This is a genomic window from Aeromonas sp. R5-1 (assembly GCF_040908265.1).
GTDB classification, from domain to species: Bacteria; Pseudomonadota; Gammaproteobacteria; order Enterobacterales; family Aeromonadaceae; genus Aeromonas; species Aeromonas caviae.
In genome coordinates, this window is sequence record NZ_JBFODJ010000006.1 from 1 (window position 1) to 49,411 (window position 49,411).

Below are 49,411 nucleotides of genomic sequence, written 5' to 3' on the forward strand. Positions count from 1 at the left end.
CTTGGCGAGGGCCAAGAAATCGATTGGATCGGACATACTGAGTACAGTGAAACCAGAATAGAGCAATTAGATCACATCTTTAATCTGATTGGTATTAGCCTCCAACTTTATGACAAACGACGCATCGACGACCACGCTGGCACCCACGGGAAACGATCCCATGGCCCCCCTTCAGCTCCCCTCCCCCCTGCACCGGATCCGGCATCCTCTGCTGGCAGCCCATGACGTCACGCTCTGGTGCAAGCGGGACGATCTGATCCACCCGACCCTCTCCGGCAACAAGTGGCGAAAGCTCAAATACCATCTGCAACAGGCACAGATGCTGGGCAAGGGCCACATCCTCTCCTTTGGCGGCGCCTACTCCAATCACATCCACGCCCTGGCCGCAGCAGGACTCAGACTGGGACTGCGCACCACGGGCATCATACGCGGTGAAGGGGATACCGTCAGCAATCCCACCCTGAAAGCGGCCAAAGGCTGGGGCATGGATCTCGTTTTTGTCGACCGCCAGGACTATCGCCGGCGCCAGGATCCCGAATGGCTTGCCCGGTTCGAGGATGACGACACCCTGCTGGTACCGGAAGGAGGCAGCAGCCCGCTGGCCATCCCCGGGGTGGCCGAGCTGGTCGACGAGGTGCCCTTCTCGCCGGATCTCTGGGTGCTACCCTGCGCCAGCGGCGGCACCCTGGCGGGGCTCATCGCGGGCAAGCGGGCGCAGGAGCAGATCCTGGCCATCGCGGTGCTCAAGGGGGCCGACTTCATCACCGGCGAGGTATGCCGGTTGCATCCGGCGGCGGCCACCATCCCGGGCTGGCGCATCGCGCTGGATCACCACGACGGCGGCTATGCCAGGTTCAGTCCGGCACTCTGGCAATGGGTGCAGGCATTCAGTGCCGAAACCGGCTTGCCGCTGGAACCCATCTACAGTGGCAAGGCGATGTGGGGGCTGTTTCGCGAACTGGCGGCAGGCCGCATTGCGCGCGGCAGCAAGATCATCTTCATCCACACCGGTGGCTTGCAGGGGCTGGCGGGCCTGCAGGAGCAGGGCCGCCTGTCACCCCGGCCGGGGCGCTAGTCAGGCAGGTTGAGGGGCTCGGGGTCGGCAAACCAGGGACCTTGACCGGCATGCACGCCCAGGTGTCGCAGCATCTTCCACTCGTCGCCACTCTCCACCCCCACCGCGATGACCCGGGCCTGGGTATTGGCACAGCCCCCCACCAGACTGCGTACCGCCATCTGGTTGACCTGGCGCAGGTGGATCTCCCGCACCAGGCTGGGGTGCAGCTTGAGGAAGTGGATCTCGAACTCCTTGATGTACTGGGTGCTCACCACGTCCTGGCCCGCATGATCGATGGCCAGCCTGCACCCCAGCATGCGCATCGCCCTAAGTGGTCGCTTGAGGGCCTCGTAGTGGCGGGTCACCTGGGACTCCGACAACTGCAGGATCAACCCCTCGTTGGTACTGCGCGGCAACTGGAACAGCTCGAAGAAGAGCTCGCGCTGGAACTCGCGGGTGAGCAGGTTCTGGGCGCACAGAGAGAGGCTGATAGGGCAGCTCGATGCCGGTCGCTGGCGCAGCAGTCGCAAGGCTCGGGCCACCACCAGTCTGTCCAGCGGCAGCAGCAGACCGGCCTTCTCCGCCATGGGCATGAAGACCCCCGCCTGCAGCTCCCGGCCCTGCTCGTCGTGAAGGCGGATGAGCAGCTCCTGCTGCAACACCACCTGATCCCGCTCCTGCTGCACAGGCTGGACGTAGAAGTCGATGCCCTGCTCCTCGATGCGACGGCTGATCAGGGTGCGCCAGCGCACCGTTCCCTTGCTGCTCGCCTCCTCGTTGAGGGATTTCTCGAACAGGAACCAGCCGCTGTGTCCTTGCAGGCGTGCGCTCTTGAGCGCCAGCTCTGCCTCTTCCTGCACCTTGAGCAGGGAATCCTGTGCCTGGTAGCAGACCGCACCGAGATAGACGGCGGTGTCGGCATTGACCGCTTCGGGCCAGTGCAGCCGCTGCAGACTCTTGAGCAACTGGCTGGCGCCGTCCACCATCTCGCTCTCTGACATGTTCGGCAGCAGCACGGCAAAGACCTGACCGGCATAGCGCGCCTGCAGGGCTCCGCTGTGCTTTCGCACGAAGGCGGCGATGGTGGCGCTCGCCTCCATCAGGAGTTCCTGGCTCGGGCGCCCGCTCAGCTCGGGATCCAGCTCCTCCAGACCGGCCAGCTCGATCAGCAGCACACCGCCGCTGATCACGCTTGCTTCCATGATGGCGCTCTCCAGCCGGTTGTCGAAGAAGAGGCGGTTGCCGATGCCCGTTGTCTTGTCAACGAAGGCGTTGCTGCGGATGAAGTTGTCAAAGCGGCTGCGCTCCTTGCGGGCGTCGGCCAGCTCGGTCAGCAGATGGGTGAGGGCCTGACTGGCCGAAACAGGCCACTCTTCGGCAGGGTCATGGGCCAGCTTGGTCAGCTTGCCATCCAGGATCAGCTGGGCACGCTCCGCCAGCAGCTCGGCACCGCGCAACTGCAGACGCAGCCAGCGGATGGAGTACCAGAGCCCGAACACCACGATGAAGATACCCAGAGAGATGCCGAACATCGCCTTCATGGAGTACTCGAACTCCTTGAACGGCCTGTCCAGCTTGAAGTCGGCCCGCATCCCGGCCTGATTGGGGATCGCCTCGCTGTAGGCGATCAGCAGGCTCTCGTCCGTCTGCTGCTGCACATCGCGAAACCAGTAGACCCGCTGCTTGTCCTGACGGATCTCCAGCTCCACCACATGGGAGGCCCGCAACAGGGAGGGCAGCCAGCGGGCAAGGGCTTGCTGGTCATCGGTCACCCCCAGTTGCTTGTCGATGATCTCCACCAGGGAGTCGACACGGTTCTGCTGCAGCTCCATTCCCATCTGGCGAAAACTGAAGACCCCGCCGAGCATCACCATGGCCATGGCCGAGATCACGCACAGCGTAATAAAAGAGACGAGTTGAGTGGTCAGTTTCATGTGCCTTTCCGTAGCCGACAGCATCCATAGGGCATCATGGTATCAGCCCAGACCAAACGCCGCCTATGGATGAAGATCCCGCTTCTGCAAATAAGCGGGCGGATGCGTCATGCGGCGCCGTTGTGCGGGCCGCAAAAGAGGCATCAAGGGAGAGAACGAGGGGACACAGGCTGAGGAGCGGACAGAAAAATGGTCCCACAACGGGGACCAAAAGAAACACTCATATCAAAACTAACACTCTGTGCTACTGACAAAAATAGATACAGGAGTATTGAACACACGGTGAGTCAAACCGCACCGTTACTTTAGCCACTTCAGATAAGCTGGACAATTGTCATTTATGACAGGTCAGCGATTGAATCTTGTTCAGGTGTGTAGCCATATCCTTTATTTATCAATTAATTATCGTTTTTGTTCCAAGTGTGACCAACTTGGCTCAAATCGATGCAGCTAATGCTATGATGCTTGAGCCTCAATCGGGTTGTTTCATTTCAGGGAAGAAGGGGGCCCACCATGTCTGCACGATCTCCGTTATGGATTCCTCTGGGCCTCTTCTGTTTGCCCCCGCTGCTGATGCTGTTGCTCACCCCCCTGTTGAGCGACAAGCTGGCTCACCACCTGTTGCAGACAAAGGAAAGGGCTCTGCTCGACTACCAGCAGGAGCGCAACCAGCTCCTGGATCACGATGTCCCCGCTCAACTCGCCCACTTTGCCTTCGATTGCGGCCCCAAAGACATGGCGCTGCTGCGCTCACCCCAGTATTACAACCGCCATATTCGCCTGGCCGGCCTGCAGCTTGCCAACGGGAGCGGCTGCTCCACCCTGGGCCCCGCCCTGCCCCAGCTTGCCGACGCCGGCATACCGGTCTCCCCCGACTTTCATATATCCAGCACGGCCCCCATGTTCGATACCGAACGCGAAACCCTGGTCTATGCGAGACGCAACGGCAATCTGGCCTATTGGGTGCTCGACAGCAGCTGGAGCCATGAGCTGCTGCGCACCCCCTGCAACGACTGTTTCTACCTGGAGTTCAACCACAAGCACCCGACACAGTCCGGGCTCTTTTTCCCCCGTGGCAACAAGCACATTCGAGAAGAGCCACACCCGATGCGGCTGCTCAGTTTCGACCCCCAGCATCAGGTGGAGCAGACCCTCTGGGCTGGCGAGGCACTGAAACGCTACGCCCGCTCACAGATACACCGCGATGGCCTCTGGTCGGCCGGTGTGCTGGGGGCGCTGCTGGCGGCCCTCTACTGGGGCCTTAGAAACTACCGGCGATCCCTCAAAGGATTGCTGCAAAGAGGGCTGGCTCGGCGGGAGTTCATCCCCTTCTATCAGCCCATAGTGGACAGCAGAAACCGAAGGGTGGTGGGATTCGAGGCATTGCTGCGCTGGCAGCGAGGACGGGATTTGGTGTCGCCAGGCACCTTCATCGCCTATGCGGAGGAGCAGGGGCTGATCCTGCCGATGACGGATCAACTGCTGGAGCGCATCCTGGCGGATCTCCCCGTCCTGGCCCCGCACCAGTGGGTCAGCGTCAATCTGGTGGCGGGCCATATCGAGCAACCTCGTCTGCGCACCCAGTTGCAGCGCCATGGCTGGCCCTCGCCGGCCCGCCTCACCTTCGAACTCACCGAGCGGGATCCCATCAAGCACATCCAGGGGGCCATGGCGGAGATCGCAGCTCTGCAGGAGAGGGGCTATCACTTCAAGCTGGATGACTTCGGCACCGGCTATGGCGGCTTTGCCTACCTGCAACGGCTCGGCATTCGCCAGATCAAGATCGACAAGATGTTCGTGGATACCATAGGCACGGACGACCTCAAGCGCAGCGTGCTGGATGCCACCATCGCTTTCGGCCTCAAATCGGGCATGGAGATGATCGCCGAAGGGGTCGAAACCCAGGAGCAGGTGGATTATCTGCATCGCCACGGAGTCCACCTGATCCAGGGCTACGTCTATGCCAAGCCCATGCCCCTGAGCAAACTGAAGATCTGGCTGATGGCATGGCAAGAGGGCGAGACAACCAGCCCCTCCGACCCGCACTGAGGCGGTACCTGCCCCGCCTCTCACCCTTTACAACAAAATGATGCTCCGCATGAGGAGCATCTCCCCTTATCATGGGTCTGTGCACCTTGGATGCACCAAGTCGCTCCATACCCCGTCGGCCGAGGCCGCCCCGAGATGAGAACCACTGCCTATGAAGTCTTTTATCCGACAAGAGATTGCTCTGCCTGCCGGTCTGCTGACCCTGCTCTTCTTCAAAACCCTGGGGAGCGACCTGCTGGCAGAGACAACCCCCCTTGCGGTCTACCTGCCGGTGTCGCTGGCCCTGCTTGCCATCGTGACCTGGGCCATCTTCTCCGTCGTGCGTCACTCTGACGCCCTCGCCATCAAGCTCGGGGAACCCTTCGGTACCCTGATCCTGACCCTCTCGGTCATCTCCCTGGAAGTGGTGATGATCTCCTCCGTCATGCTGACCGGCGATCCCAATCCCACCATGGCCCGTGACACCATGTTCGCGGTGGTGATGCTGGTCACCAACGGTCTGGTGGGCTTCACCCTGCTGTTTGGCGGCTGGCGCTATCACACCCAGAACTTCAATCTGGACGGGGTCAAATCCTATCTGGTGGCCATCATTCCCCTGGCTCTGCTCTGTCTGGTCCTGCCGAACTTCACCCAGGGCGGCACTCTGGGCAGCCTCTCCAAGGCCATGTCATGGATGCTGATCATCATCTCCATCCTGCTCTATGGTGTCTTCCTGCTGATCCAGACCCGCAGCCACAGCCACTTCTTCGTCGACAGCGATCACGAGGATCTCGAGGATCACCACGGCCCGCTGCAGAGCAACGTCTATCACACCCTCTTGCTGCTCGCCTACCTGGTGGTGGTGATCCTGCTGGCCAAGACCCTGGCCATCCCCATCAACTACGGGGTGCACGTGATGGAAGCCCCGATGGCACTGGGTGGCTTCATCGTCGCCTGTATCGTACTGGCCCCCGAAGCGGTCGGCGCCATCAAGGCGGCCTTCAACAACCAGTTGCAGCGGGCCATGAATCTCTACTTCGGCTCCGTGCTGGCCACCATCGCCCTCACGGTACCCTCCGTACTTTTCATCGGCTCCCTGATGGGGCAGGAAGTGCGCCTGGGCCTCTCCCCTGCCGACATGGTGCTGCTCATCACCACCCTCATGGTCTGTAAAGTGACCTTCAGCAGCGGCCGCACCCACGCCCTGCACGGCGCCACCCATCTTGTGCTGTTTGTCGTTTACCTGTTCCTGATGTTTGAACACGGATAAGGCTGCCAGCACTCACCCCAGTGCTGTTCGTGGTTTATCTGTTCCGGATGTTTGAACACGGATAAAGCCGCCGCCTCTGTCTGCTGCCACTCTGCGCTGCCCACTTCCGATGGCCCCGACGCGGAGCGCAAGAGACGGAAATGAAAAGACCGCCCCATGGGCGGTCTTATTTATGGTTGCTCAGACTCCGGGTCTCAGAGGCTGGGCAGAGTCCCGGCCGGGATCAGGTCGTTGTAGCTGGCACGGCCCAGCAGGGCGGCGGCCGCCTCGATGTCCGGTGCAAAGTACCTGTCCTTGTCATAGAAGCTGACCTCTTCCCGCAGACGGCCCTTGGCCAGCTCGATGAGCTCGGTGGAGCGCAGGGGAGCGCGGAAGTCGAGCCCCTGGGCCGCTGCCAGCAGTTCCACCGCCAGGATGCCGCGGGTGTTCTCCGCCATGTCCGCCAGCCGGCGACCGGCGAAGGTGGCCATGGAGACGTGGTCCTCCTGGTTGGCCGAGGTGGGCAGGCTGTCCACCGAGGCCGGGTGAGCCAGGGTCTTGTTCTCGGAGGCCAGGGCCGCCGAGGTGACCTGGGCGATCATGAAGCCGGAGTTCACCCCGCCGTTGTTCACCAGGAAGGCCGGCAGGCCGGACATGCGCGAGTCGATGAGCAGCGCCATGCGCCGCTCCGACAGCGACCCGATCTCGGCGATGGCCAGGGCCAGGTTGTCGGCGGCAAAGGCCACGGGTTCTGCGTGGAAGTTGCCGCCGGAGATGATCTCCTCATCCTCGGCAAACACCAGCGGATTGTCGGAGACCGCATTCGCCTCGCACACCAGCACCTCGGCGGCCTGACGGATCTGGGTCAGGCAGGCACCCATCACCTGGGGCTGACAGCGCAGGGAGTAAGGATCCTGCACCTTCTCGCAGTTGTGGTGGGACATGCCGATCTCGCTGCCGTCCACCAGCAAGTGGCGGTAGCAGGCGGCCGCATCGATCTGGCCGCGCTGGCCGCGCACCTCGTGGATGCGGGCATCGAACGGCCGGCGGCTGCCCAGCGCCGCTTCAACGCTCATGGCACCAATGGTGATGGCACCGGCGTAGAGATCCTCGGCATGGAACAGCCCTTCCAGCGCGAAGGCGGTGCTCGCCTGGGTGCCGTTGAGCAGGGCCAGCCCCTCTTTCGGCGCCAGGGCGATGGGCTCCAGCCCGGCAATCTTGAGGGCAGTGGCGGCGTCGATCAGCTCGCCCTTGTGACGGGCCTTGCCTTCACCGATCAGCAGGCAGCTCATGTGGGCCAGGGGCGCCAGATCGCCGGAAGCGCCGACGGAGCCCTTCTTCGGCACCACGGGGTAGACCTCGGCATTGATGAGAGTCATCAGGGCCTCCAGCACCGTCAGCCGGATGCCGGAGAAGCCACGGGCGAGCGAGTTGACCTTGAGCACCATCATCAACCGCACGGTGGCGTCATCCATGTACTCGCCAATCCCTGCTGCGTGGGAGAGCACGATGGAACGCTGCAGCTCGTCCAGTTGCTCCACCGGGATCCGGGTATTGGCCAGCAGGCCAAAGCCGGTGTTGATGCCGTAGACCACCCGGTTTTGCTCGATCACCTTGGTGACCACGGCGGCGGAGGCGTGGATCCCCGCCAGGGCAGCCGGATCCAGGCTGACGTGTACCGGCTCGCGGCTGACACGGCGCAGGGTGGCGAGGCAGAGTTTGCCCGGTTGCAGATTGAGTTCGAACATCTTATTTCACCCCTTTGCCGGTGACGTCGATCATCGGCAGATCCAGTTTCGCCTCATGGGCACAGTTGATGGCAATCTCGTAGCCGGCGTCGGCGTGACGCATCACCCCGGTGGCCGGGTCGTTGCGCAGCACGCGGCCGACCCGCTTGGCGGCATCGTCGGTGCCGTCACAGACGATCACCACGCCGGAGTGCTGGGAGAAGCCCATGCCCACACCGCCACCGTGGTGCAGGGAAACCCAGGTCGCGCCGCCGGCTGTGTTGAGCAGGGCGTTGAGCAGCGGCCAGTCGGAAACGGCGTCGGAACCATCCATCATGGATTCGGTCTCGCGGTTCGGGCTCGCCACCGAGCCGGAGTCAAGGTGGTCACGGCCGATGACGACCGGAGCCTTCAGCTCGCCATTCTTCACCATCTCATTGAAGGCCAGGCCCAGGCGCACCCGATCCTTGACGCCAACCCAGCAGATCCGCGCCGGCAGGCCCTGGAAGGCGATGCGCTCGCGGGCCATGTCGAGCCAGTTGTGCAGGTGGGGATCGTCCGGGATCAGCTCTTTTACCTTCTGGTCGGTCTTGTAGATGTCTTCCGGGTCGCCGGAGAGCGCCACCCAGCGGAACGGGCCAATGCCCTCGCAGAACAGCGGGCGGATGTAGGCCGGCACGAAGCCCGGGAAGTCGAAGGCATTCTTGACCCCCTCTTCCAGCGCCATCTGGCGGATGTTGTTGCCGTAATCGAGCGTGGCGGCGCCGCGGGATTGCAGGGTCAGCATGGCTTCGACCTGACGGGCCATGGAGCGGCGAGCCGCCACGTTGACCTCATCCGGTGCGCTCTTTTGCAGATCGCGCCATTGGGCCACGCTCCAGCCCTGGGGCAGGTAGCCGTGTACCGGGTCATGGGCGGAGGTCTGGTCGGTCACCACGTCCGGCGTGATGCCGCGAGCCACCAGCTCGGCGAAGACGTCGGCGGCGTTGCCGAGCAGGCCGACGGAGACGGCGGTACCGCTGCGTTTGGCCTCCTCGACCATGGCCAGCGCCTCATCCAGGCTGTGGGCCTTCTTGTCGACGTAGCGGGTACGCAGACGGAAATCGATACGGGTCTCGTCGCACTCCACGGCGATCATGGAGAAACCGGCCATGGTGGCGGCCAGAGGCTGGGCGCCGCCCATGCCACCCAGGCCGCCGGTCAGGATCCAGCGCCCTTTGGGCTCGCCATTGAAGTGCTGGTTGGCCACCGCGAAGAAGGTCTCGTAGGTGCCCTGCACTATCCCCTGGGTGCCGATGTAGATCCAGGAGCCGGCGGTCATCTGGCCATACATCATCAGACCCTTTTTATCGAGCTCGTTGAAGTGCTCCCAGTTGGCCCAGTGGGGCACCAGGTTGGAGTTGGCGATGAGCACCCGCGGCGCATCCTTGTGGGTCTGGAACACCCCGACCGGCTTGCCGGATTGCACCAGCAGGGTCTGATCGTCCTCGAGCCGGGTCAGCACCTCGACGATCTTGTCATAGCAGGCCCAGTTGCGAGCGGCGCGGCCGATGCCGCCGTACACCACCAGGGACTGGGGATGCTCGGCAACATCCGGATCCAGGTTGTTCATCAGCATCCGCAGTGGCGCTTCGGTGAGCCAGCTCTTGGCGGTCAGCTGGGTGCCGTGGGGAGCACGGATCACGCGGCTCGGATCGTGGCGGGGATCCTGGTGTTGTACAGACATAGACACTCCTTGTTTAGCGATGCAGTCAGGCGGCGCGGTGCGCCACTACTTGGTCAACTGGTGAACCAGGCGCGCAGCCACGCGGGCACTGCGGTTGTCCTGATCCAGGTTCGGGTTGTACTCGGCCAGATCGGCGAGCCTGAGCTTGCCGCTGGCCCGGATATGGGCGATGAGCGGCTCGATGACCGCCAGCTCCACGCCGCGAGCGGCGGGAGCGCTGACTCCCGGCATCACCGCCGCCGGCAGCACGTCGAGATCGATGGTGAGATAGAGGTGGTCGCAACGGGCGATGAAGGCATCCAGCCCGCCTAGCAAGGCTGGCAGCTCGGTCTGCGTCATCGCCTCGTCCAGCACGTGCCAAACTCCCAGCGCCTCGGCGCGGGCAAAGAGCGCCGCGGTATTAGCGGTTTCGGCCACCCCGAGACAGGCATAGTGAAAGGGGGTGCCCTGGGCGGCGCACTGCTCGGCAATCTGGAAGAAGGGGGTGCCCGAGCTCGCCTGCTCCTGTTTCATGCGCAGATCGAAGTGGGCGTCGAAATTGATGATCCCGACCCGCCCTTCGCCACCAAGATGACGGTTCAGGCCGCTCCAGCTACCAAACGCCACCTCGTGGCCGCCTCCCAGCACCAGGGGGAAGTGCCCCTGATCCAGCGCACTCGCGACCCGTTCGGCCAAGCGCCCGTGGGCGGCATCGAGATCGCCGTCCTCACAGGCCAGATCCCCGCCGTCATAGACGGGGGCGCCCAGGTGCCAGGCCGTGTTGGCCAGCAGCTTGCGCACCGCCAGCGGTGCACCGGCCGCACCGACCCGCCCCTTGTTGCGGCGCACCCCTTCGTCACAGGCAAAGCCGAGCAGCACCACGCCGGGTTCGCGATTCTCCTGCCAGGGTTGCACCCTATCGTGCCAGCGCAGGGCCAACTCACCGTCTTCGGGATCCTGACGCCCCTGCCAGACCGACATGTCGATCCCGTTGAACTTATCCATGAAGGGTCTCCTCCCCGTTGACCACACGGCTCACCAGCTGATCGACACCGATGAGGTAGCTGAGCTCGGCCGGATGGCCGCAGTTCCAGACAAGGAAATCCGCCAGCATGCCGACCTTGAGCTGCCCCAGCCGTTCCTGCTCGCCAAGCGCCCTGGCGGCGTGGCGGGTCACCCCGGCCATGGCCTCCACCGGGGTCAGGCCAAACAGGGTGCAGGCCATGTTCATGGCCATGCGCAGGGAAACGATGGGAGCCGTGCCCGGGTTGATGTCGGAAGAGACAGCCATGGGTACCCCCGCCTTGCGCAAGGCGGCGATCGGGGGCAGCTTGGTCTCCTTGAGGAAATAGAAAGCGGTGGGCAGCAGGGTGGCGACCACGCCACGGTGGGCCAGCGCCTGGATCCCGTCCTGATCCAGATATTCCAGATGATCCACCGAGAGGGCGCCGAAGTGGGCGGCGAGCGTGCTGCCCCCCAGGTTGGAGAGCTGATCCATGTGCCCTTTCACCGCGAGGTTGTACTGATCCGCCGCCAGATAGACCTGCTCGGTCTGGGCAAGGGAGAAGCCGATGTGCTCGCAGAAGACATCCACAGCATCCGCGAGACCTGCCTCGGCCGCCGCCGGGATGATCTCCTGGCAGATGGTCTCGACCCAGGAGTCGGGATCGTCGCGATACTCCGGCGGCACCGCATGGGCCGCCAGCAGCGTGGTCTTGACCCGGATAGGTTGCGTCTCTCCCAGACGACGGGCCACCCGCAACATCTTGAGCTCGTCTTCCAGGGTGAGGCCGTAGCCGGACTTGATTTCGACTGTGGTGACCCCTTCCCGGATCAGGGACTTGATCCGCGGCAACGCCAGCTCATAGAGCCGCTCCTCGCTGGCAGCCCGGGTGGCGCGCACCGTGCTGATGATACCGCCCCCCTTGCGGGCGATCTCCGCATAGGGGACTCCCTTCTGGCGCAGCTCGAACTCTTCGGCGCGACTGCCGGCGAAGATGAGGTGGGTGTGGCAATCGATGAGACCGGGGGTGACCAGCTTCCCCTTCATGTCCTGCCAGGAGGCGGCATAGGGGCCCTTGAGATCCTGCATGGGGACCAGAGCGTGGATCTTGCCATCCCGCACGCCAAGGGCATGGGGCTCCAGCAGGCCGTAGTCCGCCAGATCGGGGCGCAGGGTGGCGGGTGTCACGTTGAGCCAGACCCGCTCGCAGTTCAACAGTTCCTTGTTCATACCGACCTCTAAATGTATATACAATAATTTATAGCCGATCTCTGAAAAGAAAGGAAGGATCAAGTTCACATCTTGATAACAGCGGCTTTATTAGAGTGTAAGCACAAAAAAGCCCACCGAGAGGTGGGCTTTTAAATGCTTAATTTGTATATACAACTATGCGAGACGCGTCTTGGAGCTCAGCTTGTAGCGGGAACCCGGCGACAACAATCTGGCATAGGAGACCAGACAGCCGTCTGACCAGGTGCGCCGGTGCAGCAGCAGGCAGGGGGTGTCGACCCTCACTTGCAGCAGTCCGGCTTCACCAGCACTCGGCAACACGGCTTCTACCACGTGCTCCATCTCGGAGAGGGGGCAGATCTCCATCAGATAGCTGTTTGGCGTCTGCTGGGTGAAATCCTGCTCGCCATAGCCGGGCAGTCGCTCGGCATCGACGAAGCGCTCCTCCAGTTGCAGCGGCTCCCCATCGGCCTGATGGACGATGAGGCTGTGAAAGGTGGGCGCCCCGACCCGCAGGCCCAGACGCACCGCCACTTTCTCGTCGGCGGCCTGACGTTGCAGCCGGATCACCCGCGCGCTGTACTCGCTGCCCCGCTCGGCGATCTCGTCTGCAATATTGCGAATCGCCAGGAGCGGCGACTCGGTACGCCTGTCGGCCACGAAACTGCCGGATCCGGCGGTGCGCACCAGCCAGCCTTCGGCCACCAGCTCACGCAGCGCCTTGTTCACCGTCATGCGGCTCACGGCAAACTGCTCGCACAGGGCGGCCTCGGTCGGGATCCGGTCGCCCGCCTGATAGTGGCGTTCGCGGATCCCGTCCAGGATGTGCTGCTTTATCTGAAGGTAGAGCGCAGGAGCCACCGGATGGTCCTCAGCGGCGACGATGGGGCGGACGCATGTCCGGCCAGGCGCGATAGACGTCAGGGATCTGGTCAGGGCCGCTGATGCAGAGATCGAGATCGTGCAGCAGGCCATCCTTGATGCCGTAGATCCAGCCGTGCACCGCCAGCTCCTGCCCCTTGCGCCAGGCATTCTGGATGATGGTGGTGTGACAGACGTTGGCGACCTGCTCGGCCACGTTCAGCTCGCACAGGTAGTCGAAGCGCTCGTGCTCATCCTCGATGGCTTCGAGCTGTTCGCCGTATTTGAAGTAGACGTCCTTGATGTTGCGCAGCCAGTTGTCGATGAGACCCAGCTCCTGGTTCTGCATCGCAGCCTTGACCCCACCGCAGCCATAGTGGCCGCAGACGATGATGTGCTTCACCTTGAGCACCTCCACCGCGTATTGCAGTACCGAGAGGCAGTTGAAGTCGGTGTGCACCACCAGGTTGGCGACGTTGCGGTGGACAAAGACGTCCCCCGGCAAGAGCCCCATCAGCTGGTTGGCGGGAACCCGGCTGTCGGAACAGCCGATCCAGAGGTACTCGGGTGCCTGCTGGGCGGACAGGGTAGCGAAGAAATTGGGATCCTCGGCCTTGATCCGTTCCGCCCACTCGCGGTTGTTGGTAAACAAGTCGTTCAACAGTTTCACTTCTGCTCTCCCTACTGTGGCAGTGGCGGCAACATACCATACACAAGGGTAACCAAGGCAAGGCCGACCAGATCCCCGCAAAACAAAAACAGGGCCATCAGGCCCTGCTTCTTACCGGAGGAGGCCGTCAGGCATCCATGGCATCTTTCAGCTTCTTGAGCGCGTTTTTCTCAAGCTGGCGCACCCGCTCGGCCGAGACGCCGTAAGTATCGGCCAGCTCCTGCAGGGTGGTCTTGCTCTCGTCATCGAGCCAGCGGGCACGAATGATGTGCTGGCTGCGCTCGTCCAGGGTCGCCATGGCCGCACTCAGACGACGGGTGGCATGGCTGTCCCAGTTGTCGTTCTCGATGTTCGCGGCGAGATCGGAAGATTTGTCTTCCAGATAGTGCACCGGCGCGAAGCCACCCTCGTCTTCATCGTCACCGACCAGATCGAAAGCCTGATCGTAATTGCTCATGCGCGCTTCCATCTCGGTGACGTCGGCAGCGGATACCCCGAGGTCGGCAGCCACGGCCTGCACTTCTTCGTGGTTCAGCCAGCCCAGACGCTTCTTGGACTTGCGCAGGTTGAAGAACAGCTTGCGCTGGGCCTTGGTGGTCGCCACCTTGACCATGCGCCAGTTGCGCAACACATATTCGTGGATTTCGGCCTTGATCCAGTGTACGGCGAAGGAGACCAGACGCACGCCCACGCTCGGGTCGAAGCGTTTGACGGCTTTCATCAGGCCGATGTTGCCTTCCTGCACCAGATCGGCCTGAGGCAGGCCATAGCCGGAGTAGCTCTTGGCCACGTGAACGACAAAACGCAGGTGCGACATAACGAGCTGGCGTGCAGCTTCGAGATCGCCATCCTGCTGCAGACGCATCGCCAGTTCGCGCTCTTCCTCTGCGCTCAGCACAGGGATCGAGTTGACGGCCTGGATATAGCCTTCCAGACTACCTTGCGGAATCAGAGCCATAGTGCGTTGCAATGAAGTTCCCATGTTCTACCTCTTACTTTTCAATCGAATCAGTCTAACACCCTGAGAAGACGTGTCTACCGACCAGGTATCATTCTGCGTGCTGCATCATACATCACCCCAGCATGAACCCGGCCTATCTTAGGCTGACGGCATGAATCATAAATGAACAGTCAAAAAAAAGGGGTCACAGTAAAGGACCCCTGAAAAGTAGCATGCTAAGTCCATTGTTGCGGAGCTCGCAACCTTCACATGCTTGCCAAGTCAGACGAGCAAGGCATAGGGGCCATACCCGTATTCATTCTGTTGCAGTCAATAGACCATTGATAAATCAAAAGGTTCAGAGGATCCACATATGATCCTCGGCGCAGACACCATTCAGATTACTCTGAGAAAGTGGCCCGTGCCAGAAACGGGCCACTCTTTTACTTGATCCAGTTCGCAAAATCCAGCGCTTTAAAATGCTGACAAATTAATCAGGACGGTTCTATGTCGCGAATGTGCCTGTGCACCGAGAACCAGGAGGCGATCAACCCCAGCAGGGCGCCCAGCAGTATGAGATTGAAGCCGTCGAACGCCCCCATCCCCACCAGACGGAAGTTGCTGTTGTAGAGCCCCGCCAGCTCCTTCACCACCCCCTCGCTCCAGATCACCATCACCTCGGTCAGCCACCAGGCCAGCATGCCGCCAATGACCCCGAACCAGATGCCCGTATAGAGGAAGGGACGGTGGATGAAGGCATCGGTCGCTCCCACCAGCTTGAGCACTTCAATCTCGGAACGCTGGTTCAGGATATTCAGGCGCAGGGTGTTGCCCACGATCAGCAACACAGCGGAGAGCAGCAACACCGCGATACCTGTAATGGTGTGGCGCAGCAGGTTCATGATCCCCTGCAACCGGGTCAACCACTGCAGATCCAGCTTGCCCTGCTCGATACCGGGCTCGTTCTCCAGCTTGGCGAGCAGCTCGGCGGCCCCTTCGGGATTCTGCCAGCGCGGATCCGGGATCACGCTCAGCACCGGCGGCAGCGGGTTGCTGTCCAGATAATCCAGGGCATCACCGAAACCGGAGATCTCCCGAAATTCCCTGAGCGCCTCGTCACGGTTCATATAAGTGACGGACTCCACTTCCGGATAGAGCAGGATCCGCTGCTTCATGTCGAGGATGCTCTGCTCCGGCAGATCCTTGCGCAGATAGAGGGAGATCTGGGAGCTGGTCTGCCAGCTCCCCTCTACCACTTCGGCATTCTTCAGCAATACGTGGAAACAGGAAGGCAGCGCCAGACTCACGCCAAGCACCGCCAGGGTCATCAGGGAGGCGAGCGGGTTGCGCCACAGCTCACCCAGGCTGGCAAAGGCCTGACGCACATGATCCACGCCATACATCATCAAGCGACGCAACGGCGGCTGTTTATGACGAACAATAGCCATCAGCGATCCTCCCCGGACGAATACATGCGACCCGCCTTGAGGGTCAGGGTGCGGTAGCGCATCCGGGCGATCAGCCCCAGATCGTGAGTGGCAATCAGCACGGAGACGCCGAAGCGGTTGAACTCCTCGAACAGGCGCATGATGTCCATGGAAAGCTGGGGATCCAGGTTGCCGGTCGGCTCGTCCGCCAGCAGCAGGGGGGGTTTGTTGACGATGGCGCGGGCGATGCCGACCCGCTGCTGCTCACCGCCGGAGAGCATGCGCGGCTGGTAGCGCTCCTTGCCGAGCAGCCCGACCTTGTCGAGCGCCGCCGCCACCCGCTTGTTGATGTCCCCATGGCTGTAGCCATCGATCACCAGGGGCAGGGCGACGTTGTCGAACACGGTACGATCCATCAACAGGCGGTGATCCTGGAAGATCATGCCGATCTGGCGGCGCACGTAGGGGATCTGACTGCGCTGGATGTGGCTGACGTCATCGCCGTGGAAGAAGACGCGGCCGTCGGTCGGCCGTTCCATCACGCTGATGAGCTTGAGGAGGGTACTCTTGCCCGCCCCCGAATGGCCGGTCAGGAAGGCCATCTCCCCCTTGCGCAGGTGAAAACTGACCTTTTGCAGCGCTTGATGACCGCCACTGTAGACCTTGCTGACCTTGTCAAAACGAATCATAACGGTTCCCTGAGATTGACAAACCCCGACCGGGATAAAGCATGGGGCGCTCACTCCCCCGTACCGGCACAACACCTGGATGACAACACCGGTCGCAACCATGCCGCATGTCATCCTTGCCCGGATGAGCCATACCTGCGCTCTCATAGTGACATACCCCGACCGGAGTCGGGGTATGGAACACGTGCTTGTCACGGCCGGGCCGACTCATGTCGGCCGGATTTATTCTTCGCGGCTGAAGAGCGCCTCGATGAAGTCGTTGGCGACGAACGGGCGCAGATCGTCGATCCCCTCGCCCACCCCGATGTAGCGGATCGGGATCTGGAACTTGTCGGCCACCGCGAAGATGACGCCACCCTTGGCGGTCCCGTCCAGCTTCGTGAGGGTGATGCCGGTCAGGCCCACCGCCTCGCTGAACAGCTTGGCCTGGCTCAATGCGTTCTGGCCGGTGCCTGCGTCCAGGGTAAGCATGATCTCGTGGGGCGCCGCATCGTCCAGCTTCTTCATCACCCGCACCACCTTCTTGAGCTCCTCCATCAGGTTGCTCTTGTTCTGCAGGCGGCCAGCGGTATCGGCGATCAGCACGTCAGCCCCGCGGGAGCGGGCAGCCTCGATGGCGTCATAAATGACGGAAGCGGAGTCGGCACCGGTGTGCTGGGCAATCACCGGAATGTTGTTGCGCTGACCCCACACCTGCAGCTGCTCGACCGCAGCGGCACGGAAGGTATCGCCAGCGGCCAGCATCACGCTCTTGCCCTCGGCCTGGAACTGTTTGGCCAGCTTGCCGATGGTGGTGGTCTTGCCGACGCCGTTCACGCCGACCATCAAGATGACGTAAGGCTTCTTGCTGGTGTCGATCACCAGGGGCTGCTCGACCTTGGCCAGCATCTCGCCCATGTCCTGTTTGAGCAGACCGTAGAGCGCCTCGGCGTCTTTGAGCTGCTTGCGATCCGCGTGCTGTACCAGCCCCTCGATGATGCGGGTGGTGGTGTCGACGCCAAGATCGGCGGTCAGCAGCTGGGTCTCCAGCTCTTCGAACAGATCGTCATCGATCTTCTTGCCGCTGAACAGGCCGAAGAAACCGGAGCCGATATTCTCCCTGGTACGCACCAGGCTGCGTTTGAGGCGGGCAAAGAAGCCCTCCCGCTGCGGCTTCTCCTGAGTGTCGTCGTCCACCTTGGCGGCCAGTGGCAGAGCGGCCAGGGCAGCGGCCTCAGCCTCCATCGCGGCGACCAGACGCAAATCTTCCGCTCGTTGGGCCTCTTTGGCGACACGGGCTTCCTCGGCAGCCTGAGCTTCGGCGGCAACACGGGCTTCTTCTGCGGCGCGGGCTTCGGCAGCAATACGAGCTTCTTCCGCAGCGCGAGCCTCGGCGGCCACACGGGCCTCTTCTGCGGCGCGGGCTTCGGCAGCGATGCGATCCTCTTCCGCAGCGCGAGCTTCGGCGGCAATACGAGCTTCTTCCGCAGCACGGGCTTCGGCAGCGATGCGAGCCTCTTCCGCAGCGCGGGCTTCGGCAGCAACACGAGCCTCTTCCGCAGCGCGGGCTTCGGCAGCAATACGGGCCTCTTCCGCGGCACGGGCTTCGGCGGCAACACGGGCTTCTTCTGCGGCGCGGGCTTCGGCGGCAATACGGGCTTCTTCCGCGGCACGAGCCTCGGCGGCAATACGGGCTTCTTCTGCGGCGCGAGCTTCGGCGGCAACACGGGCTTCTTCTGCGACCTGAGCTTCGGTTGATATCAAAGCCTCATTGACGATGACGGGCTCCAGCTCGCCCTCCGGCTCTTCCACAACCAGGGGGCCTTCGTCAGGGCCGCTCAGCGGCGCTTCGGGCTTGGCGGCGGGGGCATCAGCCGGGGCAACATCGGCGACAGGCGCAGGAACAGCGGCGGCCTGCGACTCGACTACCGCCGGGGTAGCGTCGGGCGCCTGCGATGGAACGGCCTCAGCCTCTTCTTTCTTGCGGCCGAAACCCAGCCAGGAAAACAAACCTTTTGCCATCTAAAAATACTCACATCAAAGGCTGACTGCTAAGATAGCCGTCCCTCGGCGGGTCGGCATAAAAATGAACCGCCTTATACTATCACTTTATTTTCTGACGACGAAACGCGATGCCCAGAGTGAAATCCAGCCGTAACAGCCCGAGCAAGAGCCCGGCCCCCCAGGGGCGAGCGGGCGTGGTACGAATCATCAGCGGCCAATGGAAGGGGCGCAAACTCCCCGTCAGGGATGTGGAAGGGCTCAGGCCCACCACGGATCGCGTCAAGGAGACCATCTTCAACTGGCTGGCTCCCCACGTGCGCGGTACCCGCTGCCTGGATCTGTTCGCCGGCAGCGGCGGGCTGGGGCTGGAAGCCTTGTCCCGCTATGCCGAACAGGTCACCCTGATCGAGATGGACAGAGGCGCCGCCGACCAGCTCAAGAAGAACCTGACGACCCTGGGCAGCAGCCAGGGGCAGGTGATCCAGGCCGATGCCGTGAGCTGGCTGCAAGGCCCGGCCACCCCCTTCGATCTGGTCTTTCTGGACCCACCGTTTCGTCGCGAGCTGCTGCCCCAGGTGTGCGAGCTGCTGGAGCAACGCGGCTGGCTGGCATCCGATGCCCTCATCTATCTGGAGCGGGAAAAAGAGATGGTCGATCTGGCGCTGCCCGCCAGCTGGAAACTACTCAAGGACAAGCAGGCTGGTCAGGTCTGCTATCAGCTCTATCTGCGGGACACCAAGCATGATGCTGCGGTTTAAAGGGGAGATGGGCACAGTCCCCTTCTCCGTCAATTTGGACAACGGCTCAAGGACAAGCAGGTCGATCACATCAGGCCTGCTATCAACTCTATGTACGGGAGGTAAACGATGAAGCGGGTGTTTAATCTGTTGGCGATGGGGGTGCTGCTGTTCTTCTGGTTCGGTGTGGCACTCGCCCTGCTGGGCACCCTGCCGGGCAAACTGAACGGCTTTCTGCCGGTGTGCGGCGTCATCGTGATATTGATGCACTGGGTACAGGCCAGCATGATCAAGGCGGCCTGCAAACCCTACTTCGCGGTCACTCGTCTCGAATTCACCCAGGTGCTGATCTTCGGGGTGTTCGGCATGATGGATATCCGCACCAAGCTGCAGGCCATCATAGACGCCAGGAAGAAGGGAGAGACTCCCCCCAGGGCCGACTAGGCCCCCCCCGGCCCGACCAGAAGGAGTGATTCGTCACTCCTTCTGCGTTTTTCCGAGGCTGATTCCCAGCTTGATGGAGAGAGCGGCGAGCAGCAGCAGCATGGCAATGAGGGAGAAGAAGTTGCTGCCAAGCTCGGGGTACTGCACCTTGACCAGGGCAGAATGGCCGAACACGCCGATAAAGAAGCAGAGCAGAATGCAGCTGGGTGTGTTGCCCACCATGGGCTCATGGCGATAGTGCTGATAGAGCTGGCTGGCCGCCAGCAACAGGGCGATGAGGGGGTAGAAGGAGAAGGGGACGACCGACTCCGTCAAGGCCGACAGGAAGGCATCGCCACAGATACCGATCAGCAGGGCCAGCACCAGGGGCTTCTTCGGAATCGCGTTCGGTTCATGCATGAGGCTGTCCATCCTTGCGTTATGTGAGAGATTCGTGGCGCTTGCGGTTCTGCACCTCGGCGCCCATGGCGATCATCCGCAATTGGCTGATGGTGCGCTCCGACAGTGCCTTGCACTCTTCCGGAGTCATGTCGAGGGCGTCTGCACCGGCGCTGAAGACGATGGTCACCATGGCCTCGGCCTGGATATAGGCCTCTTCCCGTGGCGCCTGCGTGGTGGCTTCCAGATAATCGGTCAGCTCGGCGATGAAGTGCTGGATCTCCCGGGCCACCGCCTGACGGAATGCAGCCGAGGTGCCGGAGCGCTCGCGCAGCAGTAGCCGGAAGATGTTCGGGTTGTTTTCGACGAATTCCATGAAGGTCTGCACCGAGGTGCTGATGACGCTGCCACCACCGGCAATGCGCTGGCGCGCCTGGCGCATCAGTTGGCGCAGGGTCAGCCCTCCCTCGTCCACCAGCGTCAGCCCCAGCTCTTCCATGTCCCGAAAGTGGCGATAGAAGGAGGTCGGCGCTATGCCCGCCTCTCTGGCCACTTCCCGCAGGCTGAGGTTGGAGAAACTGCGGTTGGCGCAGAGTTGACTGAACGCCGCCTCGATCAGCGTACGCCGGGTTTTTTCTTTTTGTTGCGCGCGAATACCCACGAAAACAGTCACCTTGAGATTAGCGAGGCCAGATGATAACCCGAAGGCGGGGCCGGGATCAGGTTTGTCTCCGACTTTTTTACCATTGACCCGCATTCCGGCTCAATGGAGAATAGTGAACAGCTGTTCGCTGAAAGGAGCCGAGTGAAATGGACCGCCCCCCGATCATCATGACCAACACCCTGCTGTTCGCCCTCTCCGGGCTGACGGCACTGATAGCGGTCCCCTGGTATGGACTGAGCCAGGGCTACGACCTCTGGCAGTGGCTCTGCTTCCTGCTGCTGTTCTGCTATTGCGGCATCTCCATCACCGCCGGCTACCACAGGCTCTGGTCCCACAAGGCCTACAAGGCGCACCCGGCCCTGCAATGGATCTTCGCCATCGGAGGCGCGCTCGCCCTGCAGAACTCGGCGCTGCACTGGTCCTCGGATCATCGCCGCCACCACCGCCACGTGGATGACAACCAGAAGGATCCCTACAGTGCGGGTCGCGGCTTCTGGTACTCCCACATCGGCTGGATGCTGCGGGAATACCAGCGCGATACCTACCACGACTACAGCAATGTGCGCGACCTGCAAAACAACCCCGTGGTCGCCTTCCAGCACAGGCACTATCTGGCTCTGGCCCTGGTCACCAACATCGGCATTCCGCTGCTGCTCGGCCTCTTGCACGGGGATCTGCTCGGCATGATGCTGCTGGCCGGGGTGCTGCGCATGGTGATGACCCATCACACCACCTTCTTCATCAACTCCCTGGCCCACATCTGGGGCAGCCAGCCGTTCACGGATCGCAACAGCGCCCGGGACAACGGCATCCTGGCCTTCTTCACCTTTGGCGAGGGCTATCACAACTTCCATCACCTGTTCGAGAACGACTACCGCAACGGCATTCAATGGTGGCAGTTCGACCCCACCAAGTGGCTGATCCGCACCGCCGCCTGGTGCGGGCTCGCCAAAGACCTGAGATCCTGCCCGGAGGAACGCATCGAACAGGCCAGGCTGGAGATGCAGCTCAAGCGCGCCCAGGCCAGAGTGCACAAGCAGGATGACAGGGAACGCTGGCAGGCACTGCTGCAGGAGGAGTACGACAAGCTGAGCCTGCAGATCCAGCACTACTATGCCAGCCGCAAGTCACTGCTGGAGCAGCGCAAGCGCACAGCCCTCGCACGCTACGACAGGCTCAGGCTGCAACTGGAGTACCGCACGTTGCGAGACGGTTTCCTCGTTGCCAAACGCAACTGGAGTCGTCTGCTGGCGGGCCTCGCCTGATCGCCGAAACATCACGCAAAAGACCGCCAGCAGGCGGTCTTTTTTATTGGACAAGCAGACGGCGGGCATAAAAAAATGGGGCAACATTCGCATGTCACCCCCTCGCAAATAGCATGTTCCATATTGGGCTACCGCAACCACGGGGGTCTGTCTGGCATCACGGGTTTCCGCTCCCGATCTGCCTCGCCTGCCGGAGCAATCCGGTTGGCCCATTTCCCCTGTTGCCGTCACCCACACGGCAGACCAGCCGCCGTGTTTGTCCTTGCACTCGAGATACTACGCAGTTAAATAAAATAAAAAACCGTTCTACACGCACCTCTATGCAGTCGAGGCCCCTGGATTGTTACTGCACTCTTAATATAAATCGATTAAAAACAATACGATGCAATCCAGTCCCGTCTTTGGATGGCAAACGTTATCCTCGAAGGCGCACAAGGCTTTGCGAGATCTCGCACAAGGCGGATCCCACTCACAACCAACGGTGCAAAGGTAACCAATCGCTCAATTGCGCCAGCAGGCGCCGCCATGCAGAGGGGGACGCCACCACCGGGTGCACGGCCTGCTGCAACCAGCCATCGATGAGTTGCTGCAACTCGTCGCACAGCGTCGGGCTATGGAGGTGCAGCATCAACTCGGTGTTGAGCATCAGGGAGCGGGGATCCAGGTTGAAACTGCCGAGCAGCGCCTCCTCCTTCCCCATCAGGATCAGCTTGGCATGCAGACTGAACGCCTCCGTCGTCAGCTCGAACAGGGTGATCCCCTGACGCTCGAGCCAGGGGCGGTGACGTCGATAGGCGCCATAGACCAGGGGCACATCCGTGCTGGCCAGGGAGTTGGTCAGGATCTCGATGTCGACCCCCTGCCGTCGCTGCCCCTTGAGCCGGCGACGCAGCCCCCGTGTCAGGATCAGGTAAGGGCTCACCAACCTCAGGGCCCCCTGATTGCTCGCCAGCATGCGTCCCAGCAGGGGCGCCGTGGTCGGCCGGGCGACCAGCCCCTTGCCGGGGCGATCGAACCAGCACTGCCCTCGCCCGGGATGCCAACAAAGGGGAACGGGGCACTCATCAAACAGAGTGGCCGGCAGATCATAGGCGGCCGCCATGGCGGGGTCGGTCAGGGTCAGCAGGAAATCGTTCAGGGCCCGGGTTTCGGCTGGCAGCAAGGGGCGTCTCAACAGGCGACGGACCGGGTGGCTCCAGCGACTGTGCCAGAACAGCGCGAACCCCTGCTCGGCCTGCTGACAGAGGGGGCCGCGGCAGAGCAGATCCAGGTCGATGAAGTGAGGCGACATCCCCAGCCCGAAGTAACGATCACCGATGTTGCGCCCGCCGATCACCGCCTGGCTGCCATCCACCAGCAGCAGCTTGTTGTGCATCCGGTGGTTGATGCGGCGAAAGCTCAGCACCCCTTCCAGCAACAAGGTAAGGGGACGCCAGCCCCGCAGCCAGAAGGGGTTGAACAGGCGTACCTCGATGCCCGGTTCCGCCGCCACCGCCTCCAGAAAGCGGTTCTCCCCGCCGTAGAGATCGTCGATGAGCAGTTGCACCACCACTCCGCGCCGGGCCGCCCGCACCAGCTCCGCCAGCAGCAGCTTGCCGCTGCCGTCCTCTTCCCAGCTGTAATACTGGGCGAGGATCCGGTGGCGAGCCTGGCGGATCAACTGGCATCGGGCCTTGAGGGCTGCACCGGGATCGGCGAGCAAGGCAAAGTCGGCGGGGATCAAGGGTCATCTCCCTGTCATCTGGTGGTGGCATAACCCAGACAACCGCCCCGATAACCCAGTGTCAAGGAGCCGATGATGGAACTGCGCGACCACCCCTCCCTCAGTCAGAGACCCCATGCCAGCCAACCGGATCCCACCCCGGCCAGGCTGTTGATGCCCTGGTACCAGCAGCACCGGGATCTGGGCTGGGAACCCCTTGCGCAGCATCACGAGGATCCCCTCCCCGGCCAGCATTGACAGGCTCAGGGCTGCACCGCCTCGATGGCCTCTGACTTGCCCTCCAACTGGGGCAGGCTGAAACGGTAGGCCACGTAGTATTTGTAGATGGTGCCAACGTAGTTGATGGGCCCCTGGCCCACGTCGTTGGCCACCAGCTGCTCCACATTGCCGAACCAGACGTTCGGATCCAGCCCCTTGTCGGCCGCCTTGGCCTGCAATGCCTGGACCCGGTTCGGACCCGCATTGTAGGCGGCCAGGGCGAACAGATGGCGATTGAGCCTGTCCATCCCGGGATCGTTGAAGTAGGTGTCCAGGATGAGTCGCATGTAGCGACAGGCCGCCTCCACATTGCCCTCCAGACTGGTGAGTCTGGCACCGCGGATCCCCACCTCCTTGCCGGTACTCGGCAGCAGTTGCATGATGCCGACGGCCCCCCGGTGAGAGCCGACATTGGGATTGAGCCCCGACTCCTTGTAAGCCAGCGCGGCCAGCATCAGCCAGTCCAGCTGATACTTGTCCGCCTGGGCCTCCAGTACCTTGCGAATGGTCGACAGGCGCCCCAGCGGGTCCGGCGCCAGTATGTTGCTCATGCGATCGCTCTGCGCCAGCAGGCGGCGCAATGTCATGTCACTGTAGAGGGTCCGCTTGCTCGACTCCGAGATGTAGGCATTCACCGCCTTGAGCAGCTCCGGGCTGTTGTTGCGCAGGGCCCAGGCGCTACGCCCCTTGTCCCGCAGCGGTATCAGTCTGTGGGCCTTGAGGCCGCCAATCATGTCGAGCCAGATCCGCCCCTTGAAGCTGTCGGTGACCGTCAGCGGAATGATCCCGGCTGACACCATCTCCAACAGGTCCCCGTCCTGCAGGTATTCGGGAACCGTCTCGATGTAGACCGGGGGCAACCCCAGCTCCCGAAACAGCCAGTTGAGCTGGTGCAGGCTCTCGAAATAACTGGAGCTGGCTCGCACCCAGATCCGCCGGCCGGACAGCTGGGTGATGCGATTGAAGGCAGGGAGATCCCGCTGGCTCACCACCCACTCCTCGATGGGGGCGATCAGCGGCTGGGAGAAGGTCACCTGCTCGCGCCGGGTGGGGGTGACCGTCAGGTTGGCGGCCACCAGATCCCCGCGCCCCTCGGCCAGATAGTCCAGCAGCTTGTCCTGGCGCACCGGGATATAAATGATCTTGAGCTTGAGCTTCTCCTTGGCCAGGTAGGTCTGGTTCAACCAGCGCTCGAATCCCTGAAGCTGATTGACCAGGATGCCGTACTGGGCTCCCTTGTCGAAAAAGAAAAACCCCCGCTCATAGACCACCAGGGCCCTGAGCTCTTTTTTTTGCAGGATGTGTTCGAGATCACCGGCCTGGGGCAGCAACTGCGGCTTGAGATCCGCCGCCAGCAGAGGGAGAGAGCAGAGAGCCAGCAGGGCCCAGATCCATCGCCGCATCATGATTTAACCACCTCGCTGTGGGCCGGTGCGCACCGTCGGGTCTGTCAGAGAAGGCGCCTGCGCCAAGTCATGGGCGTCGCGGGATCTTCTGCCGATCGGCGCATGCCGGACGGAAAACGGATCGTCCGTGGGATAACTCACTATACAACGCAAAGGGAGGGAAAAAGCGAGGGGCAGAGCAAGACGGCAGGCAAGCCTGCCGTGTCATCACGATCTCAGAGAGAGCGGGCGCGCATCTCGAAGATCAGCTTCTCGGCGGTGCAGGTGAATTGCAGGCGGGCCTTCAGGATCACGCCATCCGGGCCCCGGCTCAGCTCGCTGCTGCTTTTGGCTTCGGCAGTGACCTGCTTGGCCAGCACCTCGTAAGCCGCAAATTTCTCGCGGGCGTCGGCTTCTGCAGCAGCCTCGATCACCAGTTCCATGACGTCGTCACCTTCGCCGATGATGGTGCCAATTTCGGCGAAACAGCCGCAACTGTCACAGGTCTCGTTCAGTTCCACTTTCTCGTCTACAGACATACGTTCACTCCTACTTATTCCGGATATTGTCATCGTCGCGCAAGGCGTTGCGAAAATCCCTGATGGCAGTGCCCAGATCCTCACCGGCGCCAGCCAGGCGTTTGCTGCCAAACACCACGACGACGACCACGAGCAGGATCAGCAGATGCCAGATATGAATGCCACCCAGTCCCATAGGGAGACTCCTGACTGTTAGATACCTGGAGGTTGTATCAAAAGAAAGCGTATCGATTGTTGGGCAAAATCAAGGCAGGTGCAAGTTGGCGAAAAAATCGCGCAAAAACGGCGACGAGGCGCAAAAAAATACGGCGACCATGGGCCGCCGTATGAGTCGGTGCTACTTGTCCCCTCAACCGCTACATCCTGTACCAGCCGCCACCAGGGCGAGAGACCCGTCGAGCATAGGATCGCCAAGATATGAAAACAAATGGTATATATTCATCTAGGAATTGAAGAGGATTCATATCATGTTGCTGGAACAGCTTGCACGCATAGACCTTAATTTGTTGATAATCCTGCAAGTCTTGCTGGAAGAGCGCAACGGCAGCCGGGCTGCACGCCGTTTGCACCTGAGCCAGTCCGCCGTCAGCAAGGCCCTCGGACGGTTGCGGGAGACCTTTGACGATCCCCTGTTCGTGCGCTCGGCCTACGGGATGGATCCCACTCCCCGCGCCCTGGATCTCCAGCAGCAACTACAACCCATACTGCTCTCCCTGGACAACCTGATCCAGCCGCCGGACTTCGATCCCGCCAGCACGGAGCGGGAGTTCGTCATTGCCAGCATGGACAGCGCCTTCACCCTGTTTGCCCCCCTCTACCTGAGCGAACTGAAGCGTCAGGCTCCTGGCATCCGCCTGCGCTACGAGGAGTGGACCGAGCACAGCCTGACCGAGATGAGCCAGGGCCAGGTGGATATCGCCTTCACGGTGCGGGAGAACTGCATCAATTCGGATTTTCGCCTCGACACCCTGCCCAACGCCATCTGCCAGCGGTTGCTCACCATCGACGATCTCACCTGCCTGGTGCAGCGGGATCACCCTGCCTTGCAGGAGCCCGAGTGGGATCTCGCCCGTTACCTCGCCTACCCCCACGTGCAGACCTACTGCGAGGGGCGGGATCGCTGGATGCTGGATCACAAGCTGGCGGAGCAGGATCTCTATCGCCGGATCGAGGCGACCGTGCCCTCCTTCGAGGCGGCCCTGCGCATGGGCATGCACTCGGACATGATAGTGACCCTCTCCCGCCTCTATGCCCGCCACGCGACCCAGGTCTATCCCCTGGTGCCGCTGCCGCTGCCCATCGCCCTGGACAGCATCTCTCACCTGCTCATCTGGCATCAGCGCCACGAGGAGGATCCGGGCCATCGCTGGCTGCGGGAGACCCTGCTCGCCCTCATCATGGGCAAGCTGGAAACCTCGGCGGACGGCCCGGCCGCTGCCGCCTGACGCGCAAAAAAACGGGGCTCAAGAAGCCCCGTTTCACGTTGACATCAGCATTCGCCCCGTCAGTTCTGACCCGTCACCGCCAGATAGTGGTGTACCCCGTCCAGCAGCATCTGCACCGAGATCATCACCAGCAGCATGCCCATCAGCCGCTCCACCGCGGTGAGTCCTCGCTCACCCAGCAGCTTGTTGAACAGCTCGTAGAACATCAGGATCACGGCGCTGGCCCCCCAGGCCATCAGCAGGGCCAATGACCAGTCCACCATCCGGGTCGGCTCCTGGTTGGCCAGAAGCAGCAGGGAAGCCAGGATGGAGGGGCCCGCAATCATGGGGATGGCCATGGGCACCAGGAAGGGCTCCTCCCCCGCCGCCAGCCCGGTCACGCCACCGGGGCTCGGGAAGATCATCTTGATGGCGATGAGGAAGAGGATGATGCCCCCCGCGATGCTGACCGCCTCCTGACGCAGGTTGAGGAAGCTCAGGATCTGCTGACCGGCGAACAGGAAGCCCATCATGATCACCAGTGAAAACAACAGCTCCCGCAGCATTACCTTGCGTCGACGCTTGGGGTCGACATGGCGCAGGATGGAGAGGAAGACCGGCAGGTTGCCCAGCGGATCCATGATCAGAAACAGCATGACGGCAGCGGAAAATGTGTCCATAGAGCGCCCGGGCAGAACCTTTCAACAAGAGGGGAAGGAGGGCGAAATATAACAAAGGTGGCGGGATTCGGCGAGCGCCCCACCGCGCTCGCCACTGGCGATCATCCGTGGTTGCAGATCTTGTCAGCGCGGGTCTGGAACCCTGACTCCGAGTCGATGAACTTGCCGCGCCTGGCCAGGAAGTCGATCAGGGCGTCAGCGTCCATCTCGCTGGCGCTGCAGGTGTGGAACCGGGCCTCGGCACCGAAGCGCGAGGCGATCGCCGCCCTGAGGCTGGCCCGGGTAAACGGACTCTCCTGCTCCAGCATCATCTCCATCACTTCGTGACCGTGTATCGATTGGGACATCTCGAACCTCTTTAATCATCATGTCAGATGACAATTAAAGCCGGAAGCCCGGAGAGGGTTCTTGATATAGGCCAACAAAACGCCTTTTTTAACGCCAGCGGGCTGGTCGTGAGCGCCGCTTTGTCGATAATGTGGCAACCTGACGGGGGGATGGCTACACTGTCGCCCCTTTTTGCCACCGCAGACAGAAAATAAGGACATTGGCGTCATGCTGTTCCATGGATTGGTCTTCAAACCCTGGCGGATCTGGACCCGTCGCCCGCTCTGGTTGAAGACCCTGCTCGGCATGCTGACCGGGATAGGTCTGGGGCTCTGCTTCAGCGAGCAGGCCCTGCTGCTCAAGCCCATCGGCGTCCTGTTCGTCAACACCATCCAGATGCTGATGGTGCCCCTCATCTTCTGTTCCGTCCTGGCAGGCCTCACTGCCCTGCTCAAGGGCAAGCGGCTCGACCGCATCGCCGGCAAGGCCATCGGCTTCTATCTCTGCTCCACCGCCGTCGCCATCTGCATCGGCCTGATGATGGGCTGGCTGCTGGAACCGGGCATGGGCGCCAATATGGGTCCTTATGAACGGGGCGCCATGGCGCAGCAACCTACCCTGGCCAGCGTGCTGAGCCACCTGGTGCCGCGCAACCCGGTGCAGGCCATGGGCGATGGCAAGATATTGCAGGTGATCGTGTTCGCCGTGGCCCTCGCTCTCGCCCTCAACGCCACCGGGCGACGCGGCCGCCCCGCCATCCTGTTCTTTACCTCTCTGGCGGAGGGAATGTTCAAGCTGACCCAGATGGTGATGGCCCTGGCCCCCTATGGCGTCTGCGCCCTGATGGCCTGGATGACCGGCAAGTACGGCGTCAGCCTGCTGTTGCCGCTGCTCAAGGTGATCGGCGCCGTCTACCTCGGCTGCCTGCTTCACGTGCTCGGCGTCTACAGCAGCCTGCTGCTCCTGATGGCGCGCCTCAACCCGTTGCACTACTTCAAGAGCATCGTCGATGCCCAGGCGGTGGCCTTCACCAGCAGTTCAAGCAGCAGCACCCTGCCCATCAGCCTGGCCTGCGCCGAACGCAGGCTCGGGGTCTCCCCCGCCATCACCGCCAAGGTGCTGCCCATCGGCGCCACCATCAACATGGATGGCACAGCCCTCTATCAGGGGGTCACCGCCCTGTTCGTGGCCCAGGCCTTCGGGGTGGATCTGCATCTGGTGGACTACCTGACCATCATCAGCATCGTCACACTGGCCAGCATCGGCACGGCGGGCACACCCGGTACCGGGCTGATGCTGCTGACCCTGACCCTCACTGCCGTGGGACTGCCGCTGGAAGGGGTGGCGCTCATCGCCGGCATAGACCGGATCCTCGACATGGCGCGCACCACGGTCAACGTCTCCGGCGACATCCTGGTCTCCGTGCTCATCGCCCGCAGCGAGAAGGAGCTGGATCTCGCTACCTACCACGATGCCCATGCGGGGGATGACATCGACTTCACCCTGCGCTGAGGGCGCGAGGGGCGTTCAATGATCCTGGGGATCGTGATGGCAGCGCCAGCAGATATCGAAGTTGGCGCCGTTCTCCTCCCCGCACTGGCCGCACAGCCAGCCGTTGCCCTGGCGCTGCTGGTAGCGCTCGATGATCCGGCCCGCCCGCTGACGATCCCGCTCGTTCACCATCAGGGTCACTTGCAGCAGATCCACCGGCAGCTCCCCGAGCGCGCCGGAGAGCCCTTCGCCGCTGAGGCGCACCCTGACTCCCTCTACCTCCAAGGCCCCTTTCAGGGCATGCGCCTCCAGGGAGTGAGAGGCGCGATACAAGTTAATCCACTGATCCATACGTTGTCCTCGAAACCCTTGCCAGTGCCGTCATCACCAGCACTACAATCATTCCAGGGCGAGCATCTTCCGGGAGTGCGATGCCCGATACAGATTCATCCACCGCTCCATACGTTGTCCTCGAAACCCTTACAGCAGCTTGTCGATGCCATAAGCCGGGCCGTTGGCCACCAGAAAATCGATGAATGCCCTCAGCTTGCGCGGCATCAGGCGCCGCTCGGGAAACAGCAGGTAGATGGGTACCCTGGGTTGCTGCCACTCCGGCAGCAAGGAGACCAGCGTCCCGTTCGCCAGCTCATCATGGCACAGCATGGCAGGCAGGGAAGCCAGCCCCAGCCCCGCCTTCGCCGCCTCCCTGGCACAGGTGATGTTGTTGACCTGGAAGCGGGACGGGGGATCCACCAGCACTTCGCGATCATCCAGCTCGAAACACCAGTGCGAGGCGAGGAACCCCGTGCTGACCGCGATCCGCTCGTGATGCACCAGATCGGCGGGCCTCTGGATCACCGGGTGGCGCGCCAGATAGTCCGGGCTGGCGCACAGCAGCCGCTCGGTGCTCCAGAGACGCCGCGCCGCCAGGTTGGAGTCGCTCATGTCGCCGACCCGCACGATGGCATCCAGCCCCTCGCTGATGGGATCCACGATGCGGTTGGTCAGCTCCAGCTCCACCTTCATGCCCGGATAGGCTTGCAGGAAGTTCGCCACCAGCCTGCCCACCACCAGCTGTCCCGTCTCGATGGGCACCGCCAGCTTGAGGGTCCCCGTCACCTCCTGCTGGCTGGCACTGAGCATCAGCTCGGCCTGGGCCAGCTCCTCCACCGCCTTGCTGCAGCGTAGATAATATTGTTCACCGGCTTCCGTCAGGGTGAGCTGCCGGGTGGAGCGATAGAGCAGCCGCGCGCCGAGACGCTGCTCCAGCTCGGCGATGCGGCGGCTCACCGTCGCCTTGGTCATGCCCAGCTCCTGGGCAGCGGCGGTAAAGGAGCCCTTGTCGACGATACGAACGAGGATTAAGGCAGCATTCAGGTCCATTGTTTCACCAGTGAAACTGTATATCTCATGAATGGATACTAATCGAAACAGTTGCACGATGTTAGCCTGCCCGCCACAGTTCAGGAAAACCAATATCATGAGTCAACACAAGAAGATCCCCCTGCTGGCCGCCCTGGTGCTGGCCCTGCTCGGCCTGCTGTTTGCCGGTTACTGGTATCTGCATGGCCGCTACTTCGAGAGCACCGACAACGCCTACCTGCAAAGCGAGGTGACCGGCATCGGTTCCAAGCTCTCCGGCTACATCAGCGAAGTACTGGTGACCGACAACCAGGCGGTGAAGGCCGGCCAGCTCATCGCCCGGCTCGACGACCGCGAATACAGGACCAAGGTGGCGGAGGCCGAGGCCGATCTGCACCTCAACCAGGCGACGGCGGATAACCTCGCCGCCACCCGTATCCAGCAGTTGAGCCTCATCCGCCAGGCCGAGGCAAAAGTCAGCTCGGCCAATGCCGAGCAGGTCCGGGCCCAGCAGCAGGTGCGCCGGGTCAGCCAGCTCAATGAGCGTCACTACAGCTCCCAGGACAGCCTGGACGAGGTGCGTGCCGGCTTGCAGGTCAACCAGGCCCAGGCACTGGAGGCCAAGGCAGCCTTGCAGGCCGCCCGCGAACGGCTGCTGGTGCTGGATGCCGAAGCCAAGCAGAACCAGGCCAGGCTGGCTTTGAGCGAGGCCCAGCTTGAACAAGCCAGGCTGGAACTCGGCTACACCGAGCTGCGAGCACCGGCCGACGGCATCATCGGCAAGCGCAGCCTGCGGGAAGGGCTCTACGTCCAGTCCGGTATGCAGGTGGCCAGCCTGGTGCCCCTGAGCCAGGTGTGGGTCGAGGCCAACTTCAAGGAGACCCAGTTGCAGCACATGCAGCCGGGCCAGAAGGTGGAGGTGATCCTGGATGCCTATCCGGATCAACCGGTCGAGGGGATCATCGACAGCCTCTCTCCGGCCACCGGCGCCAAGTTCGCCCTGCTGCCGCCGGAGAACGCCACCGGCAACTTCACCAAAATCGTGCAGCGGGTACCGGTCAAGATCCGCATCCCGGATCCGGGCGCCCTGGCGGGCAAGCTGCTGCCCGGCCTCTCCACCGAGGTGATCGTCGACACCCGCACCCCTGATCCCGTGGTGGCCGCCCACTGATGGACGCCATACCACGCCGCAACTGGATCGCGGTCATGGGGGGCCTCATCGGCGCCTTCATGGCCATCCTCGACATCCAGATCACCAACGCCTCCCTGAAAGACATTCAGGGGGCGCTCTCTGCCACCCTGAGCGAGAGCTCCTGGATCTCCACCTCCTATCTGGTGGCGGAGATGATCGCCATTCCGCTGAGCGGCTGGCTGAGCCGGGGACTGAGCGTGCGGCGCTACCTGCTGTGGACCACGGGCGCCTTCATCGTCGCCTCCGTGCTCTGCTCGTTCAGCTGGAACCTCACCAGCATGATCGTCTTTCGGGCGCTGCAGGGCTTTACCGGCGGGGCCCTGATCCCCATGGCCTTCTCCCTCATCGTCAGCCTGCTGCCGCTGCACAAGCGGGCCACCGGCATGGCGCTGTTCGGCCTGTGCGCCACCTTCGCCCCCGCCATCGGCCCGACCCTGGGGGGCTGGCTGACGGAGCAGATGTCCTGGCACTACATCTTCTATCTGAACGTGCCGCCCGGCCTGCTGGTGATGGCCATGCTGGCCCACGGACTGGACAGGAAGCCGGTGGACTGGGAGGTGATCAAGCGGGTGGATCTCATCGGTATCCTCACCATGGCGGTGGGTCTCGGCCTGTTGGAAGTGGTGCTGGAAGAGGGCAACCGGGAGGACTGGTTCGGCTCGAGCTTCATCGTGCGGCTCACCGTCATCTCGGTGGTGGCCCTGGTGTTCTTCGTCATCAGCCAGTTGCTGCGCCGCCACCCCCTGGTCAACCTGCGGCTGCTGCACAACCCGCGCTTCGCCCTGGCCTGCTTCGCCTACCTGGTGCTCGGCATGGGGTTGATGGGGTCCATCTATGTGCTGCCCCTCTACATGACCCAGATCCACAACTACAACGCCCTGGAAATCGGTGAGGTGCTGATGTGGATGGGGCTGCCCCAGTTGCTGGTGCTCCCCCTGGTGCCCAAGCTGACCCACAAGATAGATCCGCGCTATCTGGTGAGCTTCGGCTTTCTGGTCTTCGCCATCAGCTGCTTCATGAACGTGAACATGAACGCCGACTACGCCGGGCCCCAGCTGATCCAGTCCCTCATCGTGCGGGCCCTGGGGCAGCCCTTCATCATGGTGCCCCTCTCCCTGGTGGCGACCGCCAGCCTGACGCCGGACGAGATCCCCTCTTCCTCGACCCTGCTCAACGTACTGCGCAACCTGGGGGGCGCCTTCGGCATCGCCATCATCGCCACCCTGATCGACAACGACACCCGGACTCATGTCAGCCAGATCGGCAGCACCCTGGCCGCCACCAGCATCGAGGGGCAGGCCTATCTGATGCAGCTGGCCCAGAACATGATGGCCCAGGGAGCCGGGCCGGAGCAGGCCCAGTTGCAGGCCCGGGCCATGCTGTCGAACACCATCAGCCGCGAGGCGGCCATCATGGCCTACAACCAGGTGTTCTACGTGATGGGTATCTTCCTGCTCGTCGCCAGCGCCCTGATGCTGCTGCTCAAGCAGCCGGCCCCGAGGGACCCTGACGCAGAACCGGTCGAGGCGTGAAAGGTGGGGATCACATAGCAAAACGGGCCAGAAGGCCCGTTTTTCATGGCTGCCCGCCAGTCAGCCCGCCAGGGAGGCGGCGATCAGGAACTGGGCCGCGAAGTAGCTGCTCATGATCCAGGCCGTGGCATGGGGGAAGGGGCGGCGGAATCTGTCCAGCGCCAGCATGCTGTCGGAGAAGAGGAACATCAGCGCCCCCACCAGGGCGGCGGCGCTGCCGGCAGTGAGAGAGGCATGCCAGGCACCGGCAGCCACCCAGGCCATGGCGATGATTACCAGCATGTAGCAGAAGACGGGGATCCTCATCTCGCCGAGCTGGCCCCACAGGAGCCCGAACACCATGCCGGCCACCAGCAACAGCAGCAGGCCGTCCACCAGCTTGAGCACCAGGGGCCCCTGGGCGAAACCGACGATGTAGCAGAGGTGAGCGACAAAAAATGCCGCCAGCCCCTGGATGAAGCGATCCCGTGGCAGCATCAGCAGCACGTCCCCCGCCAGCGACAGGCAGAGACCGAGCAGGATCCAGGCGTGGGAGCCGTTGTGATCGTCGCTCTGGTAGCCAAACGCCAGGGCGATGATGAACAGCATGGTCAGGGGTTTGCTGATGTAGAACTGACGGGAGTCTGAGCCGTAAGCCGCGCGGATGTGCCACCAGCCCGATGCGATGATCAAGAAACTCAATAACATGCCCTGCTCCTCACCGGCTGCTCGCCCTGGGGCGGCAACCTCTTTAGTGCCCGCAAGAGTAGCAAATTCCCCCGGCCAGTGGCAGAGGCTGAAGCAGATGGCACCCTACACCTAAAGTCTAATTGCCCCCATCTCCGCCCTCGGGCATAAGAGACAGCTCTGGAGGATCACCATGGAAGACGCTATGACCAACTACCTGCCCGCTATCGACATCATGATGTGCCATCTTGGCATCAGCTTTGAACAGGCCTGCGAGCAGCTTGGCCTCAGCCCGCAGGAGCAGCAGACCCTCGACCAACTGCAAAAACAGAAGCAGACCCAGTCCAACTGATGCCCTGGACTGATGGTCCGAAGCGGCCGGCATCACAGCCCAGCATAAAAAACGGCGCCCGAAGGCGCCGTTTTTTATTGGGTGATGATCAGGGTCGAGCGACCCGGCGGCGTTGCAGCCAGACCACGGCCCCGAACAGCAGGAAGCCCGGCAGCCACATCAGCTCCTTGGGCCAGCGCTCGGTGGGCGCCTTGACGCTCAGGATCTGCTGATCCATCTCCAGCCCCAGATCGGCGGCCTGGCTGCCGAAGGTGACGGTGTCGATCAGGATCTTGCCGTCCTGCTCATAGGTCTGGATCCCCAGCTTGGCCAGACGGTCCTCACCACTGACGCCCGAAGGCACCGGCAGCAGCACGGTGAAGCGGCGCAACTTGCCCACCGCATCTTCCCCTTCCATGCGCAGGCGCAGGGTGCTCTCGGCCTCCACCTGCCCCATGGTCTGGGCCAGCTCGGCCGGCGCGGCGTCGCGATACGGATCGTGCAGCATGTCCATCCAGAAGCCGGGACGGAACAGGGTGAAGGCCACCAGCAGCAGCAACACGCTCTCGTACCAGCGGCTCTTCACCAGGAAGAAGCCCTGGGTGGCGGCAGCGAAGATCAGCATGGCGATGGTGGCCACGATGAAGATCAGCACGCCGTGGGCAAAGTCCACGTTGATGAGCAGCAGATCGGTGTTGAAGATGAACAGGAACGGCAGCGCCGCGGTACGCAGGCTGTAGTAGAACGCCGTGATCCCGGTCTTGATGGGGTCGCCCTTGGAGACGGCGGCCGCGGCGAACGAGGCCAGCCCCACCGGCGGGGTCACGTCCGCCATGATGCCGAAGTAGAAGACGAACAGGTGCACCGCGATGAGCGGCACGATGAGGCCGTTCTGCTGACCCAGGGTGACGATCACCGGCGCCAGCAGGCTCGATACCACGATGTAGTTGGCGGTGGTCGGCAGCCCCATGCCGAGGATGAGGCTCAGCAGCGCGGTGAGGATCAGCATGAGCAGCAGGTTGCCCATGGAGAGGAACTCCACCAGATCCGCCAGTACCAGGCCGACGCCGGTCTGGGAGACGGCCCCGACGATGATGCCGGCAGTGGCGGTGGCAATGCCGATGCCGATCATGTTGCGGGCACCGGCAATCAGCCCCTCGCGCAGGTCCACCACGCCATCGGTGAAGGAGCCGTAGTCGTGCTTGCCGTCGGTGCGCAGCCAGTTCAGCAGCGGACGCTGGGTCAGCAGGATGATGATGAGCATCACCGAACCCCAGAAGGCCGACAGGCCGGGGGAGAGGCGCTCCACCATCAGACACCACACCAGCACCACCACGGGCAGCAGGAAGTGCAGGCCGGAGAGCAGCACGGCGCGGGTCTCGGGCAGTTCGTCCAGTGGCTTGTCCGGGTCTTCCGCCGGCAGCGGTGCGTTGCTCGCGGCGATCTTCAGCAGTCCCAGGTAGGCGACGGCCAGCAGCACGCTGATCCCCGGCAGGGCATAGTCACCCAGCACCGGCTTGAGCCAGCCCAGACCGTAGTAGACCGCCATGGAGAGGCCGCTGATGAGGGCGGCACCGAAGGCGAAGCCGGTCAGACGACGCAGCCAGGGGCGCGGCTGACGGTTGCCGATGGGCTGCATCCCGAGCTTGAGCGCCTCGAGGTGCACGATGTAGAGGAGGGCGATGTAGGAGATGGCCGCCGGCAGGAAGGCGTGCTTGATAATGTCGACGTAGGGAATGCCGACGTACTCCACCATCAGGAAGGCGGCGGCGCCCATGACCGGGGGCATGATCTGGCCGTTGACCGAGGAGGCCACTTCCACCGCGCCGGCCTTCTCCTTGGAGAAGCCGACCCGTTTCATCATGGGAATGGTGAAGGTGCCCGTGGTCACCACGTTGGCGATGGAGGAGCCGGAGATGACGCCGGTCAGGGCCGAGGCCACCACGGCCGCCTTGGCCGGGCCGCCGCGCAGGTGGCCGAGCAGGCTGAAGGCGAGCTGGATGAAGTAGTGGCCGGCACCGGCGCGCTCGAGCAGGGCGCCAAACAACACGAACAGGAAGACGAAGCTGGTGGAGACCCCGAGGGCGATGCCGAACACCCCTTCGGTGGTGATCCACTGGTGGTTGGCCAGCGCATGCAGGCTCACCCCGCGGTGGGCCAGCAGGGAGGGCATCCAGGGACCGGCCAGGCTGTAAGCCAGGAAGACGATGGCGATCACCGCCAGGGCCGGGCCGAGGGCACGGCGGGCGGCTTCCAGCAGCAGCGGAATGCCGATACAGGCGACCACGAAGTCCATGGTGGTCAGGTTGCCGGGGCGCTGGGCCAGCTGTTCATACATGATGAACAGGTAGCTGGCGACGGCGGCGCCGATGAGGCCAAGGGCGATGTCACCGAGCGGCACGCGGTCGCGCGGCGAGCTGCGCATGGCCGGGAACACCAGATAGGCGAGCAGGATGGCGAAAGCCAGGTGAATCGAGCGTGTTTCAGTGTCGTTGAGAACACCGATGCCGAGAGAGAACGGCAGCGGCGAAGCGATCCAGAGCTGGAACAGGGACCAGATCAGCGCAAGACATGCGATGATCCAGCTCATGGGGCCGACGGGCAGCCTGGCGCCGACGTCCTGGGCGATCAGCTCCTCGGCCGAGAGCGCCTCTTGTTGTTGTGTTTGCTGCATAGTGTGACTCTGTAGGTACTGCAATAAATGAGACTCGCTCCCCCGAAGGAGGAGCGAGTCCGGGGCACATCCGAAGACGCAGCCGGATTACATCCAGCCACGTTCCTTGTAGTAACGCACAGCGCCTTCATGCAGCGGAGCGGAGAGACCCACCTTGATCATGTCGGCTTCCTTCAGATCCGCGAAGGCCGGGTGCAGGCGCTTGAAACGGTCCAGGTTGTCGAACACGGACTTGACCAGCTGGTAGACCACTTCCGGGTCAGCCTTGGCGCTGGTGGAGAGTACCGCCTTGCCACCGATGGACGGGGTCGGGTTCGGACTGCCCTTGTAGAGACCACCCGGGATCTCGGCCTTGCTGTAGTAGCTCTTCTCGGCCAGCAGCTTGTCGATTTCGGGGCCGGTGACCGGCACCAGCACGGTGTCCGTGGTGGTGGAGGCTTCCTGGATGGCGCCGTTCGGGTGGCCGACGAAGTAGCTCATGGCATCGATGTTGTTGTCACCCAGGGCAGAGGCCTGCTCGGCGGGTTTCAGTTCGGAAACCAGGCTGAAGGCGGATTTGTCCCAGCCCTTCACGGCCATGATCTCTTCAAAGGTGTCACGCTGACCGGAACCCGGGTTGCCGATGTTGACGCGCTTGCCCTTCAGGTCGTCGAAGCTGGCTACCTTGGCGTCCTTGCGGGCCAGGATGGTGAACACTTCGCTCTGCAGGGAGAAGACGGCGCGGATGTCATCCATCGGACCTTCGGCCTTGAACGGCTCGACGCCCTTCATCGCCTTGTACTGGTGGTCGGACTGCATGATGCCGAAGTTGAATTCGCCGGAGCGGATGCCGTTGACGTTGGCAACACCGCCGCCACTGGCCGGGGCGTTGCACTTGATCTGGTGATCGGCGGCGCCGCGGTTGAGGAAGCGGCAGATGGACTGGCCCGCCACGTAGTAGACGCCGGTCTGACCGCCGGTGCCTATGGTCACGAAGCGCTCCTGCGCTTGCACCGGACCACCAAACGACACACCGACCAGAGCCGCCGACAAGGCGCACGCCAAGGATAATCCTTTCATGTTCTTCATCCTTTTCATTGATTTATTTCACCCGTTTCCCGGGAGAATATGAGACAGACCCGCACCAAGACTGGGTTCGCCTATACGACCTCGTACGAGGAAATGGTCGAGCAGCACGCGCCCTTCCAGAAGCCACCATCATCCTGCGGTGAGATAATCAGCGTCATGCCGATCGGAGGTGATCTGACCAGAAACGGGTCAGTTCAAAAGCATTAACGCTCCGATTAAGCACATAACACCAACATAAATCAAACAAAACAGCAAAATGGCGGATTTAAATAGCGAGAAGTTTGAAGCGGATCATTCATTTCTCAAGGGCAGATTAATTACATGAACTATCAAAGGGAAGCAATAAAAAGCACGCCCAGATTCTTTCGCAACCCTTGACTGGCAAGGATTAGAAACCTGGTCCGTTATATTGCGAAGTGCTTACTGAACAGCATAAACACGACGTTAATGACGCTTTTGTCGCCAAGATGCAAAAACCCCGATCCGGGGCTGCCGGAACGGGGTTTGGTAACAAGCTGATTTCATTTGGGCCCGGCCATCACGCCTTGCTGCCGGCCAGCTCCAGAATGAAGGCGAACTCCAGGGCGATGTCCTCATAGGCCTTGAAACGGCCCGACTTGCCGCCATGACCGGCCTCCATGTCGGTACTGAGCAGCAACTGGTTGTCGTCAGTCTTCAACTCACGCAGCTTGGCCACCCACTTGGCCGGCTCCCAGTATTGCACCTGGGAGTCGTGCAACCCCGTGGTCACCAGCAGATTCGGGTAGGCCTGGGCCTTGACCTGATCGTAGGGGCTGTAGGCCTTCATGTAGTCGTAGTAGCGCTTCTTGTTCGGGTTGCCCCACTCGTCATACTCCCCTGTGGTGAGGGGAATGGACTCGTCCAGCATGGTGGTGACCACGTCGACGAAGGGCACCTGGGCCACCACGCCGCGATAGAGCTGGGGCGCCTGGTTGATGACGGCCCCCATCAGCAGGCCGCCGGCGCTGCCTCCCATGGCATAGACCTGATCCCTGGCGCCGTAGCCTTGCGCCACCAACGCCTCGGTCACGTCGATGAAGTCGTTGAAGGTGTTCTGCTTCTTGAGCAGCTTGCCCTCTTCATACCAGGTGCGGCCCAGCTCCTCGCCACCCCGGATATGGGCGATGGCGTAGACGAAGCCCCGGTCCAGCAGGCTCAGGCGTGAGCTGCTGAAGTCCGGGTCCATGCTGGCGCCGTAGGAGCCATAGCCGTAGACCAGCAGGGGATTGGTGCCTGCACCACCCCCTGCCTTCTTGAACTTGTCCTTGCGATAGACCAGCGACACCGGCACGGCCACGCCGTCACGGGCGGTGATCCAGAGCCGCTCACTGGCATATTGCGCAGGCACGAAGCCCGCCACCGGCTGCTGCTTGAGCAGAGTCCGCTTGCCGCTGTCCATGTCGAGCTCATAGGTGGAGGACGGCGTGGTCATGGAGGAGTAGCCATAGCGCAGGGCGCTGGTGTCCGGCTCCGGGTTGTAGGCAAGCCAGGTGACATAGGCGGGATCGTCGAAGGCGATCTCCTTCTGTTCGCCGCTCTGCCAGTTGACCTGACGCAACCGGGTCAACCCCTGGCTGCGCTCCTCCAGCACCAGCCAGTCCCTGAACAGGGCATAGCTCTCCAGCAGCACGTCCGGATTGGGGGCGATCACCGCCTTCCAGCGATCCACCGGGCTCTCCTTGGTCTCATAGAGGCCGAAGTTCTTGCCGTCCTTGTTGGAGCGCACATAGAAGCGGCCGCGGTAGTGATCCAGGCTGTATTCGTGATCCACCTGACGGGGCAGGAACAGGCGTGGCGTCTGGCCCGGCACATTGGCATCAATGAGGCGCGCCTCGCTGGTGGTGGTGCTGGAGAGGGAGATGACGATGAAATCTTCCGAGGTGGTGGCGTAGAGGCTCACATAGAAGGAGTCGTCCTTCTCCTCGTAGACCAGGGTATCCTTCGCGGGATCCGTGCCCAGCTCGTGGCGATAGACCTGGTAGGGCAGCAGAGTCTTGGGGTGCTTGCGCACGTAGAAGACCGTCTTGCTGTCGTTGGCCCACACCAGGTTGCCGGAGGTGTTCTCGAGGGTGTCGGCAGCCCAGGCGCCGCTCTCCAGATCGAGGAACTGGATCCTGTATTGACGGCGGGAGAGATAATCTTCCGCCACCGCCAGCCAGCGGTTGTTGCGGCTCACCTCGAGCGCCCCGAGGGCATAGAACTCGTGGCCTTCGGCGCGCTGGTTGCCATCCAGCAGCAGGGAGGAGGCCCCGTCCCCTTCCACCTTGCTGCGGGAGTAGATGGCGTACTCCTTGCCCGGCTCGTAACGGGTCTGATAGCGGTAGCCGTTCTTCACATAGGGGACAGACTCGTCCTGCTGGGGAATGCGGGCCACCATCTCCTTGTAGAGCTGCTCGCGCAGCGGCTTGATCGGTGCGAGCATGGCCTCGGTGTAGGCATTCTCGGCCTTGAGATAGTCCAGCACCTCGGGCTTCTGCCGCTCGTCGTCACGCAGCCAGTAGTAGTTGTCGACGCGCGTGTCCCCGTGTTTTTTCAGGGTATGGGGGTGCTTGGCAGCCACCGGGGGGACAATGACAGGCTGGGTGGAAGTATCGCTTGTAGGCATGGCGGACTCTTCGTTGGCATGGGAACAGGGCGCAGCAAGCAGGCAAGCCAGCAGCAACCCCCGGGAAAAGGTGAACATGTCGCATCCTTTGCGCTGTCACAGGGCCGCCCCTCCCGCTGGTGCTGCACGCATCCAGACGGCACACCGGCAGGCAGTGGGAAAAGCGTCCCTGAGAAAATAAAAATTGGCGATCAATCTGCCCCTTGTCGCCCGGGGTTGCAAGGGCTCCCCGGACATTCCCCCCCAAATCGACGAAAAAGGGCCGCCATCTCGCGATGGCGGCCCTCCTCCCTGACCGTGGGCGACACGGGTTCGCTCAGGTGTGCCTCACATGATGGAAGTGTGTCTGCTCACGGTCAGCATCCATCAGCCGGGGTAGCTCGACCAGACTTTGGTCGCGCCCTCGTCACTGATGCTCAGCACCTGATAGGGCTGACCCGGAATATCCATGCCCGGCGCACTCTGGGGCATCCCCGGAATGGTCAGACCGCGGATCGCCGGTTTTTCCTTGAGCAGCTTCTGCACGTCGGCAGCGGGCACATGCCCCTCCACCACATAGCCGTTCACCACCCCGGTGTGGCAGGAGGCCAGCTGCGGGGTGATGCCATGCTGCTGCTTGATCGGGTCAAGCTGCTCGGTTTCCACGACCTTGACCTCAAAGCCGTTCTCTTCCATGTGCTTGATCCAGGTCTTGCAGCAACCGCAATACTGGGACTTGTAGACGGTCATCTGCCCGGTTGCCAGAGCAGAAAAACTGACGGTACCGGCCAGCACGGCCAGTAACAGGGACTTGTACATATCTCACCTCGGTTAAGAAGAAATGCCCGGAAAGGGAAACTCGACTCAGCCGTGGTGACGGGGCGGACGCTCGAGACGCTTCAGGGGCGCCTCCGGCATGAACAGAGAGGGAGAGAGGTATGTCGGCCTGTCGGGCTCAAGCCGGGCAACCGTCAGGCTGTCGTTGGTGAGCACCGTCATGGCGAGCGCCGAGGTGAAGCTGCCGCAGGGCATGGCTTTTTCCAGGGTACGCTCGCTCTGGCTGCAATGGGGCGTCAGGGTACAGAGATCGGTGGCCGCACGGCTGCCAAACGACATCAGCACCAGCACCAGACTCCACAGTGGGAGCCAGCGGCGGGCGCGAGCGAGTTGGCGACGGGTCAGGACCATGAGACGACTCAATGACGAAAGAGGGCCTATGGTAACCCTTGGCCCAGGGGGAGGGTCAACCCCTCCCCCTCTTCCGGTCAGCCGCCATCAAGGTTGCTGACGGGTGGCCGCCAGCACGATCTCGCGCACGCAGACATTGGCCGGCTGGCTCCATGCATAGAGCACGGCGTCGGCGATCACCTCGGGTGCAATGACGCCTCCCATCTGGTCCTTCCAGTCGTGATAGCCCGCCTTGATGCTCTCGTCCGTGGTGTGGCTGAGCAGCTCGGTCTCCACCGCGCCCGGAGCGATGGTCACCATCCGCACGCCCACATCGGCCACCTCTTCCCGGATATTCTCGGTCAGGGCGTGGACGGCGAACTTGGTGGCGCAGTAAGCGGCATGGTTCGGGAAGGTCTTGCGACCGGCGATGGAGCTGATGTTGATGATGGTGCCGCTGCGGCGGGCCTTCATGCCGGCCAGTACCGCATGCACGCCATTCAGAACCCCCATCACGTTGATGTTGAGCATCTGCTGCCACTCGGCGGGATCCTGCACGTCGGCCTGTCCCAGCAGCATGACGCCGGCATTGTTGACCAGACATCCCACCGGGCCGAATTGCACCTCCGCCTGCGCCACGGCGGTCTTCATGGCGGTGGTGTCGGTGACATCGACCCCGATGCAGAGGGTATCGGGCAGGTTCAGCGCCTGCATGGGCTCGACCCGGCGGGCCAGCAACAGCAGCGGATGGCCGGCGGCGGAGAAGGCGCGGGCAATGGCGGCACCGATCCCGGCGGACGCGCCGGTGATCACCACGAGGGACTTGGACATGGAGTTTTCCTTCTGATGCGTTGAAATGGGCGTCAAACAAGGGCTGGCCAGCACGGGACCCAGTCACTATAGTCGCTACATCCATCGGCGATAAATATAGTTTTCCGCTGGTTATCATCTGAATTAACTATGGTGTCCCCATGCTGGACCTGAGATTGCTGCGCTTCTTCATCGCCATCTATGAAGAGAAGAACATCACGGCGGCGGCAGCCCGCTGCCACGTGAGCCAACCCTCCCTCTCCGCCGGCCTTCGCCAGCTCGAAGAGAGCCTGGGGGACAGCCTCTTCATCCGGGGCAAGAAGGGGGTGGAAGCGAAGGATCCGGCCCACTATCTCTATCCCCACGCCGTCAAGCTGGTGGAAGAGGCGCGTCGCCTGCCGACCCTGTTTCGCCAGAAGGCGACGCGTGCGAGACTCAACATGGCCATCATGCCCGACCTCAGCCGCCGTCGGCTGGCGGGATTGCTTCGGCGGGTGCAGGGGGTGCTGCCCGAGCTGGATCTCACCCTCTCCGATTACGGCACCCCGGCCGACTGCCGGCTGACCCTGGATGCCCTGCGCCGGGAGGACGAGATCTTCCTGCCGCTCTGGGAAGAGGAGTACGTGCTGTGCGTTCCCAGGGGACACCCTCTTGCGGGCAGGGCGCGTATCGAGCTGGCTGAGTTGCAACACCATGATTTCATTGAGTGTCCCCCCTGCGAAGCCCATCAGCAAACCATAGGCCTGCTGGCCTGTGACCGGCTCACCCTCAATCTGGTGGCCAAGGCCGAGAGCAAGGGGCTGGTGATGGCGCTGGTGCTGGCCGGAGTGGGCATCAGCTTCCTGCCCGACGGGCTGGTGGAGGACGAAGCGGGCCTGTGCACCCTGCCCGTGAGCGGCCCCCGGATGTTCCGCCGCATCGGCCTCTGCTACCCCGCCCACCAGACCCTGAATCCGGCGCTGCGCGCACTGATCCCGGAACTGGCGGGCCAGGGAGCTTCTTGATAACGTTTCAGCTCACAGTCTGTCGCATGTGCCGGCAGCAGACCCTCTTCAGGAATCCCATGAAACGCATTCTGGTCATCTTTTCACACCCGGCGCTGCAGAGTTCCCGGGCCAACAAACAACTGCTGCACGCCATCGAGGGGCTGGAGGGGATCACCCTGCACGATCTCTGCCAGCGCTATCCGGACATGTTCATCAACGTGAAACGGGAACAGGCCCTGCTGGCGGAGCACGACATCATCGTCTTCCAGCACCCCTTCTACTGGTACTCCTGCCCGGCCATCATGAAAGAGTGGATGGACCTGGTGCTGGAGTACGGCTATGCCTACGGCCCCGAGGCCCATGCCCTCAACGGCAAGCAGTGGCTCAGCGCCATCACCACGGGGGGCGGCCCCGAATCCTACTGCCGCGCCGGCTACAACCAGCGCCCGCTGCTCGACTTCCTGCTCCCCTTCCAGCAGACCGCACAGCTGTGCGGCATGCGCTGGCTGCCCCCTTTCGTGCTGCACTCCTTCCACAAGCTCGAGGATCCCGAGGCGCTGCGCCGCTGTGGCCAGGACTATCGCCAACTACTGTGCGCCCTGCGTGACGAGCAGCTGACCCCGGCCCAGCTGGCCGAGAGCCCCTATCTGCGAGATCTGCTGGGGGTACTCCCATGACACACACTCGATCCGGGCGCAGGCCCGGCCAGCCCTCACCGGCATTCATCATGTTAAGGAGGAGCCGCTGATGGGACATGGATTGCTGTTTGACGCCCTGATCTACCTCTCGGCGGCGGTGATCGCCGTCCCGCTGGCCAAGCGGTGGGGGCTGGGCTCCGTCCTTGGCTACCTGCTGGCGGGGATCATCATAGGTCCCTTCCTGCTTGGTCTGGTGGGCGAGCAGAAAGACGTGATGCACTTCGCCGAGTTCGGGGTGGTGCTGATGCTGTTTCTGGTCGGTCTGGAGCTGCGCCCGGCCCTGTTGTGGCAACTGAAAGGGCCCATCCTCGGCACCGGTGGTCTGCAGGTGCTGCTCACCAGTGTCGCCCTGACCGGGGTGGGTTATCTTTTGGGTCTGCCCTGGCAGCAGGGGCTCGCCATCGGTCTCATTCTTGCGCTCTCCTCCACCGCCATCGTGCTGCAGAGCCTGCAGGAGCGCAAACTGATGCAGAGCGAGAGCGGCCGCTCCGCGTTTGCGGTGTTGCTGTTCCAGGACATCGCCGTCATCCCCATCCTGGCGATCCTGCCGCTGCTGGCCATCGCGCCGGTCGCCAGCAGCGGCAGCTCAGAGCTGGCAGGCTGGCAGCACGGCCTGCTGGTGGTGGCCGCCATCGCCGGCATCGTGCTGGGTGGTCATTACCTGATGCGGCCGGTGTTTCGCGCCATCGCCCAGTCCCACATGCGGGAGATCTTCGTCGCTGCCGCCCTGCTGCTGGTGATCGCCATCGCCGTGCTGATGGAATCCGTCGGCCTCTCCCCCGCCCTCGGCTCCTTCCTCGCCGGCGTGGTGCTGGCGGACAGCGAATACCGCCACGAGCTGGAAGCAGACATAGAGCCGTTCAAGGGGCTGCTGCTCGGCCTCTTCTTCATGTCGGTGGGTGCCGGCATCGACTTCAGCCTCTTTGCCGCCCATCCCCTGTTGATCCCGGCACTGGTGATCGGTCTGATGGTGCTCAAGTGGCTGGTGCTGATGGGGCTCGGCTTTGTCATTCGCCTCTCCCCGAACCAGCGCTGGACCTTCGCCCTGGCCCTGGCCCAGGGCGGGGAGTTCGCCTTCGTGTTGTTCTCGTTCGCCGCCCAGAACAAGGTACTGCCGGGCAGCACCATCTCACTGCTGACTCTGGTCGTCGCCCTCTCCATGGCGCTGACACCGCTGCTGCTTATCCTCAACGATCGGGTGATCCAGCCCTGGTTCGACTACCGCAACCAGAGCGACACCCCCGAACACGAACAGCCCGAGCTGGTGGAACACCCGGTCATCATCGCCGGCTTCGGTCGCTTCGGTCAGATAGTGGGGCGCCTGCTCCACGGCCATGGTATTGGCACCACCATCCTGGAGCAGGATGCCAGCCAGATAGAGATGCTGAGAAAGTACGGCTACCAGGTGTTTTATGGGGATGCCAGCCGACTCGACCTGCTGCACGCGGCCGGCGCCCACAAGGCCAAACTGCTGGTGCTCTCCCTCAATGACCCGGCCACCTCCCTCGAAGTGATCGAGATGGTGAAAAAGCACTTCCCGCACCTCAGAATACTGGCCCGTGCCCAGGACAGACCCCATGCCCACGAGATCCTGCGCCACGGGATAGACAGCGTGCACCGCGAAACCCTGGGGTCGGCCGTGGATCTTGGGGTAGAAGCACTCACCCTCTTGGGATTCAGGGCCAATCAGGCCTGGCGTGCGGGGCAGATGTTCAAGCAGTATGACAACCGGCTGCTGCGGGAACAGGTCAACTACCTGGACGACGAGCACACCTATATCAACAAGAGCCTGCAATACCGCGACATCCTCTCCGACCTGCTGCAAGACGATCAGGAAGGACAGGAGCGTACCCACGCCCATCAATGGAACAGCGGTCTGCCCGACAACGACAAGGAAGCAACATGATTGCCTATTACCCCATGCTCAAACACCTTCACATGACCCTGGCCCTGGTCAGCCTGCTGCTCTTCCTCTACCGCTGGAGCCTGGCGCTGGCGGGCAGCGGGCGGCTGCAACAGAAATGGCTGAAGGTGCTGCCCCACATCAACGACACCTTCCTGCTGCTGTTTGGTGTGCTGCTGGCGGTGACCCTGCAGATGAGCCCTGGCCAGCAGCCCTGGTTGATGGCCAAGCTGATTGCCCTGGTGATCTACATCGGCCTGGGCGTCATGGCGCTCAAGCGTCCTGCCCGCGGCCAGAAGCTGGTGGCCGGAGTGGCCGCTCTCGCAGTATTCGGCTACATGGTGGGCGCAGCCATCACCAAATCAGCCTGGTCCTGGCTGGCATAACGACGTGTCGAGGTGGGGGCCCGTCCCCCACCTCCCCCTCCTTACTGCTTCCATTTCCTTCCTGTCACCCTGGTCGCGAGCATCCTCGCAAGACTTGTTTTCAATAAAAAAAGGCTCAAACAACCCCTTTTCATTGCTATTTTGTTTTATTTATCAATGCCTTGTTTCTTCATGTATGAAAATGGCGACAGTTGTCGCAGCAAAACTTGCGACATAGACTGTCGCAGGCCATGGCTAGGATACACTCAACGCTAAACCAGTGAAGGCATGCACCATGAGTAAGAAGCTGTTACGACAACTGACCTTGGCGCGTTGCATCCCGCACCGCCCTTACAAGCTGACCGCCAGCCAACTCCAGGTAAAACTGGAAGAGGAAGGCATTCACGTCAGTCTCCGTACCGTGCAACGGGACCTGGAAGAGATGTCCGGCATGGGACTGTTCGACCTCACCTCCGATGAGCGCAGCAAGCCTCATGGCTGGTGCTTCGAGCGCCATGGTCTCAATGACTTTGCCAACATCATGCCGCTCTCGCTGGCAGTGGCCCTGAAAACCTGGAGCGACCAGGCAAGCCAACTGTTGCCGGCAAGCGTGCTGACCGAATTGAACCCGCTGATCGACAAGGCTGGTCAGGTGATCCGCGACAGCCAGAGCGAACTGGCCGAGCGCTGGCTGGAGAGCGTGCACCAGTCACCTCGCCCCTTCGCCGGCAATCCGGAGATCCGCCGCAGCACCCTGATCCGCGACGCCCTCTGGCGTGGCCGCAAGTTCAGCGCCGAGATCCAGCGTGTCATCAAGGAGCGTACTGTCTGGCTCTGCTATGACCGCATCAATCCCCTCGGCATCCTGAACCAGCCCGATGGCCCCATCCTGCTCTGTACCCTCTCCGAGCTGGATCCCAAGGTCTACGGCATTCCGTTCGATCACATCAAGAACGTGGAGTTGACCAACTTCAGCGCGACCCAGCCGAAGGACTTCAATATCCAGAAGCTAATCCGCGACCAGGGTTATCAGGACGTCAGCGGTCCGATCCGCTTCGTCGGGCGCATCGATGCCAACTGCCCGACCCTGATCGATGGACAAATCCCGGGACATAACCCGCGTATGACCCGTTACGACAAGCGCAGCGTGGTGGTGGAGACCGAAGTGCAAGATACGCCCGAGTTCCGCTCCTGGCTGAACAACATGAGCGGCAACCTGGAGGTACTTGCACCCGAATCACTGCGCAAGGCCTACCCGACTCCTGGGACAAGGGTCAGCTAAAGAAACCAGCAGACAATACAAAGCCGAGATTTATCTCGGCTTTTGTCTACTTTTAAAGCATAAGTATTCAATTAATTTTGAACTCTTACACCCCTGATTGAAGCGGCTGCACCATCGTTTTCCTACCGATTTCTGCTTGTAAGAGATCTGCCATTCCCCCTGTAAGACCCCTCAGTGTTGAACCGTACGTGAAGCCATCCCGCACTGGGTATGCTTTCCATGGAAACTATCTAAGTAACTGATAAACGTAGATAATATTCCACACAAGCCCATTTCTGCACCGGATGTCACGGAATCCAAGCCGAATGCACACCTTGTTCGAGCCCGTAATTGCCTTAGTATGGGTCTCACAAGGACGAGCTGATTCGGCAGGATGCAGAAACAGCGCATAAACAAGGAATAGCCTGCAGGATGTGGGCAAGGAACACCTCGGGATGGGGTTGATAGCCAGGATGGTTATCACAAGGATCGACAGGACAACCGCAGGATGCGGTAGTTGGATACCTCAGGATGAGGTTGAGTGGCACGGATTGTCGCTCATCAAGGATGAAAGGACACCGCAAGACGCGGTCAGGAACAGCTTCAAGATGAAGCGTGATAGCCAGGATGGTTATCAGTCAGGATGACGCAGGAACACCACGGGATGTGGTAATGGACACCTCCAGGAAGGAGAGGGTGAAGCAATCAGGACAGATTGCCAGGCTAGGAAGGCCACAGGACACCCCAACGGATTGGGAAGGGGAATTTCCAAAGGAAAGGATAGCGTCAAGGATTGCAGGGAGCATGGCAGTTCAGGGAATGGACGAAATGACTTGAGGGGACAGCATCTGCTGTCCCCTTTTCTTTTGTGCACCCCATGTGCATATTCCGGCCGATCATGAACACCAATTCCGATTCAACGTGAACACCATTTCCGGACCAATGTGAACGCTCATTCCGGTTCAACCTGAAC

45 protein-coding genes are annotated in these 49,411 nt (G+C 62.2%); 17 read left to right on the forward strand and 28 right to left on the reverse strand.

What is annotated here, in order from left to right; translation table 11 throughout:
• The first annotated feature begins 160 nt into the window (after window positions 1-160).
• Window positions 161-1,075 (forward strand): 1-aminocyclopropane-1-carboxylate deaminase/D-cysteine desulfhydrase, encoded by a 915-nt coding sequence (locus AB5Y64_RS00525; protein ID WP_161469768.1) that lies wholly within the window; start codon window positions 161-163, stop codon window positions 1,073-1,075.
• On the opposite strand, the gene AB5Y64_RS00530 is transcribed toward AB5Y64_RS00525, so the two are convergent.
• On the reverse strand, window positions 1,072-2,991 hold the full coding sequence (locus AB5Y64_RS00530; RefSeq protein ID WP_109421900.1) for an EAL domain-containing protein: 1,920 nt from the start codon (window positions 2,989-2,991) through the stop codon (window positions 1,072-1,074). The genes AB5Y64_RS00525 and AB5Y64_RS00530 overlap by 4 nt on opposite strands.
• Window positions 2,992-3,504: 513 nt before the next feature.
• Here AB5Y64_RS00530 and AB5Y64_RS00535 point away from each other — a divergent pair.
• Window positions 3,505-5,040, forward strand: coding sequence for an EAL domain-containing protein (locus AB5Y64_RS00535; protein ID WP_113978382.1), 1,536 nt, complete (start codon window positions 3,505-3,507; stop codon window positions 5,038-5,040).
• 151 nt (window positions 5,041-5,191) lie between these two features.
• Complete coding sequence (locus AB5Y64_RS00540) at window positions 5,192-6,289, forward strand: calcium:proton antiporter (RefSeq protein WP_010672612.1); 1,098 nt, start codon at window positions 5,192-5,194, stop codon at window positions 6,287-6,289.
• Window positions 6,290-6,483: 194 nt separating this feature from the next.
• Here the strand turns inward: AB5Y64_RS00540 and hutH are convergent, their stop codons facing one another.
• From hutH to ftsY, 10 genes are all read right to left on the reverse strand, one after another.
• A complete protein-coding gene (gene hutH / locus AB5Y64_RS00545; RefSeq protein WP_010672611.1) occupies window positions 6,484-8,016 on the reverse strand; it encodes a histidine ammonia-lyase in 1,533 nt (510 codons plus the stop codon).
• 1 nt (window position 8,017) lies between these two features.
• Window positions 8,018-9,721 carry a urocanate hydratase gene (hutU, locus tag AB5Y64_RS00550; RefSeq protein ID WP_368203041.1) on the reverse strand — a complete coding sequence of 568 codons (1,704 nt, stop codon included), beginning with the start codon at window positions 9,719-9,721 and terminating at the stop codon, window positions 8,018-8,020.
• A 45-nt stretch (window positions 9,722-9,766) separates the two neighbouring features.
• Window positions 9,767-10,705, reverse strand: coding sequence for a formimidoylglutamase (hutG, locus tag AB5Y64_RS00555; protein WP_113069482.1), 939 nt, complete (start codon window positions 10,703-10,705; stop codon window positions 9,767-9,769).
• The gene (hutI, locus tag AB5Y64_RS00560) at window positions 10,698-11,933 is read right to left on the reverse strand and encodes an imidazolonepropionase (protein ID WP_010672608.1); all 1,236 of its coding nucleotides are present in this window, start codon (window positions 11,931-11,933) and stop codon (window positions 10,698-10,700) included. The genes hutG and hutI overlap by 8 nt, the downstream gene beginning before the upstream one ends.
• Window positions 11,934-12,089: 156 nt before the next feature.
• The gene (hutC, locus tag AB5Y64_RS00565) at window positions 12,090-12,794 is read right to left on the reverse strand and encodes a histidine utilization repressor (protein ID WP_041212197.1); all 705 of its coding nucleotides are present in this window, start codon (window positions 12,792-12,794) and stop codon (window positions 12,090-12,092) included.
• Window positions 12,795-12,804: 10 nt separating this feature from the next.
• The gene (can, locus tag AB5Y64_RS00570; protein WP_010672606.1) at window positions 12,805-13,464 is read right to left on the reverse strand and encodes a carbonate dehydratase; all 660 of its coding nucleotides are present in this window, start codon (window positions 13,462-13,464) and stop codon (window positions 12,805-12,807) included.
• A 127-nt stretch (window positions 13,465-13,591) separates the two neighbouring features.
• Window positions 13,592-14,446: an RNA polymerase sigma factor RpoH gene (gene rpoH / locus AB5Y64_RS00575; RefSeq protein WP_029313526.1), complete on the reverse strand. Its 855-nt coding sequence runs from the start codon at window positions 14,444-14,446 to the stop codon at window positions 13,592-13,594.
• Window positions 14,447-14,898: 452 nt separating this feature from the next.
• Window positions 14,899-15,852: a permease-like cell division protein FtsX gene (gene ftsX / locus AB5Y64_RS00580; RefSeq protein ID WP_029313524.1), complete on the reverse strand. Its 954-nt coding sequence runs from the start codon at window positions 15,850-15,852 to the stop codon at window positions 14,899-14,901.
• The gene (gene ftsE / locus AB5Y64_RS00585) at window positions 15,852-16,520 is read right to left on the reverse strand and encodes a cell division ATP-binding protein FtsE (protein ID WP_010672603.1); all 669 of its coding nucleotides are present in this window, start codon (window positions 16,518-16,520) and stop codon (window positions 15,852-15,854) included. The genes ftsX and ftsE overlap by 1 nt, the downstream gene beginning before the upstream one ends.
• 222 nt (window positions 16,521-16,742) lie before the next feature.
• Window positions 16,743-18,521: a signal recognition particle-docking protein FtsY gene (ftsY, locus tag AB5Y64_RS00590; protein ID WP_368203043.1), complete on the reverse strand. Its 1,779-nt coding sequence runs from the start codon at window positions 18,519-18,521 to the stop codon at window positions 16,743-16,745.
• A gap of 110 nt (window positions 18,522-18,631) precedes the next feature.
• Here ftsY and rsmD point away from each other — a divergent pair, with 110 nt between their 5' ends.
• Both rsmD and AB5Y64_RS00600 read left to right on the forward strand, forming a co-directional pair.
• Window positions 18,632-19,261 carry a 16S rRNA (guanine(966)-N(2))-methyltransferase RsmD gene (rsmD, locus tag AB5Y64_RS00595; RefSeq protein ID WP_124813493.1) on the forward strand — a complete coding sequence of 210 codons (630 nt, stop codon included), beginning with the start codon at window positions 18,632-18,634 and terminating at the stop codon, window positions 19,259-19,261.
• A 108-nt stretch (window positions 19,262-19,369) separates the two neighbouring features.
• Window positions 19,370-19,684, forward strand: a complete 315-nt coding sequence (locus AB5Y64_RS00600; protein WP_010672600.1) for a DUF1145 domain-containing protein — start codon at window positions 19,370-19,372, stop codon at window positions 19,682-19,684.
• 33 nt (window positions 19,685-19,717) lie between these two features.
• On the opposite strand, the gene AB5Y64_RS00605 is transcribed toward AB5Y64_RS00600, so the two are convergent.
• Together AB5Y64_RS00605 and fabR are read right to left on the reverse strand one after the other, a co-directional pair.
• Window positions 19,718-20,083 (reverse strand): YijD family membrane protein, encoded by a 366-nt coding sequence (locus AB5Y64_RS00605; RefSeq protein ID WP_010672599.1) that lies wholly within the window; start codon window positions 20,081-20,083, stop codon window positions 19,718-19,720.
• A 19-nt stretch (window positions 20,084-20,102) separates the two neighbouring features.
• Complete coding sequence (gene fabR, locus AB5Y64_RS00610) at window positions 20,103-20,723, reverse strand: HTH-type transcriptional repressor FabR (protein ID WP_010672598.1); 621 nt, start codon at window positions 20,721-20,723, stop codon at window positions 20,103-20,105.
• A gap of 149 nt (window positions 20,724-20,872) precedes the next feature.
• Here fabR and AB5Y64_RS00615 point away from each other — a divergent pair, with 149 nt between their 5' ends.
• Complete coding sequence (locus AB5Y64_RS00615) at window positions 20,873-21,991, forward strand: fatty acid desaturase (RefSeq protein ID WP_039040410.1); 1,119 nt, start codon at window positions 20,873-20,875, stop codon at window positions 21,989-21,991.
• Between the two features lie 469 nt (window positions 21,992-22,460).
• Here AB5Y64_RS00615 and AB5Y64_RS00620 read toward each other — a convergent pair whose 3' ends face one another.
• Entirely contained in the window at window positions 22,461-23,714 is a 1,254-nt protein-coding gene (locus AB5Y64_RS00620; protein ID WP_279474252.1) for a phospholipase D family protein, read from the reverse strand.
• 75 nt (window positions 23,715-23,789) lie between these two features.
• Here AB5Y64_RS00620 and AB5Y64_RS00625 point away from each other — a divergent pair, with 75 nt between their 5' ends.
• Window positions 23,790-23,951, forward strand: a complete 162-nt coding sequence (locus AB5Y64_RS00625; protein WP_010672595.1) for a hypothetical protein — start codon at window positions 23,790-23,792, stop codon at window positions 23,949-23,951.
• 5 nt (window positions 23,952-23,956) lie between these two features.
• On the opposite strand, the gene AB5Y64_RS00630 is transcribed toward AB5Y64_RS00625, so the two are convergent.
• The 3 genes from AB5Y64_RS00630 to tatA form a co-directional block, all read right to left on the reverse strand.
• A complete protein-coding gene (locus tag AB5Y64_RS00630; protein ID WP_042015292.1) occupies window positions 23,957-25,378 on the reverse strand; it encodes a lytic transglycosylase F in 1,422 nt (473 codons plus the stop codon).
• Window positions 25,379-25,593: 215 nt separating this feature from the next.
• Window positions 25,594-25,896, reverse strand: a complete 303-nt coding sequence (locus tag AB5Y64_RS00635; protein WP_368203046.1) for a DUF406 family protein — start codon at window positions 25,894-25,896, stop codon at window positions 25,594-25,596.
• Between the two features lie 10 nt (window positions 25,897-25,906).
• Window positions 25,907-26,071: a twin-arginine translocase TatA/TatE family subunit gene (gene tatA / locus AB5Y64_RS00640; RefSeq protein WP_010672592.1), complete on the reverse strand. Its 165-nt coding sequence runs from the start codon at window positions 26,069-26,071 to the stop codon at window positions 25,907-25,909.
• Between the two features lie 292 nt (window positions 26,072-26,363).
• Here tatA and AB5Y64_RS00645 point away from each other — a divergent pair, with 292 nt between their 5' ends.
• The gene (locus AB5Y64_RS00645; RefSeq protein ID WP_010672591.1) at window positions 26,364-27,341 is read left to right on the forward strand and encodes a LysR substrate-binding domain-containing protein; all 978 of its coding nucleotides are present in this window, start codon (window positions 26,364-26,366) and stop codon (window positions 27,339-27,341) included.
• A 59-nt stretch (window positions 27,342-27,400) separates the two neighbouring features.
• Here the strand turns inward: AB5Y64_RS00645 and AB5Y64_RS00650 are convergent, their stop codons facing one another.
• Entirely contained in the window at window positions 27,401-28,000 is a 600-nt protein-coding gene (locus AB5Y64_RS00650; RefSeq protein ID WP_010672590.1) for a YhgN family NAAT transporter, read from the reverse strand.
• 101 nt (window positions 28,001-28,101) lie between these two features.
• The gene (locus tag AB5Y64_RS00655) at window positions 28,102-28,347 is read right to left on the reverse strand and encodes a YecH family metal-binding protein (RefSeq protein ID WP_039040405.1); all 246 of its coding nucleotides are present in this window, start codon (window positions 28,345-28,347) and stop codon (window positions 28,102-28,104) included.
• Window positions 28,348-28,555: 208 nt separating this feature from the next.
• On the opposite strand from AB5Y64_RS00655, the gene AB5Y64_RS00660 reads away from it, so the two are divergent.
• Window positions 28,556-29,839, forward strand: a complete 1,284-nt coding sequence (locus tag AB5Y64_RS00660) for a dicarboxylate/amino acid:cation symporter (protein ID WP_041214291.1) — start codon at window positions 28,556-28,558, stop codon at window positions 29,837-29,839.
• Between the two features lie 15 nt (window positions 29,840-29,854).
• Here AB5Y64_RS00660 and AB5Y64_RS00665 read toward each other — a convergent pair whose 3' ends face one another.
• Complete coding sequence (locus AB5Y64_RS00665; protein ID WP_010672587.1) at window positions 29,855-30,169, reverse strand: DUF2007 domain-containing protein; 315 nt, start codon at window positions 30,167-30,169, stop codon at window positions 29,855-29,857.
• 129 nt (window positions 30,170-30,298) lie between these two features.
• A complete protein-coding gene (locus AB5Y64_RS00670; RefSeq protein WP_010672586.1) occupies window positions 30,299-31,201 on the reverse strand; it encodes a LysR family transcriptional regulator in 903 nt (300 codons plus the stop codon).
• 97 nt (window positions 31,202-31,298) lie between these two features.
• Here AB5Y64_RS00670 and AB5Y64_RS00675 point away from each other — a divergent pair, with 97 nt between their 5' ends.
• Both AB5Y64_RS00675 and AB5Y64_RS00680 read left to right on the forward strand, forming a co-directional pair.
• Window positions 31,299-32,351, forward strand: coding sequence for an HlyD family secretion protein (locus AB5Y64_RS00675; protein ID WP_039040403.1), 1,053 nt, complete (start codon window positions 31,299-31,301; stop codon window positions 32,349-32,351).
• A complete protein-coding gene (locus tag AB5Y64_RS00680) occupies window positions 32,351-33,904 on the forward strand; it encodes a DHA2 family efflux MFS transporter permease subunit (protein ID WP_041212190.1) in 1,554 nt (517 codons plus the stop codon). The genes AB5Y64_RS00675 and AB5Y64_RS00680 overlap by 1 nt, the downstream gene beginning before the upstream one ends.
• Before the next feature lie 60 nt (window positions 33,905-33,964).
• Here the strand turns inward: AB5Y64_RS00680 and AB5Y64_RS00685 are convergent, their stop codons facing one another.
• On the reverse strand, window positions 33,965-34,591 hold the full coding sequence (locus AB5Y64_RS00685; RefSeq protein ID WP_010672583.1) for a lysoplasmalogenase: 627 nt from the start codon (window positions 34,589-34,591) through the stop codon (window positions 33,965-33,967).
• Between the two features lie 172 nt (window positions 34,592-34,763).
• On the opposite strand from AB5Y64_RS00685, the gene AB5Y64_RS00690 reads away from it, so the two are divergent.
• The gene (locus tag AB5Y64_RS00690) at window positions 34,764-34,922 is read left to right on the forward strand and encodes a hypothetical protein (RefSeq protein ID WP_005332188.1); all 159 of its coding nucleotides are present in this window, start codon (window positions 34,764-34,766) and stop codon (window positions 34,920-34,922) included.
• Between the two features lie 88 nt (window positions 34,923-35,010).
• On the opposite strand, the gene AB5Y64_RS00695 is transcribed toward AB5Y64_RS00690, so the two are convergent.
• From AB5Y64_RS00695 to AB5Y64_RS00720, 6 genes are all read right to left on the reverse strand, one after another.
• Window positions 35,011-37,575 carry a TRAP transporter permease gene (locus AB5Y64_RS00695; protein WP_368203048.1) on the reverse strand — a complete coding sequence of 855 codons (2,565 nt, stop codon included), beginning with the start codon at window positions 37,573-37,575 and terminating at the stop codon, window positions 35,011-35,013.
• Window positions 37,576-37,662: 87 nt separating this feature from the next.
• Window positions 37,663-38,634, reverse strand: a complete 972-nt coding sequence (locus tag AB5Y64_RS00700; RefSeq protein ID WP_045523000.1) for a TAXI family TRAP transporter solute-binding subunit — start codon at window positions 38,632-38,634, stop codon at window positions 37,663-37,665.
• A gap of 547 nt (window positions 38,635-39,181) precedes the next feature.
• Window positions 39,182-41,347 (reverse strand): S9 family peptidase, encoded by a 2,166-nt coding sequence (locus tag AB5Y64_RS00705; protein ID WP_161470117.1) that lies wholly within the window; start codon window positions 41,345-41,347, stop codon window positions 39,182-39,184.
• A 288-nt stretch (window positions 41,348-41,635) separates the two neighbouring features.
• The gene (locus AB5Y64_RS00710) at window positions 41,636-42,067 is read right to left on the reverse strand and encodes a DUF411 domain-containing protein (RefSeq protein ID WP_010672577.1); all 432 of its coding nucleotides are present in this window, start codon (window positions 42,065-42,067) and stop codon (window positions 41,636-41,638) included.
• Between the two features lie 45 nt (window positions 42,068-42,112).
• A complete protein-coding gene (locus AB5Y64_RS00715) occupies window positions 42,113-42,436 on the reverse strand; it encodes a hypothetical protein (RefSeq protein WP_069652338.1) in 324 nt (107 codons plus the stop codon).
• A gap of 87 nt (window positions 42,437-42,523) precedes the next feature.
• A complete protein-coding gene (locus AB5Y64_RS00720; protein WP_368203051.1) occupies window positions 42,524-43,246 on the reverse strand; it encodes an SDR family oxidoreductase in 723 nt (240 codons plus the stop codon).
• Window positions 43,247-43,386: 140 nt separating this feature from the next.
• On the opposite strand from AB5Y64_RS00720, the gene AB5Y64_RS00725 reads away from it, so the two are divergent.
• The 5 genes from AB5Y64_RS00725 to AB5Y64_RS00745 all read left to right on the forward strand — a co-directional run bounded on the left by AB5Y64_RS00725 (window position 43,387) and on the right by AB5Y64_RS00745 (window position 48,459).
• Window positions 43,387-44,229, forward strand: a complete 843-nt coding sequence (locus AB5Y64_RS00725; protein WP_041212185.1) for a LysR family transcriptional regulator — start codon at window positions 43,387-43,389, stop codon at window positions 44,227-44,229.
• A gap of 59 nt (window positions 44,230-44,288) precedes the next feature.
• Window positions 44,289-44,888, forward strand: coding sequence for an NAD(P)H-dependent oxidoreductase (locus AB5Y64_RS00730; RefSeq protein WP_041212184.1), 600 nt, complete (start codon window positions 44,289-44,291; stop codon window positions 44,886-44,888).
• 70 nt (window positions 44,889-44,958) lie between these two features.
• Window positions 44,959-46,815, forward strand: a complete 1,857-nt coding sequence (locus AB5Y64_RS00735; protein WP_010672573.1) for a monovalent cation:proton antiporter-2 (CPA2) family protein — start codon at window positions 44,959-44,961, stop codon at window positions 46,813-46,815.
• The gene (locus AB5Y64_RS00740) at window positions 46,812-47,198 is read left to right on the forward strand and encodes a SirB2 family protein (protein ID WP_039040394.1); all 387 of its coding nucleotides are present in this window, start codon (window positions 46,812-46,814) and stop codon (window positions 47,196-47,198) included. The genes AB5Y64_RS00735 and AB5Y64_RS00740 overlap by 4 nt, the downstream gene beginning before the upstream one ends.
• 274 nt (window positions 47,199-47,472) lie before the next feature.
• The gene (locus AB5Y64_RS00745) at window positions 47,473-48,459 is read left to right on the forward strand and encodes a YafY family protein (protein WP_029313511.1); all 987 of its coding nucleotides are present in this window, start codon (window positions 47,473-47,475) and stop codon (window positions 48,457-48,459) included.
• Window positions 48,460-49,411: the final 952 nt, after the last annotated feature.

Excerpts from the sequence above, each read along its gene's own strand:
- AB5Y64_RS00635 (WP_368203046.1), bottom strand. The coding sequence starts at position 25,896 with ATGTCTGTAGACGAGAAAGTGGAACTGAACGAGACCTGTGACAGTTGC.
- AB5Y64_RS00710 (WP_010672577.1), bottom strand. The coding sequence starts at position 42,067 with ATGTACAAGTCCCTGTTACTGGCCGTGCTGGCCGGTACCGTCAGTTTT.
- AB5Y64_RS00630 (WP_042015292.1), bottom strand. The coding sequence starts at position 25,378 with ATGATGCGGCGATGGATCTGGGCCCTGCTGGCTCTCTGCTCTCTCCCT.
- AB5Y64_RS00740 (WP_039040394.1), top strand. The coding sequence starts at position 46,812 with ATGATTGCCTATTACCCCATGCTCAAACACCTTCACATGACCCTGGCC.
- AB5Y64_RS00605 (WP_010672599.1), bottom strand. The coding sequence starts at position 20,083 with ATGCATGAACCGAACGCGATTCCGAAGAAGCCCCTGGTGCTGGCCCTG.
- AB5Y64_RS00720 (WP_368203051.1), bottom strand. The coding sequence starts at position 43,246 with ATGTCCAAGTCCCTCGTGGTGATCACCGGCGCGTCCGCCGGGATCGGT.
- rpoH (WP_029313526.1), bottom strand. The coding sequence starts at position 14,446 with ATGGGAACTTCATTGCAACGCACTATGGCTCTGATTCCGCAAGGTAGT.
- AB5Y64_RS00700 (WP_045523000.1), bottom strand. The coding sequence starts at position 38,634 with ATGAAAGGATTATCCTTGGCGTGCGCCTTGTCGGCGGCTCTGGTCGGT.
- ftsX (WP_029313524.1), bottom strand. The coding sequence starts at position 15,852 with ATGGCTATTGTTCGTCATAAACAGCCGCCGTTGCGTCGCTTGATGATG.
- ftsY (WP_368203043.1), bottom strand. The coding sequence starts at position 18,521 with ATGGCAAAAGGTTTGTTTTCCTGGCTGGGTTTCGGCCGCAAGAAAGAA.
- AB5Y64_RS00525 (WP_161469768.1), top strand. The coding sequence starts at position 161 with ATGGCCCCCCTTCAGCTCCCCTCCCCCCTGCACCGGATCCGGCATCCT.
- AB5Y64_RS00540 (WP_010672612.1), top strand. The coding sequence starts at position 5,192 with ATGAAGTCTTTTATCCGACAAGAGATTGCTCTGCCTGCCGGTCTGCTG.
- AB5Y64_RS00535 (WP_113978382.1), top strand. The coding sequence starts at position 3,505 with ATGTCTGCACGATCTCCGTTATGGATTCCTCTGGGCCTCTTCTGTTTG.
- AB5Y64_RS00625 (WP_010672595.1), top strand. The coding sequence starts at position 23,790 with ATGGAACTGCGCGACCACCCCTCCCTCAGTCAGAGACCCCATGCCAGC.
- hutG (WP_113069482.1), bottom strand. The coding sequence starts at position 10,705 with ATGGATAAGTTCAACGGGATCGACATGTCGGTCTGGCAGGGGCGTCAG.
- tatA (WP_010672592.1), bottom strand. The coding sequence starts at position 26,071 with ATGGGACTGGGTGGCATTCATATCTGGCATCTGCTGATCCTGCTCGTG.
- AB5Y64_RS00725 (WP_041212185.1), top strand. The coding sequence starts at position 43,387 with ATGCTGGACCTGAGATTGCTGCGCTTCTTCATCGCCATCTATGAAGAG.
- AB5Y64_RS00655 (WP_039040405.1), bottom strand. The coding sequence starts at position 28,347 with ATGTCCCAATCGATACACGGTCACGAAGTGATGGAGATGATGCTGGAG.
- AB5Y64_RS00715 (WP_069652338.1), bottom strand. The coding sequence starts at position 42,436 with ATGGTCCTGACCCGTCGCCAACTCGCTCGCGCCCGCCGCTGGCTCCCA.
- AB5Y64_RS00745 (WP_029313511.1), top strand. The coding sequence starts at position 47,473 with ATGAGTAAGAAGCTGTTACGACAACTGACCTTGGCGCGTTGCATCCCG.
- AB5Y64_RS00600 (WP_010672600.1), top strand. The coding sequence starts at position 19,370 with ATGAAGCGGGTGTTTAATCTGTTGGCGATGGGGGTGCTGCTGTTCTTC.
- AB5Y64_RS00650 (WP_010672590.1), bottom strand. The coding sequence starts at position 28,000 with ATGGACACATTTTCCGCTGCCGTCATGCTGTTTCTGATCATGGATCCG.
- AB5Y64_RS00615 (WP_039040410.1), top strand. The coding sequence starts at position 20,873 with ATGGACCGCCCCCCGATCATCATGACCAACACCCTGCTGTTCGCCCTC.
- AB5Y64_RS00685 (WP_010672583.1), bottom strand. The coding sequence starts at position 34,591 with ATGTTATTGAGTTTCTTGATCATCGCATCGGGCTGGTGGCACATCCGC.
- hutU (WP_368203041.1), bottom strand. The coding sequence starts at position 9,721 with ATGTCTGTACAACACCAGGATCCCCGCCACGATCCGAGCCGCGTGATC.
- ftsE (WP_010672603.1), bottom strand. The coding sequence starts at position 16,520 with ATGATTCGTTTTGACAAGGTCAGCAAGGTCTACAGTGGCGGTCATCAA.
- AB5Y64_RS00645 (WP_010672591.1), top strand. The coding sequence starts at position 26,364 with ATGTTGCTGGAACAGCTTGCACGCATAGACCTTAATTTGTTGATAATC.
- AB5Y64_RS00660 (WP_041214291.1), top strand. The coding sequence starts at position 28,556 with ATGCTGTTCCATGGATTGGTCTTCAAACCCTGGCGGATCTGGACCCGT.
- AB5Y64_RS00665 (WP_010672587.1), bottom strand. The coding sequence starts at position 30,169 with ATGGATCAGTGGATTAACTTGTATCGCGCCTCTCACTCCCTGGAGGCG.
- AB5Y64_RS00695 (WP_368203048.1), bottom strand. The coding sequence starts at position 37,575 with ATGCAGCAAACACAACAACAAGAGGCGCTCTCGGCCGAGGAGCTGATC.
- AB5Y64_RS00690 (WP_005332188.1), top strand. The coding sequence starts at position 34,764 with ATGGAAGACGCTATGACCAACTACCTGCCCGCTATCGACATCATGATG.
- AB5Y64_RS00705 (WP_161470117.1), bottom strand. The coding sequence starts at position 41,347 with ATGTTCACCTTTTCCCGGGGGTTGCTGCTGGCTTGCCTGCTTGCTGCG.
- AB5Y64_RS00735 (WP_010672573.1), top strand. The coding sequence starts at position 44,959 with ATGGGACATGGATTGCTGTTTGACGCCCTGATCTACCTCTCGGCGGCG.
- hutI (WP_010672608.1), bottom strand. The coding sequence starts at position 11,933 with ATGAACAAGGAACTGTTGAACTGCGAGCGGGTCTGGCTCAACGTGACA.
- AB5Y64_RS00670 (WP_010672586.1), bottom strand. The coding sequence starts at position 31,201 with ATGGACCTGAATGCTGCCTTAATCCTCGTTCGTATCGTCGACAAGGGC.
- AB5Y64_RS00730 (WP_041212184.1), top strand. The coding sequence starts at position 44,289 with ATGAAACGCATTCTGGTCATCTTTTCACACCCGGCGCTGCAGAGTTCC.
- rsmD (WP_124813493.1), top strand. The coding sequence starts at position 18,632 with ATGCCCAGAGTGAAATCCAGCCGTAACAGCCCGAGCAAGAGCCCGGCC.
- hutH (WP_010672611.1), bottom strand. The coding sequence starts at position 8,016 with ATGTTCGAACTCAATCTGCAACCGGGCAAACTCTGCCTCGCCACCCTG.
- AB5Y64_RS00530 (WP_109421900.1), bottom strand. The coding sequence starts at position 2,991 with ATGAAACTGACCACTCAACTCGTCTCTTTTATTACGCTGTGCGTGATC.
- AB5Y64_RS00675 (WP_039040403.1), top strand. The coding sequence starts at position 31,299 with ATGAGTCAACACAAGAAGATCCCCCTGCTGGCCGCCCTGGTGCTGGCC.
- AB5Y64_RS00680 (WP_041212190.1), top strand. The coding sequence starts at position 32,351 with ATGGACGCCATACCACGCCGCAACTGGATCGCGGTCATGGGGGGCCTC.